At 62.9% G+C, this 55,851-nt stretch carries 58 protein-coding genes (1 of these 58 running past the window's edge); 32 read left to right on the top strand and 26 right to left on the bottom strand.

Going from position 1 to position 55,851, the window contains the following annotated elements; all coding sequences use genetic code 11:
- Positions 1 to 260 carry the beginning of an LLM class flavin-dependent oxidoreductase gene (locus TZ00_RS14260; protein WP_174436076.1) on the bottom strand. Its footprint begins 751 nt before the window's first position, so the window shows 260 of its 1,011 coding nt (coding positions 1-260); it begins with the start codon at positions 258 to 260; its stop codon lies beyond the left edge, outside the window.
- Positions 261 to 412: 152 nt separating this feature from the next.
- On the opposite strand from TZ00_RS14260, the gene TZ00_RS14265 reads away from it, so the two are divergent.
- Together TZ00_RS14265 and TZ00_RS14270 are read left to right on the top strand one after the other, a co-directional pair.
- Positions 413 to 1,102: an endonuclease/exonuclease/phosphatase family protein gene (locus TZ00_RS14265; RefSeq protein WP_044442637.1), complete on the top strand. Its 690-nt coding sequence runs from the start codon at positions 413 to 415 to the stop codon at positions 1,100 to 1,102.
- 17 nt (positions 1,103 to 1,119) lie between these two features.
- On the top strand, positions 1,120 to 1,971 hold the full coding sequence (locus TZ00_RS14270) for an SGNH/GDSL hydrolase family protein (RefSeq protein WP_052521602.1): 852 nt from the start codon (positions 1,120 to 1,122) through the stop codon (positions 1,969 to 1,971).
- A 97-nt stretch (positions 1,972 to 2,068) separates the two neighbouring features.
- Here the strand turns inward: TZ00_RS14270 and TZ00_RS14275 are convergent, their stop codons facing one another.
- On the bottom strand, positions 2,069 to 2,512 hold the full coding sequence (locus TZ00_RS14275; RefSeq protein WP_044442639.1) for an SseB family protein: 444 nt from the start codon (positions 2,510 to 2,512) through the stop codon (positions 2,069 to 2,071).
- 49 nt (positions 2,513 to 2,561) lie between these two features.
- A complete protein-coding gene (locus tag TZ00_RS14280) occupies positions 2,562 to 3,737 on the bottom strand; it encodes an SGNH/GDSL hydrolase family protein (protein ID WP_052521603.1) in 1,176 nt (391 codons plus the stop codon).
- A gap of 218 nt (positions 3,738 to 3,955) precedes the next feature.
- Here TZ00_RS14280 and TZ00_RS14285 point away from each other — a divergent pair, with 218 nt between their 5' ends.
- The 5 genes from TZ00_RS14285 (at position 3,956) to TZ00_RS19040 (ending at position 9,014) form a co-directional block, all read left to right on the top strand.
- Positions 3,956 to 4,708 (top strand): SipW-dependent-type signal peptide-containing protein, encoded by a 753-nt coding sequence (locus tag TZ00_RS14285; RefSeq protein WP_044442640.1) that lies wholly within the window; start codon positions 3,956 to 3,958, stop codon positions 4,706 to 4,708.
- Positions 4,709 to 4,751: 43 nt separating this feature from the next.
- Positions 4,752 to 5,372, top strand: a complete 621-nt coding sequence (locus TZ00_RS14290; protein ID WP_044442641.1) for a signal peptidase I — start codon at positions 4,752 to 4,754, stop codon at positions 5,370 to 5,372.
- Entirely contained in the window at positions 5,362 to 6,171 is an 810-nt protein-coding gene (locus TZ00_RS14295; protein ID WP_152631217.1) for a hypothetical protein, read from the top strand. Before TZ00_RS14290 ends, TZ00_RS14295 begins: the two co-directional genes overlap by 11 nt.
- Positions 6,168 to 7,994, top strand: coding sequence for a choice-of-anchor G family protein (locus TZ00_RS14300; protein WP_152631218.1), 1,827 nt, complete (start codon positions 6,168 to 6,170; stop codon positions 7,992 to 7,994). Before TZ00_RS14295 ends, TZ00_RS14300 begins: the two co-directional genes overlap by 4 nt.
- 126 nt (positions 7,995 to 8,120) lie before the next feature.
- Positions 8,121 to 9,014, top strand: a complete 894-nt coding sequence (locus tag TZ00_RS19040; protein ID WP_052521604.1) for a hypothetical protein — start codon at positions 8,121 to 8,123, stop codon at positions 9,012 to 9,014.
- Between the two features lie 112 nt (positions 9,015 to 9,126).
- On the opposite strand, the gene TZ00_RS14310 is transcribed toward TZ00_RS19040, so the two are convergent.
- Entirely contained in the window at positions 9,127 to 9,948 is an 822-nt protein-coding gene (locus tag TZ00_RS14310) for an endonuclease/exonuclease/phosphatase family protein (RefSeq protein ID WP_044442645.1), read from the bottom strand.
- Positions 9,949 to 10,082: 134 nt separating this feature from the next.
- Here TZ00_RS14310 and TZ00_RS14315 point away from each other — a divergent pair, with 134 nt between their 5' ends.
- The 3 genes from TZ00_RS14315 to TZ00_RS14325 all read left to right on the top strand — a co-directional run bounded on the left by TZ00_RS14315 (position 10,083) and on the right by TZ00_RS14325 (position 11,420).
- Positions 10,083 to 10,538: an SRPBCC family protein gene (locus TZ00_RS14315; protein WP_044442646.1), complete on the top strand. Its 456-nt coding sequence runs from the start codon at positions 10,083 to 10,085 to the stop codon at positions 10,536 to 10,538.
- A gap of 130 nt (positions 10,539 to 10,668) precedes the next feature.
- On the top strand, positions 10,669 to 11,130 hold the full coding sequence (locus tag TZ00_RS14320) for a hypothetical protein (RefSeq protein WP_152631219.1): 462 nt from the start codon (positions 10,669 to 10,671) through the stop codon (positions 11,128 to 11,130).
- 20 nt (positions 11,131 to 11,150) lie between these two features.
- Entirely contained in the window at positions 11,151 to 11,420 is a 270-nt protein-coding gene (locus tag TZ00_RS14325; protein WP_044442649.1) for a hypothetical protein, read from the top strand.
- Between the two features lie 60 nt (positions 11,421 to 11,480).
- Here TZ00_RS14325 and TZ00_RS14330 read toward each other — a convergent pair whose 3' ends face one another.
- Entirely contained in the window at positions 11,481 to 12,029 is a 549-nt protein-coding gene (locus tag TZ00_RS14330) for a hypothetical protein (protein WP_044442650.1), read from the bottom strand.
- Between the two features lie 127 nt (positions 12,030 to 12,156).
- On the bottom strand, positions 12,157 to 12,795 hold the full coding sequence (locus TZ00_RS14335) for a CPBP family intramembrane glutamic endopeptidase (RefSeq protein WP_044442651.1): 639 nt from the start codon (positions 12,793 to 12,795) through the stop codon (positions 12,157 to 12,159).
- A 174-nt stretch (positions 12,796 to 12,969) separates the two neighbouring features.
- Between TZ00_RS14335 and TZ00_RS14340 the strand changes: the two genes are divergently transcribed.
- From TZ00_RS14340 to TZ00_RS14370, 7 genes are all read left to right on the top strand, one after another.
- Positions 12,970 to 13,749: an SGNH/GDSL hydrolase family protein gene (locus TZ00_RS14340; protein ID WP_084606133.1), complete on the top strand. Its 780-nt coding sequence runs from the start codon at positions 12,970 to 12,972 to the stop codon at positions 13,747 to 13,749.
- Positions 13,750 to 13,802: 53 nt separating this feature from the next.
- A complete protein-coding gene (locus tag TZ00_RS14345; RefSeq protein WP_044442654.1) occupies positions 13,803 to 14,018 on the top strand; it encodes a hypothetical protein in 216 nt (71 codons plus the stop codon).
- Positions 14,019 to 14,046: 28 nt separating this feature from the next.
- Entirely contained in the window at positions 14,047 to 15,105 is a 1,059-nt protein-coding gene (locus TZ00_RS14350) for an acyltransferase family protein (RefSeq protein ID WP_044442656.1), read from the top strand.
- A gap of 162 nt (positions 15,106 to 15,267) precedes the next feature.
- Positions 15,268 to 15,570, top strand: coding sequence for a hypothetical protein (locus tag TZ00_RS14355; protein WP_152631220.1), 303 nt, complete (start codon positions 15,268 to 15,270; stop codon positions 15,568 to 15,570).
- A 141-nt stretch (positions 15,571 to 15,711) separates the two neighbouring features.
- Complete coding sequence (locus TZ00_RS14360) at positions 15,712 to 17,112, top strand: tyrosine-protein kinase domain-containing protein (RefSeq protein WP_044442659.1); 1,401 nt, start codon at positions 15,712 to 15,714, stop codon at positions 17,110 to 17,112.
- Between the two features lie 97 nt (positions 17,113 to 17,209).
- A complete protein-coding gene (locus TZ00_RS14365; RefSeq protein ID WP_238579703.1) occupies positions 17,210 to 17,872 on the top strand; it encodes an arsenate reductase/protein-tyrosine-phosphatase family protein in 663 nt (220 codons plus the stop codon).
- Positions 17,869 to 19,356 carry a sugar transferase gene (locus tag TZ00_RS14370; protein WP_044442661.1) on the top strand — a complete coding sequence of 496 codons (1,488 nt, stop codon included), beginning with the start codon at positions 17,869 to 17,871 and terminating at the stop codon, positions 19,354 to 19,356. Before TZ00_RS14365 ends, TZ00_RS14370 begins: the two co-directional genes overlap by 4 nt.
- A 74-nt stretch (positions 19,357 to 19,430) precedes the next feature.
- On the opposite strand, the gene TZ00_RS14375 is transcribed toward TZ00_RS14370, so the two are convergent.
- The 6 genes from TZ00_RS14375 to TZ00_RS14390 form a co-directional block, all read right to left on the bottom strand.
- Positions 19,431 to 20,303: an O-antigen ligase family protein gene (locus TZ00_RS14375; protein ID WP_152631221.1), complete on the bottom strand. Its 873-nt coding sequence runs from the start codon at positions 20,301 to 20,303 to the stop codon at positions 19,431 to 19,433.
- Between the two features lie 401 nt (positions 20,304 to 20,704).
- Complete coding sequence (locus TZ00_RS19425) at positions 20,705 to 21,829, bottom strand: glycosyltransferase (RefSeq protein ID WP_152631222.1); 1,125 nt, start codon at positions 21,827 to 21,829, stop codon at positions 20,705 to 20,707.
- Positions 21,822 to 22,799 (bottom strand): glycosyltransferase family 2 protein, encoded by a 978-nt coding sequence (locus TZ00_RS14380; protein ID WP_044442664.1) that lies wholly within the window; start codon positions 22,797 to 22,799, stop codon positions 21,822 to 21,824. The genes TZ00_RS19425 and TZ00_RS14380 overlap by 8 nt, the downstream gene beginning before the upstream one ends.
- Positions 22,796 to 23,548 carry a DapH/DapD/GlmU-related protein gene (locus tag TZ00_RS20545; protein ID WP_084606139.1) on the bottom strand — a complete coding sequence of 251 codons (753 nt, stop codon included), beginning with the start codon at positions 23,546 to 23,548 and terminating at the stop codon, positions 22,796 to 22,798. The genes TZ00_RS14380 and TZ00_RS20545 overlap by 4 nt, the downstream gene beginning before the upstream one ends.
- Entirely contained in the window at positions 23,482 to 24,315 is an 834-nt protein-coding gene (locus tag TZ00_RS19435) for a glycosyltransferase family 4 protein (protein ID WP_238579699.1), read from the bottom strand. The genes TZ00_RS20545 and TZ00_RS19435 overlap by 67 nt, the downstream gene beginning before the upstream one ends.
- Before the next feature lie 236 nt (positions 24,316 to 24,551).
- Positions 24,552 to 26,027: a glycosyltransferase gene (locus TZ00_RS14390; protein WP_338010794.1), complete on the bottom strand. Its 1,476-nt coding sequence runs from the start codon at positions 26,025 to 26,027 to the stop codon at positions 24,552 to 24,554.
- Between the two features lie 64 nt (positions 26,028 to 26,091).
- Here TZ00_RS14390 and TZ00_RS14395 point away from each other — a divergent pair, with 64 nt between their 5' ends.
- The 4 genes from TZ00_RS14395 to TZ00_RS14410 all read left to right on the top strand — a co-directional run bounded on the left by TZ00_RS14395 (position 26,092) and on the right by TZ00_RS14410 (position 30,912).
- Positions 26,092 to 27,009 (top strand): glycosyltransferase, encoded by a 918-nt coding sequence (locus TZ00_RS14395; RefSeq protein WP_044442666.1) that lies wholly within the window; start codon positions 26,092 to 26,094, stop codon positions 27,007 to 27,009.
- Complete coding sequence (locus tag TZ00_RS19995; RefSeq protein ID WP_084606145.1) at positions 27,006 to 28,247, top strand: oligosaccharide flippase family protein; 1,242 nt, start codon at positions 27,006 to 27,008, stop codon at positions 28,245 to 28,247. Before TZ00_RS14395 ends, TZ00_RS19995 begins: the two co-directional genes overlap by 4 nt.
- Positions 28,248 to 28,620: 373 nt before the next feature.
- Complete coding sequence (locus tag TZ00_RS14405) at positions 28,621 to 30,300, top strand: DUF4012 domain-containing protein (RefSeq protein WP_161793784.1); 1,680 nt, start codon at positions 28,621 to 28,623, stop codon at positions 30,298 to 30,300.
- A gap of 84 nt (positions 30,301 to 30,384) precedes the next feature.
- On the top strand, positions 30,385 to 30,912 hold the full coding sequence (locus TZ00_RS14410) for an LPXTG cell wall anchor domain-containing protein (RefSeq protein ID WP_152631223.1): 528 nt from the start codon (positions 30,385 to 30,387) through the stop codon (positions 30,910 to 30,912).
- A gap of 91 nt (positions 30,913 to 31,003) precedes the next feature.
- On the opposite strand, the gene TZ00_RS14415 is transcribed toward TZ00_RS14410, so the two are convergent.
- From TZ00_RS14415 to guaD, 6 genes are all read right to left on the bottom strand, one after another.
- Positions 31,004 to 31,189, bottom strand: a complete 186-nt coding sequence (locus tag TZ00_RS14415) for a hypothetical protein (protein ID WP_044442672.1) — start codon at positions 31,187 to 31,189, stop codon at positions 31,004 to 31,006.
- Between the two features lie 171 nt (positions 31,190 to 31,360).
- Positions 31,361 to 32,677, bottom strand: a complete 1,317-nt coding sequence (locus TZ00_RS14420) for a UDP-glucose dehydrogenase family protein (RefSeq protein WP_044442674.1) — start codon at positions 32,675 to 32,677, stop codon at positions 31,361 to 31,363.
- Positions 32,678 to 32,764: 87 nt separating this feature from the next.
- The gene (locus TZ00_RS14425; protein WP_044442675.1) at positions 32,765 to 33,064 is read right to left on the bottom strand and encodes a hypothetical protein; all 300 of its coding nucleotides are present in this window, start codon (positions 33,062 to 33,064) and stop codon (positions 32,765 to 32,767) included.
- 72 nt (positions 33,065 to 33,136) lie between these two features.
- A complete protein-coding gene (locus TZ00_RS14430; RefSeq protein WP_044442676.1) occupies positions 33,137 to 33,424 on the bottom strand; it encodes a hypothetical protein in 288 nt (95 codons plus the stop codon).
- Positions 33,425 to 33,609: 185 nt separating this feature from the next.
- Positions 33,610 to 34,311, bottom strand: a complete 702-nt coding sequence (locus tag TZ00_RS14435) for an antibiotic biosynthesis monooxygenase (RefSeq protein ID WP_052521608.1) — start codon at positions 34,309 to 34,311, stop codon at positions 33,610 to 33,612.
- Between the two features lie 2 nt (positions 34,312 to 34,313).
- Positions 34,314 to 35,711 carry a guanine deaminase gene (gene guaD, locus TZ00_RS14440; RefSeq protein ID WP_044442677.1) on the bottom strand — a complete coding sequence of 466 codons (1,398 nt, stop codon included), beginning with the start codon at positions 35,709 to 35,711 and terminating at the stop codon, positions 34,314 to 34,316.
- Positions 35,712 to 35,927: 216 nt separating this feature from the next.
- On the opposite strand from guaD, the gene TZ00_RS14445 reads away from it, so the two are divergent.
- Complete coding sequence (locus TZ00_RS14445; protein WP_044442678.1) at positions 35,928 to 37,316, top strand: sugar nucleotide-binding protein; 1,389 nt, start codon at positions 35,928 to 35,930, stop codon at positions 37,314 to 37,316.
- Positions 37,317 to 37,340: 24 nt separating this feature from the next.
- On the opposite strand, the gene TZ00_RS20000 is transcribed toward TZ00_RS14445, so the two are convergent.
- Positions 37,341 to 38,261, bottom strand: coding sequence for a hypothetical protein (locus TZ00_RS20000; protein ID WP_044442679.1), 921 nt, complete (start codon positions 38,259 to 38,261; stop codon positions 37,341 to 37,343).
- 177 nt (positions 38,262 to 38,438) lie between these two features.
- Between TZ00_RS20000 and TZ00_RS19050 the strand changes: the two genes are divergently transcribed.
- Together TZ00_RS19050 and TZ00_RS14460 are read left to right on the top strand one after the other, a co-directional pair.
- Positions 38,439 to 38,960, top strand: a complete 522-nt coding sequence (locus TZ00_RS19050; protein WP_052521609.1) for a VanZ family protein — start codon at positions 38,439 to 38,441, stop codon at positions 38,958 to 38,960.
- Positions 38,961 to 39,010: 50 nt separating this feature from the next.
- A complete protein-coding gene (locus TZ00_RS14460; RefSeq protein ID WP_044442680.1) occupies positions 39,011 to 40,126 on the top strand; it encodes a fatty acid desaturase family protein in 1,116 nt (371 codons plus the stop codon).
- 75 nt (positions 40,127 to 40,201) lie between these two features.
- Here the strand turns inward: TZ00_RS14460 and TZ00_RS14465 are convergent, their stop codons facing one another.
- Positions 40,202 to 41,113 (bottom strand): type IV toxin-antitoxin system AbiEi family antitoxin domain-containing protein, encoded by a 912-nt coding sequence (locus TZ00_RS14465; protein WP_052521610.1) that lies wholly within the window; start codon positions 41,111 to 41,113, stop codon positions 40,202 to 40,204.
- Positions 41,114 to 41,803: 690 nt separating this feature from the next.
- Between TZ00_RS14465 and TZ00_RS14470 the strand changes: the two genes are divergently transcribed.
- The 5 genes from TZ00_RS14470 to TZ00_RS14490 all read left to right on the top strand — a co-directional run bounded on the left by TZ00_RS14470 (position 41,804) and on the right by TZ00_RS14490 (position 48,572).
- Positions 41,804 to 42,787: a LacI family DNA-binding transcriptional regulator gene (locus TZ00_RS14470; RefSeq protein WP_044442804.1), complete on the top strand. Its 984-nt coding sequence runs from the start codon at positions 41,804 to 41,806 to the stop codon at positions 42,785 to 42,787.
- A gap of 303 nt (positions 42,788 to 43,090) precedes the next feature.
- The gene (gene chvE, locus TZ00_RS14475) at positions 43,091 to 44,224 is read left to right on the top strand and encodes a multiple monosaccharide ABC transporter substrate-binding protein (RefSeq protein ID WP_044442681.1); all 1,134 of its coding nucleotides are present in this window, start codon (positions 43,091 to 43,093) and stop codon (positions 44,222 to 44,224) included.
- A gap of 131 nt (positions 44,225 to 44,355) precedes the next feature.
- Positions 44,356 to 45,903, top strand: a complete 1,548-nt coding sequence (gene mmsA, locus TZ00_RS14480) for a multiple monosaccharide ABC transporter ATP-binding protein (RefSeq protein ID WP_044442682.1) — start codon at positions 44,356 to 44,358, stop codon at positions 45,901 to 45,903.
- A 33-nt stretch (positions 45,904 to 45,936) separates the two neighbouring features.
- On the top strand, positions 45,937 to 47,178 hold the full coding sequence (gene mmsB / locus TZ00_RS14485) for a multiple monosaccharide ABC transporter permease (protein WP_044442683.1): 1,242 nt from the start codon (positions 45,937 to 45,939) through the stop codon (positions 47,176 to 47,178).
- A gap of 50 nt (positions 47,179 to 47,228) precedes the next feature.
- The gene (locus TZ00_RS14490) at positions 47,229 to 48,572 is read left to right on the top strand and encodes a sugar ABC transporter ATP-binding protein (RefSeq protein WP_044442684.1); all 1,344 of its coding nucleotides are present in this window, start codon (positions 47,229 to 47,231) and stop codon (positions 48,570 to 48,572) included.
- A gap of 72 nt (positions 48,573 to 48,644) precedes the next feature.
- Here the strand turns inward: TZ00_RS14490 and TZ00_RS14495 are convergent, their stop codons facing one another.
- Positions 48,645 to 49,226 carry a histidine phosphatase family protein gene (locus tag TZ00_RS14495; RefSeq protein WP_044442685.1) on the bottom strand — a complete coding sequence of 194 codons (582 nt, stop codon included), beginning with the start codon at positions 49,224 to 49,226 and terminating at the stop codon, positions 48,645 to 48,647.
- Positions 49,227 to 49,423: 197 nt separating this feature from the next.
- On the opposite strand from TZ00_RS14495, the gene TZ00_RS14500 reads away from it, so the two are divergent.
- Positions 49,424 to 49,705: a hypothetical protein gene (locus tag TZ00_RS14500; RefSeq protein WP_044442687.1), complete on the top strand. Its 282-nt coding sequence runs from the start codon at positions 49,424 to 49,426 to the stop codon at positions 49,703 to 49,705.
- A 3-nt stretch (positions 49,706 to 49,708) separates the two neighbouring features.
- On the opposite strand, the gene TZ00_RS14505 is transcribed toward TZ00_RS14500, so the two are convergent.
- A complete protein-coding gene (locus tag TZ00_RS14505) occupies positions 49,709 to 50,224 on the bottom strand; it encodes a MarR family winged helix-turn-helix transcriptional regulator (protein WP_052521611.1) in 516 nt (171 codons plus the stop codon).
- 100 nt (positions 50,225 to 50,324) lie between these two features.
- Between TZ00_RS14505 and TZ00_RS14510 the strand changes: the two genes are divergently transcribed.
- Positions 50,325 to 50,675: a DoxX family protein gene (locus TZ00_RS14510; protein ID WP_044442689.1), complete on the top strand. Its 351-nt coding sequence runs from the start codon at positions 50,325 to 50,327 to the stop codon at positions 50,673 to 50,675.
- Between the two features lie 17 nt (positions 50,676 to 50,692).
- Here the strand turns inward: TZ00_RS14510 and TZ00_RS14515 are convergent, their stop codons facing one another.
- Positions 50,693 to 51,895, bottom strand: coding sequence for a pyridoxal phosphate-dependent aminotransferase (locus TZ00_RS14515; RefSeq protein WP_044442691.1), 1,203 nt, complete (start codon positions 51,893 to 51,895; stop codon positions 50,693 to 50,695).
- Between the two features lie 123 nt (positions 51,896 to 52,018).
- Between TZ00_RS14515 and TZ00_RS14520 the strand changes: the two genes are divergently transcribed.
- Positions 52,019 to 53,143, top strand: a complete 1,125-nt coding sequence (locus TZ00_RS14520) for a diacylglycerol/lipid kinase family protein (protein ID WP_078713224.1) — start codon at positions 52,019 to 52,021, stop codon at positions 53,141 to 53,143.
- A gap of 63 nt (positions 53,144 to 53,206) precedes the next feature.
- Here TZ00_RS14520 and TZ00_RS14525 read toward each other — a convergent pair whose 3' ends face one another.
- From TZ00_RS14525 to rfbB, 3 genes are read right to left on the bottom strand one after another with little or no spacing between them, the layout of a single operon-like run.
- The gene (locus TZ00_RS14525; protein WP_044442693.1) at positions 53,207 to 53,965 is read right to left on the bottom strand and encodes an HAD-IIB family hydrolase; all 759 of its coding nucleotides are present in this window, start codon (positions 53,963 to 53,965) and stop codon (positions 53,207 to 53,209) included.
- Positions 53,966 to 54,012: 47 nt separating this feature from the next.
- Positions 54,013 to 54,708: an HAD-IA family hydrolase gene (locus TZ00_RS14530; RefSeq protein ID WP_044442695.1), complete on the bottom strand. Its 696-nt coding sequence runs from the start codon at positions 54,706 to 54,708 to the stop codon at positions 54,013 to 54,015.
- Entirely contained in the window at positions 54,709 to 55,707 is a 999-nt protein-coding gene (gene rfbB, locus TZ00_RS14535; RefSeq protein ID WP_044442807.1) for a dTDP-glucose 4,6-dehydratase, read from the bottom strand.
- Positions 55,708 to 55,851 lie beyond the last annotated feature (144 nt).

Here is a 55,851-nt window from a genome sequence, read left to right on the forward strand (position 1 = left end):
GGGTTTTCGTAGCGCATGTCGATCACGCCGGTGCCGAGCTCGATCTTCGATGTGCGGGCAGCCATCGCTGAGAGCAGCGGAAACGGCGAGGCGAACTGGCGCGCGAAGTGGTGCACGCGCATGTAGGCGCCATCGACGCCGATCTCCTCTGCAGCGACGGCCAGCTCGATCATCTGCAGGTGCGCGTCGGCTGCCGTTCGGGTCAGCGACCCGGGTATGGGCTGCCAGTGGCCGAACGAGAGAAAACCAATTTTCTTCATGTGTATGTGAACGCATGAAAGCGTCAGATATTCCATTCGAACGCGCGGATTAAGTCGACGTAAACAATCAATGGCACAGCCGCAACCGATCCAAATCCCAGCCTGCGCCGAATAGTCTGATGGCTAGCAGAACTGCGAGAGGACTTTCCAGAATGCGCGTTTTGAGTTACAACCTGCGGAACAACAGTGCCAGTGGCGAACTCGCAGCCCTGGCCGACGACTTCGATGTCGACATCTTCTGTGTTCAAGAGGCCGACACGGCGTCGCTTCCGCCGACCATGGGGCACCTGACCATGTCGCACGCCACCACAGAGAACCGCCTTGGCCTCGCGCTCTACTACCGGGCCGAGCGCTTCTCTGTTGAAGACAGCACCACCTTCACGCTCAAGAAGTCCATGCACGACCGGGTTATGTCTCCCGGAACCCAGCGTCTGCTCGGCGCCCGACTCCTCGATCGGCAGACGGAGCGCTCATTCGTTGCCGCATCGTTCCATGCCGCGCCGCTCACGGCATCCAATTCTCTGCGTCGAACCCAGATCGCCGCGGCTCACGAAGAGCTGCAGCGCATCGGCGGTGACATTCCCATTCTGATGGTGGGCGATTTCAACTACCCGCTGTTCCAGAACAAGCTGCGCGCCGGAATCAAGGACACGGGCTATGAGCTCTCGCTGAGCGACAGCGTCACCTACCTGCGCTACAAGTGGGTGCGCGGTCACTTCGACTTCGCGACCTCGACCGGGTTCCGCATCGACGAGGTCAAGACGCTTCCGCAGGGCGACTCCGACCACCTGCCGATTCTGGTAAAGGCCGAATACGACATGGCCGAGGTCGTCGGCGACTAGTCGAAGATCGCTGTGCCGTGGCTGCCTCATCCGGCGAGCAAGGCGCGTTACGCAAGCAACCCGGTCGGGCGGGAACGCGAGCATCTGCCCGTCGGGCCTCTCGCCGCGCAGCGAGGGGGCCGTTCTGGCGCACCGTCGTCATCGCGGCCGTGATCGCCCTCTGGCCTTCCGTCGGCATGGCCCTTCAGGCCGGATTCGCCGGGCCGGGTGAGCGGCCCCTTGTTGTGGGTGCGGTGCCGAGCATTCCGACGCCATCTCCGACGGTGGCCGCGGCGGCCACTCCACAGCCCGTCATTCCGCTCTCGGTGCTCAGCGACTCGCACGCCTACTTCGCTGCATCCTGGTGGCGGCAGACCGTCGAGGCGAACGCCATCGAGGGCGTCTCGATGGGGGCGTTCGCGTCGCAACCCGGCGCGGTGGCCGACACCATCGCATCCGGTCTCGACGATGCGGCGGCTGGGGCGCAGGGCGGCTACGTGCTCGTGCAGGCCGGAACCAACGACCTGCTCGACGGCAGCTCGCCCGCCCGGGCCGCGTCAGACATCCAGGCTCTGTGGGCAGGTGTGCGCGAACGCGGATCGACCCCGATCGCCGTTCTCGTGCCGCCATCGAACCAGGTCGGTTCCAAGGTGATCGAGCTCAACCGGCTGCTGGCCGGCGCCGCCCGGCAGGCCGGCATCGCGATTCTGGATGTCTACACACCGGTCGCCGACGCCGGTGGCCGCTGGCAGCCGGGCACCTCAGACGACGGCAAGCACGCGAATCTCGAGGGCGCGACGCGGCAGGCGAACGAGGTGCTCGCTCAGCTGCCAGGCATCCTGGCCGGACGCCTGGGTCAGCTAGCAGAGATCGCGCCGCCCGCCCCCTGAGCGTGTTGAAGGGCTATCCGCTCCGGTTCGGCGCATCCGCTACTGGACGACCGGGCGCAGATAGACCGACCGGGCGCGGATGCGAGGCAGCGGCGGGTCAGCCCTGCTGCGACGCCGCGAAGTCGCGTCGGATAGCGGCCAGCGCGCCGGGCGACAACTCGAATCCGATCGGATGCCCCGGGTTCACCACGATGCCCACTTCGTCGGCGACGCTGGCCACGAAACGTCCTCCGGTGAGGGTGACCGTGTGCGGAGCGACCTCGAGGTAGTCGGCCGGAACGCGCGCCAGGTCGGTGAAGAGCGGCAGCATCGGAGCGCCGCCCACGGTGCTCAGCACGAGAGGGCTGAAACCATCGGCGGCATCGCCGGATGTCTCGGTGCGGCTGAGCGCGAACACCTGCGTCGTGAGGAACGCCGAGATGAAGACCGTCTGCCGCACCTCACCCCGAATGCCGTCGAGCAGCGACTGCTCGAGCTCGTTGTGCACGGGATCCGCGGCGAGTCGGGCATCGAAGTCGGCTGAGCCACTGGAGTCTGTCACCGGTCAAGCCTAACGAGAGGTCGCGTGTCTCCGATGGTGCAGTTGAGGGCTAGGCGGCCTTGCGTCGCGCCACAGCCATGAGCACGCCACCCGAGAGAAGCAGCACGGCGAGGGCGAGCCCTCCGGCGAGAAGCCCGCCATCCAGGCCCGTGTTCGCCAGCACTGGCTTCGGCGTCACGGCAGTGGGGCCGGATGCGACGGGCGGGGTCGGCAGCGTAGGCGCGACAACCGCAGGGAACGCGGCGTCGAGAGCAGCGCTCACGGAGTCGGTGAGGAACGTGGCGCCCAGGGTGTTCGGGTGCAGCGTTCCCGGGTCGAGGCTCTCGCCCGCCAGGCGAACGCCGTTCACGTAGGCGGACCCGTCGGTGACGCACGCGTTGTGGCCGAAGCTGGAGGCGAACGACGGAACGTAGGTGAAACCGGCAGTTGCCGCGGCGTTCTGGATGGCGGCATCCAGCTTGACCTCGACCGAGTGCAGGTACGGGGCGTCGATCGTCGTGAACGGGAAGGTGTTGGCCGCGCTGCCGATTGCGGTGAAGCATCCCTCGGCGGGGACTGTCGCAGGGAAGATGCTGGGGTATCCGACGACGAAGACCTTGGCGTTCGGTGCGGCTGCGGCGACAGCTGCGTAGGTCTCGGCCAGCGACGTCGAGACGGGGCCGGCGATCTTTGCGGCGAGGAGGTCGCCCTGGGCCGTGTAGGCAGTGGCGCAGTTGGGCAGCGTGTTCTCGAACAGCAGCGGACCGTCGGCGCTTGCGGCGAGGCACGACTGCACGATGTCGGTGAAGCCCAGATCGTTTCCGCCGATGGTCAGCGTCACGACGTCGGTGTCGGCGCTGAGCGCGGCGATCTGCGGAGCGATGTTGCCGTACTGGCTATTCACCGTGACATCACTGGTTTCGGCGCCGGAGCACGACACGTCGGTGAGGTTCAGGCCATAGGCCGCCGCGACTTGGTGGGGAAAGTTCACCGAACTCTGGCCGCACTCAGGGGTCGGCAGCCCGGTGAGCGGCGTGAGCCCCAGCCCGGCCGAATACGAGTCACCGAGTGCGACGTAGTCGAGGCCTGCAGTCACGGCGGGAACGCCCGGAGCTGGAGCCGCGGTGGCGGTCGACGATGCAAGCAGCGAGCCCGTGATGAGCGCGCCGGCGACAACGGCGGTGCCGATGAAACGTGCGGCGGTGTAGCGGGCGTGAGCGCGCGTGGAAGCAGTTCGTGACGTCATAGTTGAATCCCCCCTGCGGTCATACTACGGGTTGTCTTGGCAGCCCCTACGCAATAAATGTGCGGGCACTACCGGCCCCCACTACTGGCACTACTCGACTCTCTGCGCGCGACTACGTGAAGGGCCGTTCTGAGCCCCATCGTGAATTCCGCTCATGTCATCGTTCAACCCTCAGAGGCCACAACAGGGGCGGCTTCATCAAGTTGGGGAGTTCAGTAATGTCACAGACATCAGAGTTCGACGCACCGGAGACTCCAGTCGGACCGTCGCTCAAAAAGCGTTCCACGAAGCAGAAGGCCTTCGCGGTTCTCGCTGCAGGCCTCGTGCTCGGAGTCGGCGCCACGGTCACGCTGGCCGTGTGGAACGACTCCGAATGGGTCGTCGGTGGAACAGCCGGCGCCGGCGGAGACCCGGGCACCCCGGGCGTCGGAACCAGCACATTCGAGGTGCAGCAGAACACCTCGTCGCCGTTCGTAGCCGACGAGTGGACTGACGAAGAGACCAACCCCGGCGGATCGCTGGTCTTCACCGCGGGCGCGCTCACGCTCACCCCGGGCGACTCCATCTACGCGCCTGTGTCGCTCAGCACGACTGACGGATCGGTCGCCGCACCGAGTGTGCGTCTGAGCGGCGCCGTCGACGCGACGAACATTCCCACCGAAGACGCCGATGGCCTGCTCGCAGACGCCCTGCAGCTTCGCGTGGTCGTTGCTACCGGTGCACGCGACGCCGCTCCCGCCACCTGCAGCGACGCATCGTTCGGCCTCGGCGCGACGTTCGTGGTCGGCAGTGCGACCACCACGGCGGCACTCGACACGGCCGGCGCCACGGTCGACGCTCTGGCAGCAGACTCGGGCAACCAGCTCAACTACTGCTTCGAGATCTCGCTGCCCGGTGACGCTCCCGACACTCTGCAGGGTCGAACAGTCGCTCCCGCCTGGCAGTTCGTGTCGTCCTCCGAGCTGATCTAGCAACCGGCACGATCCTCGAGGCTGACGAGCGGAAGGCGAATCGATGAGCCGAGTCGCCGAGATCCGCGGGACCCACCGTGAACATCCCCATGCACACGGTGGGTCTCGTCACCCGAGACGGCTTGCGTCTGTCGCCACTCGAATCAGGGATGCGGCGCTCGCGCTCGCCGGTCTCGCCGGTCTTGCCGCCATCGCCTGGGGCATCGCAACAGTGTTCTTCGGATTCTCGCTCGTGACCTTCGCCACCGGATCCATGGCCCCGACGATTCCGACGGGCTCACTGGCTCTGGTGCGTGAGGTCCCGGCATCCGAGCTCGAGGTCGGGCAGGTCGTCACCCTTCAACGAGGAGGGGAACGCCTGCCGATCACCCACCGCATCATCGCAATCGAGCCCGACCCGAATGTACCGACCGGCCGCATCGTGTCGATGCAGGGCGATGCAAACACGATTCCCGACCTCTTTCCGTATCACGTGAAGACGGGAAAGGTCGTTCTCGGCTCCATCGCCGGGGGGCAGGCCATCAGCGACGCGATCGGAAGCCCGATCACCCTGGTCGCCGTGACTCTCGGAGCCGGCGCCCTCGTCTTATGGGCCTTCTGGCCCCGCATTCCGACATCCAGCACCACCGAACCACGAAGAGGTGAGAGACGCTATGCGCGTTGAACCCGCATCCGCGAGACGTCGAGCAGCAACAGCGCTCGCCATGGTCTTCGCCGTACTGCTTATGGTGGCGGGCATCGCGCTCGTCTCGGCCCGAGCATCCGCGGCCCTAGTGCTGCCGGGGGATCCCAACCCGCAGCCGGGTGCCCCCGGGTACCTGAGTCTCGAGACCTCGCCAGACCCGTTGCAGTTCATCGATATGAGCCCCGGTGACGTGGGTTACGGGCAGATCACGATGAGCCTCGACAACGCCGCGACGGCCCGCATCGCCCTCGAGATGTACGCCGGGGGAGAGCTGCTGGCTCACCCCAACGGCGTGGTCATCTCGATCGCGTCGTGCGACGTCGCATGGGCGGGAATTCCCGCAGAGCCGGTCACCTTCGACCCCCCAGATCCCGGATGCGGCGACAATCCGCAGCCGATCACCTCCGTCGGGCCGGGTGCGGAATCAGACGGAACGCCGCTGTTCGACCTCGGAACACTTGACGCGAACAGCCCGCGTTTCATCCTCGTCGAGGTGCGCATGCCCGACGTCTCGGCCAGTCGCGATGAGAGCCTCATGGGGCTCTCGGGAGACTTCGCCTTCCACGTTCTCGCCGAGGGCGACGACGCGGTTCCGACCACCCCGCCGACGACACCCGGCACGCAGACACCCGGCACGACCGGTGCCGGCGGCAAGGGCGGCCTCGCCAACACCGGACTCGATGTGCTCGCGGTTGTGCTCATCGGTTCTGGAGCCATCGCGCTCGGAATGATCGTGCGCTATCGCCGAACCCTCAGCCCCCGAAGGAGCGAGTCATGACCCCGCGCAGCACAACCCGCCGCCCCCTTTCTCGATCGGCGATGCGTCGACTGATCGGCGCGCTGGCGGGCGTGGTCGCGATCACCGTCACGGTGGGCACGTCGATTCAGGCCGCACCGACGGATGCCTCGTGGCTCGATGCCGAGTGGGATTCGGCCGCCGTGGGAACGCTTGACTGCGGCCCGGGCGGCTCGCCGTTCACCACGCGGGCGTCGGGCAAGCTGCTGGGCGGAAGCCTGGCTGGTATCAACCTCGACGACCTCGCCGAGCTCGACGGCATCAGTGGTGTCAACGACGAATCCGGTGTGGCGATCACGCCCCCGCCGCCGCAGTCGAACTCGCTGGGCGACAACGCCTACGCGAATCCGCTCACCGTCACGGCTCTGGACACTCTGCAGGTCAGCCTCGGCGATCTTCTTCTGCTTCCGCTGAACGCCGACCTCGGGGTCGACAACAGCTACGTGCGGGTCAACGCCGATGGAACCTCGACGGGTGCGACCGGCGCGGTGAGCAACAGCGGAGCCATCCAGACCACGGCGAGCCAGCCCGGCCCGAACCCGCCAACCTTCGCGACGCTGCAGTTGAAGAACATCGTGCAGTCGGCGCTCGGCCAGGATCTGAGTACGGCTATCGCGGGCCTTGCAGACGCTTCTCTCGAGGTGGGCGCCGTAGCGTCGAATGCGACGCTTGACGCCTGTGCTGCGACCTGGACGGGGTCGATTCTCTCGTCGCTGCAGCGCCAGTACGCAGTGGCCGGGGTCGACCTCGACCTGACGTCGCCCACGGTCGGGACTCTCGTCACGGGCACGACGGGAGTCATCAACGGTCTCGACGGGTCAGTCGAAGCGCTCGCGGGCAACGCCGGCGTGCTGTCGTCGTTGACGACGGGAATCTCCGGACTTGTGAACACGGTGCTGACCACGGCCGGCCTTGGTCTCGGGTCCGTCACCATCAACAATCTCGCCGTCAATATCGACCTGACCCAGGTCAATGGTCTCCTCGATGACACCATCTCCGACAACGCAGGAATCGTCAGCATCGATCTGCTGACGGGTCAGATCAGCATCGATCTCGACGGCTTGCTCGGCGCCGCCTATGGCACGTCGGGAATCAACGGGCTTCCTGCCAACACGCAACTGCTGATCAATGACGACATCATCAACGCGCTTACAGCGGCGACGACGGAGGCTCTCGTCAATTGGGTCGACGATCTCGAGAGCGAGATTCGGGATGCCCTCGAGTCGCTCACGCTTTCGGCCCAGGTGGTGGTGAACGTGCTCCAGGGCGCCGGCCCGCCTGCCGCTTCGGTGACGTTGTCTATCCCCGAAGTCTCGCTGCAGGGGCTCATCGACGGTGATCCTGTCGTGACAACGTCGGTGAGCCTGGCAGGCGGTGCCTCGTGCACCGTATTGACCCTCGTCCTCTGCACGGCCCTCAACACGGTTGGCACTCTGCTGGCTCCGACGATCTCCGCGTCGCTGGGTGCAGCACTCGATGCCGCTCTGTTCACCTCGGCGACCAACGTTCTCGCGACGACACGAGCCGCGCTCCTCGCGCTCACCGACCCGGTGATCACCTTGGTGGCCAACGCCACGCGGGGTCTCTTCGGAGAGGACTCCCTGCTGTCGCTGACCGCGAATGCCCAGAACAGCCCCGACCCGGCCAACGGCAACCCCGAGCCGGCCTGGTCGGTTCCGGGCCCGGATCCGGCGACGGGATCGACGGGTCAGTATGACGTGGCCGCATTGAGGCTCACCGCGGTGGGCACCACAGTGCAGCTCGATCTGGCCCGGTCGTCGGTGGGAACCAGCGCCCCGCGCTAGGCGCGATTCGGTGCCACCGTGCCCGAATACCTCTATTCCGTCGGGGCTACCCGCGCCGAATGGAGGTATTCGGGCACAAACACGAACCCATGCCCGCACACCGCCGCGATGAGCGAACATAGAAGCATGACCTCGAGCGAACTGCGGCGGGTGGCGAGAGCCCTCTACGAGCTGCCGCCCGCCGAGTTCACGGCGGCCCGCAATCAGGCCGCCCGAGAGGTGTCGCAGCGATCGGATGCCACGGCGATCAAACGCTTGGCCCGGGCGCAGGCTTCGGCCTGGGCGGTCACCGCCCTCGTGCGCGAAGACGTGGCGCTCTTCGGCGAGCTGCTCGAGCTCGGCGAGCGACTCCGCGACGCGCAGGAGAACCGCGATCCGGTCGCCCTGCGGTCGCTCGGGGCCGAGCGGCAGAAGCTGCTGTCTCGGGCATCCGCTCGTGCACGCGAACTCGCCGATGCCAAAGGCGTCACCGTCAGCGGTTCGGCCATGATCGAGGTCTCGCAGACCCTGCAGGCGGCAATGACAGACCCGGATGCCGCCGCGCTGGTGCGCGACGGGCTTCTGTTGCGCGGGCTGACGGTCACGGGGTGGGAGCCGGTGCGGCTCGACGGTGCTGCCGCGCTGCCGCCCGAGGGAGTCTCTGTGGGGCGGGCCGCTCGGGCTGCGCGACCACGGGCATCCACGGCCGACCCCGAGGTGAGCGAGCGGGAGCGCAAGTCGGCGGAGGCCGCGGCATGGAGCGCGCTCGACGACGTGACCACCGCGCATCACTCGGTGAGCGACCTCGCGAGTGCACTCGACGAGCTCGCGAGCCGGCGCGCCGACCTCGAGGCGGAACGCACCGAGATCGAAGAGCAGCTGCGCGGCGTGGAGTCGGATCTGGCGGGCATCTATCACGACATTCAGGTGGGGGAGCGCGACAAGAAGGCGGCCGAGCGCGCCGAGGTGCGGGCCAAGAAGCGGGCGAAGCAGGCCCAGGAGCGCCTAGACCGCCTCGGCTGGCCCCCGCGCCGAGGGTGAAAAGAGGGGTGAAAGATGCTCAGTGTTATGGCATCGAACTCCAATGCTCCATAGCTTTGTATCGAGAGAGCGCCGGTTCAACCCCCAATAGAGCCGGCGCTCCTCTTTTTGTTTAGCGCCGCAGCATCGCCTGCACGGGTTCATGATCGGATGCGGCTGCGCCGTCGAAACGCGAGGCATTGATGGCCGCCTCACGCACCTCGAGGTCCCGGCTCACGAGAATCCAGTCGATGCGCTTGGTGCCCGTCTTGGGTGCACGGTAGTTCGAGAACGTGCCCCACGGGGCGGTGAGCCGCATGCCGGCCGCGGTCCAGGCATCCACCAGGGGCCCGGCATCGCCGGCGATCGCCTCGAACGGAACCGTTCCGACATCGGTGTTCATGTCGCCCATCACGATGATCGGCTCGGCGCTCGATGTGGCCAGGGCCGCGAGTTGCTCTGCCGAGCGCAGCCGAGCCCGCCTGGAGATGTGGTCGAAGTGCGTGCTCACTACGCGAAGCGGTTCGTGGGTCTTCACGTCGACGAAGCGGGCGACGACGGCCACACGCGGAATCAGGTTTCCCCAGGAACGCGACCCCGCGACATCCGGTGTGTCTGACAGGGCGATCTGCTGCCAGCTTTCGAGATGTAGCCGACGCGAGTCGAAGAAGAGCGGGCATCCCTCGCCGGTTCCGTCGGCATTGCGGCCGTAGCCGATGCGGCGGTAGTGCGGGCCGAGAACGGCGGAGATGAAGAGCGCCTGATCGGGCAGGGCCTCTTGAGTCGCGAGCACGGTGGGGCGCTCGCGAGCGATGAGCCGGCGCAGCAGTGGCTGGCGTTTCGCCCAGAGGTCGGGGCTGCCCGGGGCGTTCTGCCGCATACGACGCCGGATGTTGTAGGTCATCACATGCAGATCGGGCGCGTGGGCCTCGCCGAAGATCGGGGCGTCAGTCATGGGGCCAGCGTAGGCCGCGTGACCCGTTTGGTGCGGGAGGCGCCGTGCGTCAAGGGGGGTCTCGTGTTGCGCGGGGCGACGTAACGTCGTGAGCGCACGGACAAGCTGATGCCGCAATACAAGGAGTTACTTTTATGCCCCAGATCATCGAGACCGTCGACGTTTCTGTTCCGGTGAATGTTGCCTACAACCAGTGGACGCAGTTCGAGGAGTTTCCCAAGTTTCTCGACGAGGTCGATTCCATTCAACAGGTGACCGACACTCTCACCGAGTGGAAGGTGAGCGTCGCAGGAGTCGAGCGCACCTTCGAGGCGAAAATCACCGAGCAGCACCCCGATGAGCGGGTCGCCTGGAACAGCACCGGCGGCGAGGTCGACCACGCGGGCGTCGTGACCTTTCACAAGCTCGCCGACACCGAGACGCGCGTGACCGTTCAGCTCGACTGGGAGCCCGAGGGCCTGCTCGAGAAGCTCGGATCTGCCCTGGGCGTGGGCAGTCACGCGGTGAAGAAAGACCTGAAGAACTTCAAGGAGTACATCGAGTCGGCCGAGCACCCCGACGGTGCCTGGCGCGGCGACGTTCAGGCGTAACGCAGCTTTCCTGACCGGATTCGACAAAGAGCTGAGAAATTCTTATCTTTGAATGAGTAGAGGGCGTTCGTTGACCGTTTAAGCTAAACGGGCGCCCTCTACTTTTCATTTCTCACACCATTCGGATTCCATGACTGCCCCTGTGCCCGCCCGCGACCACGCCAACATGACTGTTGCCGAGCGCGAGTTCACGTTCGACTCGCTGCTCGCGGAGTTCGGCGATCCCGATGCGTCGGCTCAGGTCGACGCTGGTTCGGCGCCGGCGACCCCGGCCGCTGCTGCCGCTGTGGCTGCCGCTGCCGCTGCTCCCTCGCCCGTTCCTGCCGCAGCTCCTGTCGCCCACACGGCGCCGCCGCAGAGGCGCCAGATTCCGGATGTTGCCGCCGCGAGCCCCGCGCCGATGAGGCGCTCGGACGCCAAGGCGGCAGCCCAGGCGCCCATCGCTCAGGTGCCCGCGCCCTTCGCCGCGCCGAGGCGCCGCGCTGCCCGGCTCTCGCTGCCCATGCCGCCGGCTGGCGTGCTCAAGCTCGGCGGCCTCGTTGCCGTCGCCGGCATCAGCCTCACCCTGGCGTACGTGGCCCTCTCGCGCTGAGAATTCCGTACGGTGGAGGCATGACATTCGCCTCTGTGAAGCGCATTCTGCTGGTCGCCGCGATCGTCGCTGTTGTTGTGGGGTCGGTAGCCGCGGTGGTTTCCGCTGCCCAGCCCATGTCGTTTGCCTGGATTGCGTACGCGCCGCTGTCGCGCGAGGTGTTCAACCCTAACTCCACCCACCTGATCGCAGCTCCGACGATATACGCGCTGACGGTCGTCGCGCTCGGTCTCATCGCAGCCGCATTCTGGGCCGGGCTCGTCGTGGGGGAGCGCCGATCGCGAGATTGATCGTGACCTACGGCGACCAGGGTGTGCAGTGGGCGCTGAGAGGGAGACCCAGCTCAGTGACTATTGCGGAGCAAGGTCACCACAGGCAGGGATCTCGACGACGTGCTGCTCGAACGCGCCTCGAATGCGGTTGGCGGCTTCGAAAGGCTTCTGGGCGTCGGGAAACATGATCGCGTTCATCGCATCAAGATCTGTCGCCTCCGACACCTTGCCCCAGCTCGCGCTGAGCTGCACTGATGTCTCGCCGAGAAGGTGGATGTCGTCGCTGATCTCCGTAGGCCATATGGTCGGGTCGGCCAGGAACTTGTCGGCAGCCAGATTGAACTCTCGTGAACCCCGGGCGGCGACAGGAGCGATCTGAAGCGCGTCGTTCGTTGCCAGCGCGTTGTAGAGCTCCTCGCGCACTGCGTTCGTCGGGCAGGTCGACTCCGCATAGACCTCGGCCGCGTGATTCCACAAAGGTGCCTGAGCGCTTGGCAGGGCAGTCGGATCTGGAGTGGCTGCTTTCACGTCCCCCACGATGTTGAACCGAACGCAGCCGCTGAGCCCCGCGACGAGGAGTGCTCCCAGCAGAGTGGCTGAGATGGCCGCCCGTGCGCCGGTTGGCATTCGGCCCCATGAATCTGATTTTCGAGACACAAGCCCCCCGGCCCTCGATCGCGATGAATTCGATACCTGAAGCCCCCGGCGACGAATACAACGACTCTGGCATAAAAAAGAGCGGTCTGCTCCGCAATCAGAGCAGCGAAGACAACACGAGTGATCCGTTGAACACCACATGAGCGATAACTGATCCGCCGATGCGACCGGTGAGGCCCGCGATCAGGGCGGTTCCGAGTCCGAGGACGAACGTCGAGAGTCCGAGCACAAGTGCGGCGGTGGGGTTCACGGCCTGGGTCAGGTGCAGGGCGGCGAAGAGTATGGCGCTTGCGAGAATCGACAGCACTGCTGCTGATCGTGAGCCCAGCTTTGGCGTGCTTGCGAGAAGCATCGCTCGCTGAAGCAATCCTCGAAAAAACAGTTCCTCTATAAGGGGAGCGATGAGAACAGGGGCGAGGATGGTGCCGAAGAGCCACCATCCGTCGTAGACCGTGTCGCCGAAGGTCACCCCCATACCCACCATGTGGCCCGTGACTGCGATCTCGATGATGCCTGCCGCTGCGCGGGCGAGGAGACCCGCGCCCACTCCGAGAAAGACGTCGAGAAGCGTGATCCGCAATCCGAGATCTCGAGGCAACGAGCGAGTCCCGCGAACGAAGCACGCGACAGTGACCGCGGCGAGAAACGGAACCCACACGACGGCGTAACTCAGCAGAAGCACAACGTGGCCGTCGTAGAACGTGGCCGAGCGCAGCCACGTGATCAGCGCAGTCATCAGAATCAGTGCAAAGGCGAGGCCAAATACCGACTCAACGATTCCCCACCGCCGCTGCGGCGCATTCCCCCGAGGCGCTGTCACTCTGCCAACGTAGCGGATGCGCGCCGCAATACTCAGGTCGCCCACAGCGCAGAGCAAAGTAGGCTGGAACTTCATCTCGTGGGGGACACTATGGCCGCAAAACCCAGCCGATCACGACCGGGCCGACGTCTATTCGGTCGCGGGGCCGACTATGTCGCGCTTGGATTGATCGCGGTTGCCGCTATCGCCCTCGCTGCTCTCGCACTTTCGGGGTTCTCGCTGAGACCAGGAATCAATCTGTCGCCAACGTCGCGCCCGGCATCCACCGTCTTTGATCTGCCCGCGGAAACCCCCACTCCGACGCCAACACCCGAGGCGCCGATCAGTGTTTCGCTTCTCACCGACCAGCCGAGTGCTGCGGCCGACTCGTGGTGGGCGTCGTCGGTGGCTGCATCACTGGTGCCGGGAGTCGTCGCGGGCGGAGATTTCGCGCCGACCGCAACGGTTGATTCTGCGCTCACGGTCTCTGAGCTCGAGGCTCGTGTCGCGGCGGTGCCGAGCCTGAGCGGTTTCGTCGTTGTGCACGCGGGAGCGGGCGATCTCGATGTAGGTACTGCGCCGGCCGCGGTGGCCACGGAGGTACAAGGCTTGTGGCAGGCAGTCGCTGCCAAGGGGGGTACTCCGATTGTGACTCTGGTCTCGCCGTCGAATGAGAACGGGGCCGAGACTGTCGAGCTCAACGGTCTGTTGCAGACCGACGCAGCGGCAGCAGGCTTCGGTGTTCTCGATCTCTATTCGCCGGTGGCAGCCTCCAACGGTTCGTGGTCACCCACGTTCTCCGCCGACGGAGTTTTGCCCAATGCTGCGGGGTCGCAGGCGCTGGCGCAGGCCGTGGTCAGTCAGCTTCCACAATTAGTCGTAACAAAATAATGCGCCCGTAACGCACGCCCACTACGGTGGACATCAACAACTGGGGGGTGAATATGGGTGAGGTGTACCTCGAATCCGAGGGCGAGAAGGTCGCTGTCATCGCACGCAAGGTCGGGGCAGGTCAGCCCGTTCGCGTGGCGACGGTGTACTTGATGACAGACGGGTGGCACGCTAAGAGTGCTGATCTGCACACGCGGCACGCCTGGTCCGGCCCATATGGGTCGCCAGCAGAAGCTCTGGCGAGTTTCGCCATGCCGATCAGCGCCTAGGCCACCACTGACTAATTGACGGGCGGGTATGAAGACGATAGACGACGTCTTCGACCCAGCCCGAAACAGTCTCAACGCGATTCGGCTGCTTCTCGCTGCGAGCGTCATCGTCAGCCATTCTTGGCTGGTCAACGGGCTGGGGCTTCCTCCCATGGTCGGCGGTACAGACCCGGGGCTCGTAGCAGTTGCCGGTTTCTTTGCAATCTCGGGCTATCTCGTCACGTCGAGCCGACTTCGCGCATCGACGCTGCGCTCGTATCTCTGGCGCAGGTTCTTGCGAATCTACCCGGCGTTCATCGTTGCGCTCGTGGTTGTCGCGTTCGTGCTTGCGCCCCTGTCGGCACTCATCGACCCATCGAGCAAGGTCGACTGGGGCAGCGCGGGGCTTTATGTACTCTCGAACGCCGGCTTGTACCTGCGGCAGGTCACCGTTGAGCACACGCTGATCAACAACGCCTTTCCGTTCGTCTGGAATGTGCCCTTGTGGACCCTGTTCTACGAAGCGATCTGCTACCTCATCGTGGGTGTGCTGGTGTCGCTCGTTCCGCGCCGGATGCTCGGTGTCGCCCTAGTCGCGCTGCTCGCCGTGTGCACGGCACTCTCGATGTCGTTCCATCTCTGGCCGGGCTTCATGATTTTGCCCATCTTAGAAAACTTGGCGAGCCTGGGCAGCTTCTTCTGCGCTGGGGCTCTGCTCTACATCTATCGAACTCGAGTGCCATCGTCTGGCCTTCTCGTCGCCGTCGCAATTGTGCTCGCGCTTCTGCTCGCCACACTCGGTCTCTTCAAACCGCTCGCCGCCGTGGCGATGGCATACGGGGTGCTCTACGCCGGTAGCCGCCTGCCACTGACCGGGGTCGGTCGCCGCAACGACATCTCATACGGCATGTATATCTACGGCTTTCCGACGCAGCAGCTGCTGATTCTGGTGCTCGGGGGAGCCATGCTTCCCGTCTGGCTCTTTGCGATCGCGTCGGTCGCTGCAACGATTCCCCTGGCCTGGCTCAGCTGGCTCGGGGTGGAGAAGCCTGCGCTCCGGCTGCGGCGTCGCGACCGAAGACCTGATTCGATACGAGTCGCCCCCTAATTGGGTGTATGAATCGTAAGGCGCGTTCGGCGGCGCGGCGATATCCTCATGAGCGGGGGCAGCGTTGTCGGCCGGTACCAGGCTTGACGTCATTGTCGCGCATGGTTCGGCGGATCGCATTGGCATGCTCCGATTCACTGAGTGATGCAATGGGGAAGCAGCATGATGGATGAGATTCCGGCTCGGGTCATTCGCCTGTTCGGCAACGACAAGGCGCGACCGAAGGTGATGCGGGTCTATAACGCGAACACGGGGTGGGCCGCCGCGGAGGGCACTCCCATCATCACGTGGCAGACGGTCGAAGACCTTCTTCGCCAGGGATCGACCTCCGCTGAGGTCAAGTGGCGCTTCCGTACGCGGCAGTTCTCCATTCTCGACATGAAGCGTCCGGCACTAGACGGCAGTGTCGAACAGACGCAGCCGGGTGCGGGTCAAGCGCGACGCGGTCGCGGCATCCAGAACTGAGCAATGCGCCGATAGCTTCAGCGGCTCCGCGTTACATCTCTGTAACGCGTTCGAAGCGAGGCTCCCATCGAACTATGGCACGATGACGGTGGGGCCTTTTTGGCCACCAGGCTTGACGACCTTGAGGGGAAGGCCGCTGAAGTGGAACTTCGCGATTACATCCGCATCCTGCGCAAGAGTTGGGTGCTCATCGCGGTGCTGCTTTTCGTCGGCATTGGCGCAGCTGCCGGCTATTCGATTCTCCAGACTCCGAAGTACAGTTCCTCGGCCAAGGTCTTCGTCTCGACATCGGGTGGCACGACAGCGTCGGACCTTCAGCAGGGAAACACTTTTACGCAGCAGAGGGTCAAGACATACGCTGATTTGGCGACGACGCCGATTGTGCTGCTGCCTGTAATCACTGAGCTGGGCCTCGATGTGAGCAGCAGTGATCTAGCTAAAATGATCACGGCGTCTGCTCCTCTTGATACCACGTTGATCGAGATTTCCGTCACCAATGTGGACCCGACTCTGTCTGCGCAGATTGCCACTTCGGTTTCTGAAAGCCTGACGCTCGCAGTGGAGAATATCGAGACGTCGACGAGTGACGCTGCAAATGTGTCGCCCGTCAAGCTCACCCTCGTGCAGCACGCCGAAGTGCCCCAGAAGCCCGTGAGCCCGAACATTCCGCTGAACATCGCACTGGGCGGGTTGGTTGGTCTCGCTTTGGGCATAGGCCTAGCTGTGCTTCGCGAGACGCTCGATAACCGAATTCGCAACGAGCGTGACGTCGAGCTCATCACCGACGTACCGATTCTCGGTGGAATTGTGTTCGACCCCAAAGCCTCCGAACGCCCGCTCATTGTGCACGACGACCCTCGGAGTCCTCGCGCCGAGTCGTTCCGCACGTTGCGTACTAATCTGCAATTTCTCGATGTCGGTCGCGAGAACCGCTCCTTTGTTATCACGTCATCCATCCAGAGCGAGGGCAAGAGCACGACCGCGGCGAACCTGGCAATTGCGCTCTCCGACGCAGGCGCTCGAGTGTTGCTCGTCGACGGCGATCTTCGTCGGCCGAAGGTTCATGAGTACCTGGGGCTTGAGGGTGCGGTCGGCCTGACCGACCTGCTGATCGGCCGGGCCGAGCCTGAAGACGTCATTCAACCCTGGGGCAAGGGCGATCTGTTCGTGTTGCCTGCCGGCAAGATTCCGCCGAACCCGAGCGAGCTCTTGGGCTCCGACGCGCTTGTGAATCTAATCGGAGAGTTCAACCGCGCCTTCGATGTGGTGCTCTTCGACGCCGCGCCTCTTTTGCCCGTCACAGACGCTGCGATCTTGGCGCGAACGGTCGGAGGAACAATCGTCGTGTGTGCCGCTGGCAGGACCCACAAGAACCAGCTCAAGGGCGCCTTCACTGCGCTGGGCAACGTAGATGCGCCGATCTCGGGGGTCGTGCTTACGATGCTCCCGACAAAGGGCCCGGATGCCTATGGCTACGGGCGCTATGGATACGGCTACGGATATGGCTATGGGGATACATCTGTTCCCGCTGCCACATCGTGATCGTGGTCCAGTATTAGGCCAACCGCGCACTGTCATCTTCGGGGGGAGATAGGTATTGGTTCAGTCAGAGTCCGGTGACGAATTCGTTGTTCTTTTCGTGTGCACGGGCAATATCTGTCGTTCGCCCTTGGCAGAGCAGCTCCTACGTTCCCGGACGGTGTCTCGCTCGGCCTTGATTTCGACCTCGAGTGCCGGCACTTATGCTTTGCCTGGTCAGGCCATGACCGAACAGGCAGCCGCGCTGTCACATCGGTACGGTGGCGACCCATCGCAACACCAGGCCTCTGAATTGACCCCGGCTCTCGTCAAGCGGGCAAATCTCGTTGTGGTGATGAGTAGGGTGCATCGCGCCGAAGTCGTGTCGATGATGCCGAGGGCGTCTCGCAAGACGTTCACGTTGCGCGAGCTGGATCGACTGATCGGCACGTATCGAGAGCTTGAACCCGAGGCATGGGCCTCACGCCGCGAAGCGAGTGTTCCCGCGCTCGATGCCTTTGTTCGTGACGTTGGCGCTGTGCGTGGATTCTCGACGGCGGCAGTCGTACCGACGGACGACGATATTGTCGACCCCTATCGTCGGGGGCAAGGCGTCTACGACGAGGTTGGCTCGCTCATCTCGCAATCAATTAGTCACGTGGCCGAGGCAATCATCAGTGTGACCTCTTCTGGGTCAAAAACAAGACGTGATGAACTGTCACAAAACGATAGGATCGTCCAGGATCAGAGTCGCTCCGCTCAGCAGCAACGGGGGGAACGATGATTGAGCACCAGGTCGAAGCCGGAACCAAGCAACCGACGCACAAGGTCGGGCGCGATTGGCGCCAGCGTTACGCGTACGGCCTCATGCTCACTGATCTGCTCGTACTCATCTGGGTGATCGTAGGGGTGCAGATCGCTTGGTTCGGGCTTACGACGTCGGAAGTGACGTTCAGTGGAAGTTTGAGCGACGTGGCTCTAAGCTACAGCTTTACTTCGCTGACCTTGATCGTCGCGTGGATGCTGATGCTCGGAATCTTCGGGACTCGCAGTTACAGAGTGCTCGGCACGGGTGCTCAGGAATATCGACTCATCGCAGATGCGAGTGTCCGCCTGTTCGGACTCGTGGCGATCGTGGCTTTCCTGTTCAAGATCGACTTTGCCCGCGGATACATTCTCCTGGCATTTCCGCTCGGGGTCATCATTTTGCTGATGTCGCGATGGATCTGGAGACAATGGCTCGGAGTGCAGCGCCAGAACGGTGAGTACTCTTCGCGTGTCCTTCTCGTGGGTTCCGAGGCATCGACGATGTATCTCGCGAGTGAATTGGCGCGCCTTCCGACGGCTGGTTATCACGTAGTAGGGGCATGTATCCCTAATGGCACAGTGGCTGGCTATCTCGGCGACACCGGGGTGCCCGTGTTTGTGAGTATTGACCGTCTGCAGGAGGCGATGGGCCAGAGCGGGGCAGATACCGTTGTGATCACCAGTAGCGAAGAACTTTCGGCCGAGAAGATCCGTGAGATCAGTTGGTCGCTCGAGCCCGGTCGTCAGCACTTAGTCGTCGCGCCAAGCCTCACTGACATTGGCGGCCCTCGAATTCATACTCGTCCCGTTGCAGGACTTCCTCTTATCCATGTGGAGACCCCGAGGTACTCGGGTGCAAAACAGTTCACGAAACGGGCTTTCGACCTTGTCGTGTCCTCACTACTGATCGCTTGTCTGTCGCCGCTTCTGGCCCTCGTGGCCATCGGTGTGCGGCTGACGTCGTCCGGCCCGGTTCTTTTTAGACAGGAGAGGATCGGCATCGATGGCAAGCATTTCGAAATGCTTAAGTTTCGCTCGATGGTCACGAACGCTGAAGAAATGCTGGAGCAGCTGAAGCTCCAGCATCGAGACAAGGGTAATTCTGTGTTGTTCAAGATGTCGAACGATCCGAGAATTACGCCTATCGGAAGGCTCCTGCGTCGGTTCAGCCTTGACGAACTTCCGCAACTTTTTAATGTGCTTGGCGGAAGCATGTCACTTGTCGGTCCGAGGCCACCCCTGGAGCGGGAGGTCGATCACTACGACGCCCACGTTCACCGTCGGTTCCTGGTAAAGCCTGGCATAACAGGGCTGTGGCAGGTGAGTGGACGATCGAATTTGTCGTGGGCAGATACGGTGCGCCTGGACCTCTACTACGTCGAGAATTGGTCCATTACTGGGGACCTGAACATTTTGTTGCGGACAGCCAGAGCCGTATTGGCCCGGGACGGAGCCTTCTAGGCATTCAGGGCAGATAGGTGCACGCAGCGACCGTCTCATCGGACGATGACAAACCGGAGACGGCCTGTGCGGGATCAAAGACGGATGCTTAGAGGCCGTTTCTTCTCGTATATCTGCCTCAACGAGTTCGACTTGGGATTCTCGCCAGAATCGAACAGCGCCATAAAAACCCATGGAAATGCAAACCAAATAGAACTGGTGAGAGCAGAGGTTGCACCAAGTCCCAAGAAAAACCCCAGACTTTCAATTGGCGTCGATGTCCGGCGCCAGAGAGCGAAAAGCCCGACAAGCAACAGTGTGAGCCCTATCAGCCCTGAGTCGTATAACTGAGCTATCCACGCATTTGATAAATAGTCAATCCGGGCTGTGCTGACGAGATCGCCGTGTCGCTGTGAGAAACTGTTTGATCCCAATCCGGTGAGAATCGAATCGTTGCTTTGGATATCCGAGAAGGCTAAGCGCCACGAGGTGATCCTGAACGCAGCTGTGCCCGAATCGAGAGTAAAGATTGACGATGCTCGATCGAGCAGCGGAAGCAACCATGTCGGCCCGCCACTGCCCATTGACAGAATTACGGTCAAGGAAATCAGAAAAACCCCGACGATATTTTGGGTGACTGGCTTCCTGCGACGCAGGAGGGTGAGAAGCAGGATGATCCCGAGCGAAAACCAAGTGGCACGTGTCATCGTGAGCACGCCGGCCATGGCGATAACAATAGAGATGACGAGAACCCTCCGAGTCAAGCGCTCGCGCCAGTAGAGCACCAGCGCAAACCAGAGACAACAGATGGCTCCCATGATATTTGGCTCGAAGGAAAGCCCCACGATGCGGACAAATGCATCACCTGTATCTGAGATGGTGAGAGGAAAATGAAGACCGAGAGTTTGATTTGCCGCCCAGGCAAGCAGAGAAAGGGCGCTCACAAGACCGATGGCGTAGGTTCCCACTGTGACTAGTTCTTCCCTCTTCTCCATGTACCTCAAGGTGACCATGAGAGCGAATATGCTCGCCGCCGTCCAAACGACTATATAGAGGCTTGAGACAGGCTGGGGGGAGCGAAATATACTCGCGATGCCGGCGAACAGCAGCCACGACGACAACGAAACCCAGATCCATGGTGAGATGCGGTGACGTCGAACCTCTGGGGTCTCTCGACGCTGTCCTACTACTGCGGCCAACAAGAACACAATGCCGAGATGTTCAGGACGAACAACAGCTCCAGCAACGTTGAATCCGATCCCATTCGAGATCATGCAGAGCACGTAAAGAAACCAACTTATTCTCCACCGACTTAGTAAGTATGGAAGCAAGACCACGACCGCCGTCGCTACCAATACGTACGCAACCATTAATTCGTTGGCCCCAGGTCTTGTGCTCGAGGCATAAGCCATCTATCCGCGAGGATGCGTCCATCCATATTTGGAAGAGTCGACTGAATATCTTCTGCAGATCGATCCGTCTTAGAAGCGGAAACGATACCTCGCGCGATGTCCTGGGCGCCGCAATCGGAGTCCAGGACGACATGTCCGTGATCCTCAAGCCACGTTGCCAGGCCTGTTTCGCGGGTGGTCACGATCTCACATCCCGCAGCTAGTGCCTCAACGATGGGTAGACCGACTTGCTCGCGCCATTTTGGCGTTCGTCGAGAAGGCAGGACGACAACGTGCGCCGATTCGAGCGCCGCTCTGATCTCGGGTCGGGTGGGGTTAACTCGCAGATCTACGAAATCAAGTTCCTGCGTCCGAGTGCGCACGGTTGCCTCTAGTTCACCGTGCCCAAGGACTGAGAGTCTTAGTTCGGGAGCTTTGTGTGAGACGAAAGACCAAGCCTCGAGAACGGAAAGAACGTCTTTTCGCTCATCAAATGCTCCCAAGAACATGACCTTGTTCTGCTTCTTTGGGGTCGTGGTTGGAAGAGCGGTTGGAAGCGCAAGGTATGTTGTGACTTTCAGCTGTCGGTATCTTTGTTCCCAGTCTGGACCGAGAACAGAAGCATAGTTCGCGCGCGCACCATCGGTCCCAAAGGCAATTTGGGAGGTCTGGCGAAGTATCGGGTGCACCATGAGGCGAAGAACAGTTCGCACGAATACCGAAGGTAGCCGAAACCTGGATTGCACTTTCTCGACCTGGTCCAGATTTTCAATTGCGTAAGACACGAGGGTGGAGGTTGGCCTTGCGGGTCTCAATAGGTGCTTGGCTCCGATGACCAATGAGATCATCAAGACCTTTGTTGTTGCTCCAATTGCTAGGGGTTCAGGAACTTCTAGGCGTCGATAGTCATTCGACCATATTCGCCTGAGGAATCCGAGCAGAGTAACTCGGTGCACTTGCGGCATAGAAAGCGCGAGCCGCTCGTCCCAGTCTTCCCGGGTTATCGAATAGTAGAAGTCTGCCGCGCTCATCTCGGATAGCCGCTCAAGATGCGCAACCCGGGCAACTGGGTAATAGCGTGCGCAGTTTGAATACTCAGCCACGTGTCTCCTCCCGCTTCTCTAACCGAATCGATTCTCTCCATAGTGCAGTTGCATACAGGCGGAATCGTAGAGAGTTGATGCGGCGTGACTGCATCTTTGTGCCGGGTAGCCGGGAGAGCGACGCGTAAACAGCCGAGCGGCCTGCGAAGCCTCCTACGACAATCAATTTCCATGTCCCCGAGTGCAGCAGGCCTCGAGAGATAGAGCTCTTATAGAGGTCGAACAAGTTGACGATCCAAACAGTCCCCACGCGGCCGTCCACGTTCGTGCTGCTACCACCTACCTGGTGAAGTGCGGTCAACGTCTTGTCGACTTTGATCAGGTTGCCTTCTGCCCGCAGCCGAAGACATAGATCGACGTCCTCCGCATACATGAACCAACGCTCGCTCAATCCCCCCACTCGCTTCCACGCGTCCATTTTGATCAGTAGACAGCCGCCCGAGGCCCAGTCGACAGACGTCCTGGATCCCACCAGGTCGTGGTTGAAGAAGTAGTGCCCGCGGAGGAGCGGAAACCGTCCACTCAGCCGGGATAGCCCTGATGCGTGCAGGAACATGCGCCAGATAGACGGCCTAAGCCCGGCGCCTATGGTAAAAAATTCGGATTCCGGGTCCCGTACAAGAGGAGCATACGCAACGGCTTCAGAGTCCTCCGAGAGGTGACGACTTAAGTCTCTAAGTGTCTCGCCATCAAGAAGAGCATCCGGGTTCAGAAGTAAAATCTGATCGCTATTTACGCTTGACGCGACAATATTCACGGCTTTAGCAAAGCCCAAGTTCTCGGAACTCTCTATGATCCGGACGCTAGGGAATGAGTCTTGAACTAAATCGATAGTGTTGTCGGTCGATGCGTTGTCCAGCACGACTATCTCCGTGTCGAGAGGATTTCCAAGACGCTCCAAGCAGTTGGCAATCACATGTTCGCTGTTGTATGTGACTACTGCGACTGCGATGGTCGATTTGGCCGTCATCCTCGTAGGCCGATCACCTTAGCGGGGGAACCGACCGCGACGGAGAATTCCGGCAAGGACCGAGTCACCACAGAACCAGCGCCGACCACCGAACCGGATCCGATAGTCACTCCGGGCATTACTTTCACGCCTGCCCCCAGCCAGCAGTCGTTGCCGACGACGACGGCTAGCCGTTTCCCGCCTTGTTGGGCGATAGGAACGTCGCGTCTTTCGTATATGTGATTTTCGCTCACAATGAATACGTCGGGGCCCAGTAAGCAATTGTCTCCAATTGAGACACCGCCCTGGCCCCAGATGGTCGCACGGACTCCGATTGAGGTCTGGTTGCCGATGGATATTCCCACGCCGGGTTCCCGCAGTACGACTGATGCCATCAAGATGGAGAATGCGCCGATTGTTACCCGATCTCCGATCCTGATCCCGTCACCTCCGTAGCATTGAAAGAACGAGTGTTCGCCAATTACAAGGTCGGGTCCCGCGCTTAGGCTCCGTCGGTTGTGGATAGTCACGTTTCGACCTAAGAACTTTCGGTGAGTAGCTCTGAGGGACTTTGCGTCAAACACGACTCCTCGCGCGACTGATGGTATTCGTGTGAGAACCATGTGTAAGGCGACGGACGTGGGGAGATCTCCCAAATCGTGTCCACGAACTCGCTGATAAATTTTGCCCACGAGGCGCCCAATCATGAAGTGTGGATTCCCTTCTGATTCCCGAGCACCTGTCGGACCTTCACCGCGACGTCCGCCCATGAGGTTTGAATAGCGGTTTGGTGGACGCGCATTTGCTTGAGCTTCTCGGGCACATCACGGATCACTTCTGCTAGAGCTTCCACATCAAGCGGATCTGTATAGATGGGGCCATCACCATTTACTTCCCGCAAAATGGGGATATCGCTCAATATTCGTACCGTGCCGAATGCACTAGCCTCGATTGGAGGTAAGCCGTAGCCCTCATCGAGCGAGAGATAAATCAGCGCTCGCGCATTTTCATACAGCCATCGGAGCTCTCCGTCAGAGACTCGGCCCAGGAAGCAAAGCGCTTTCTCGTTCACTAGCTGTCGAGCGATGGCGGGACCATCGTCGGGCAACCCATTGGGCTCCCCGACTACGACGAGAGGCGTGTCTTCAGTAACTGTTTCTGAGGCTGCGGATGCGCAAACTACCGTGGCCAGATTCTTACGTACATTTAGGCGTCCTACGGAGAGGAAGAAATCCCGCGATTTCGGCGCCCCCCGTGGTGGTGTCGAAACTGCCGTGCTCAGAGATGATGCGACGGCGAGCCCGACAGCACTGATCTCCTTGGCCCGGAGGAATCGCTTGATACGCCTAGCTTCTGTCTTTGAGGATGTAAGCACCGTCGAGTTCGTTAGTTGAAGTAGGAGGCCGATAAAGCTGAGATAGAGGCGCTCGCGCATGCTAAACCACTCAGGATGTTCCTTAAAAATCGCATCATGAATGAAAACTGCGCCATTTCGTGCCAGCGGAGCAAAGTTCTGCGTAAGGATCTGTGCTCCCATGCCTCGTGCCTTCCAAGGCACTTCGAAGGCAGCCGCAAGTGCATGAATCGGCAAATCCAAAGGCAAGAGGTTGAGATTCGGCAAAGCGGCTTGCAAAGGCTGTACGTCTGACCGTCGGCACGCGAGCCAAACCTCGTCGTCAGGAAAAGACTCGATCCAAGCGGCTACAAGTTCTCTTACGACCAGTCGGCCGCTAGGCGGTCCGCCAAACCACCAATAACCGTCGAAGATAACCTTCATTGCGGCTTCGCCAATAGAACTTTTAGTTCGTTCTCGTATGACGCGCATACCGCTTCCCACGCGTAGTGCTCGCGCGCTCGCGCCTGGATTTGGATCCTCATTTCAGATTGCTGCTGCTGGGACTGCATGACTTGACGGATTGCGTTTGCGATGTTCTTCGCGTCGGGATCCACAAAGACCCCATACTCTCCTAGCACCTCACGGTTGAAGACCGTGTCGCGTGCGACTGTCGGCGCGCCACAAGCCATCGCCTGCACGAGGGCGGGATTTGTGCCCCCCACGCTATGACCGTGAAAATAGACGCCAGCGTGCTGCCACAAGGAATGAAGTAACGAGTCGTCACTCACATGGCCCATCCAAGTGACATTAGGCGAGTCGCTCGCCAAGCGTCTTGCCGCATTGTCTAGCTCGCCGCCATATCCCGAAGAGCCCACTATTACTACCTTGTAGTCCTCAGAGATATGCTTTGCGGCTTGGAGAAACTCCCAAAAAGTGTTCTCTGGAACAAATCGCGCCACAAAGAGGACAAACTTCCCGTGCGCGAGTCCAGGGGGCACCGGCAAGTCGTCGGGGACGTCACCGCCATATGGGATAAATGCGCCATCTCGCTGAAAGTCCTTAGCCCACATATCGCCAATGTGTACCGAATCGTGAACTAGGCGAGTGGCATGGCGTGCTGTTGCTTTTGCTCCGCCAAGAAACATAGCTTTGGCTATTCGACCCCATTTTTCCCGTTTCCATTCGACACCGTCGACGTTCACGAGAGTTGGGATTGAACGCAGCCGAAGAAGCGGTAGAAAATAACCGTTGGCAACATTCATGACGAGAGCGACCTGTGGCCTGGTCGCCGCGGCGTGTGCTGTTGCTGAGAAACCGTATGTCAGCGTGCTAAGTGATTTGGATTCGAGTCCCCACGTCACTACTGACCTAATCCGGTTATCGTCAGGGTCACCGGACTTCGACGTTCCGCGGCGACCGTAGACCGTGACGTCCCATCCTCGAGCCGCCAGGTACGGCGCAAGTCTACGAACGGCCGTTTCGAAACCGCCGTAGTAGCTCGGATACCCACGCGTTCCAATAATGGCCACGGACTTGCGATCCGGACCGTGCTCAGATCGATAGGAATTCATCCGATCAGATTCGTTGATAGATCGAGCATTTATGTTTGACCCCCCAGTCCAACTGCGCACAAGGCGCGAGATGTTTAGATTATCGGGCTGCAGCCCATTTCGCGTAACGACGAAGATCAAGATCGCCTGACACCACGTCCAGGCGGGGCACGCGACGGACCCGCCGTAGCTTGTTCGTTGTATATGACGATCCATCGTGACATTAGCGGGGTACGCTTCGTTCAGACGTTCAGGTAGAGCTGTGGTGTTCCGGGGGCAAAGATACTCGATCGCTGGAAAGCGGTGAATTGAGTATGGAGCGTCAACTGTGGCGCCTCGGGGACGCTCTCCGAACTGATACATGCACTTCGAGGGCGGAGGTCTATATGGTCTTGTCTGTTTATGGGTCGGGGAATGGTGTGATGCTATGAGTGAGCGTCCGATCGGTGTCGTGGCCGTCGTCGCAACGTTCAATCCAGATGACGGGTTGCTTGACAATGTTCGTCAGATTATTAGTCAGGTCGACAGTGTTGTCATAGTCGATGACGCGAGCACCAACGGCGCGAAAGTCTTGAGCGAATGTGAGGAGCTGGGCGCTCAGATCATTCGATTTGCGGTGAACGGCGGTATTGCGAGATCCCTGAACGCCGGGATCAGAGCGGCGAGAGCCCAACGCGCGAAGTACGTGCTCACCTTGGACCAAGACACCGAGATTCCTGACCGGTATGTTGAAACGCTAGTGTCGGCCATTCTGAGTCTTCGTAGATCCGGCGTGAATGTCGGGTTAGTGACCGCGGGCAGGATGAATGGGTATGATCGTCGGCCCCGAAGGACCCATGACGGTGTGATTGTTGGGATAGACGTCATGCAGTCGGGGTGCCTGTACGAGATGGACACAGTCAATGAGGTCGGTGAGTTTCGCGAAGATTTTGTGATCGACTGCGTCGATACTGAGTATTGCCTGCGGCTCCGCCGTCACGGTGCGGCGGTCGTGTGGGTGCCGAATCTAGAGTTACGCCACACTGTTGGGGCTACGTCACCCGTCTATTTCTTCGGTCGGAGATTCGTCATCTTTGGAAAGTCACCTCAGTCCAGCAACCATGCGGACTTCCGTAGGTATTACATGATGAGAAACCGGCTGCTACTTTACGCAGAGTTTGGTCGGAGCGACTGGGAGTGGCTACGGCACTCGGTCCCCAACCACGTCAAAGACACCCTGCTTGCAATCGTGTTCGAGGCAGGCCGAGCCTCGCGTCTTCGAGCTATTGGTCAAGGTATCGCAGATGCGATTAGAAATCGGACTGGTCCGATGGCAAGCCGTTCTCTGCCTGAACGGCGGGTATGAACGTCCCATGGCGGAGACTTCTAGCGTTTTCGGCGCTTCCAATAGTCTCCGCGATCTCTCCCATCGTGGTATTGCCTGCCCTAACGCGGACTGTGGGGCCAACAGGATGGTCATCGATCGCTATTGGTCAGTCGATTGGGATGGCAGTTGCGCTGCTTGTGAATTACGGGTGGGGTGTGGCGGGGCCAAGCCTTGTAGCAAGGTCTGGGGAACGTGGACGAGGGGATATTTACCGCATTAGCTTGATCGTTCGAGGCATCGCGGCATGCGTTTTCGTCCCAATAGGTTTTGCGGTATCTGAGACCCTAGATCCAGCGACCGGTCCCCCTGGGGCCGGTCTGATGGCGATCGCCATGGCACTCGGTGGACTTGCGCCAACTTGGTACTACATAGGTATCGGACGTCCCTCACTCATAGCAGCGTTTGATACATTGCCCCGGCTCGCGGCTGCTGTGATCGCAATACCAGCGTTGCTACTCTTTCCATCGGTCATGACGTATCCGGTGTGTCTCATTCTTCTTTGCTGCGCATCGGTGCTTTGGTCAAGTATTTCGATCGTTTCGCGCGGACAGTCCTTGATGGATGATCTCCGAGCAAGCTTGAGATTTGTGCGAAGGCAGACCTTGCTAGTGCTTTCCGGATTGATCTCCAGTGGCTACACGAGTGTTTCTGTATCGCTGGTCGCAGGTGTTAACTATCCGGCCGTCGCCTCGTTCGCGGCCGCCGACCGGATTCGGGCCATGGCCAAACAGGGAACGATGTCTGTGGGCAATGCTCTCCAGGGGTGGGTATCCGAAGAACGGGACTGGTTGCGCGCACGAAGGCGAATGATGTTGAGCATTTCGATCCTCGGTGCCGTTGGCGTCGCTGCCGGCGCCGTGGTCTTTTTGGGGCTTCCCGTCGTCGATAACCTGCTTTTCGGGCCGGACATTCATGTCAGCCAGATGACTGCGTTGTTCTGCGGTGCGTCGCTCGTTTTTACTGCGCTCTCCATCTCCTTCAGCTATCACGTATTGGCCCCGCTAGGAAAGACGAATCTCATTGCCGTCGCAACGACTCTCGGCGCGGCGGTAGGCGTCCCCCTGATCCTGATTTTGGCTCATTCATCAGGGGCGGCCGGCGCTGCGCTTGCAGGTGCTTCAGCGGAGGCCGTTGTTTGCGTCGTCGAAGCAGTCGCGGTCGTGCGAATTCTGAGAAGCACCCTCCCGCTCGGACCGTGGCGGATTACGCATGCGTAACCTGATGTCGACGGGTGGCTTCGGTGAACGACCTTTCATGGTTAGAAGACGCGTCGAGACTGTGTCTCTCACTGGCCGTTGGCGAGACAGCGCTCTCGCCTTCGTATGTCCACCTCAGGTGTGTCAAGTAGTGTCCTCACGGACGATGCGTACCCGCCCATTACTTGCGAGGATCTCCTGAGTTGAAAGTGAATCATGTTCATTCGAGATGTCCATACGTATGAATAATCGAGTGATAGAACGGGCTTCTCGAAGAGGCGAGTCTCGCAATAGCGATCGGCGATCGACCCTGCGTCGGACCCTCCTCGCTGGCATCTGTTTGATTCTCTTGCTGACCGTCGGGGCGCTTCTGTGGGTTGGTGTGAGGGCGTACATGGCAAAGAGTGAGTTGGAGGCGGCTCTGCCCTTGGCGTCGCAACTCAAATCTCAGGTGTCTAGTGGCGATGCCGTCGGTGCGGTGGAGTCGGCGACTGGCCTCTCGTCTCATGCGAAAGAGGCTGCGGCGCTGACCGATGATCCAATCTGGCGGACTGCCGAAGTCATTCCCTGGGTAGGTCCGAACCTGACCGTTATGCGAGAACTCTCGGCGACCGTCAATGACGTGTCACGTTTCGGCATTGGGCCGTTGACCTCTCTGGCCGGATCGATTGGACTTTCCGACTTCAAACCCGTCGATGGGCGCGTTGATCTACAGCCTCTGCGGGACGCCCAGCCGGCGCTGGCTGATGCCTCGATCTCGGTGAATGATGCTATTGCGCGTGTGCGAGGCATCGAAGCCGAGGGCACGTTGCTGCCTCTCGTCGATGCCAGGCAGAAATTGCTCGACAGCCTCCTCGAGGCGTCGTCGAGTCTGACCATTCTGAACAAATCGTCGCAGCTCATGCCGGCCATGCTCGGAGCCGATGGGCCGCGCAACTATCTGGTGCTGTTCCAGAACAACGCGGAACTACGGTCGACCGGCGGAATACCCGGCGCGATGGCTATGGTGCAGACGAACGATGGCTCGATGTCGCTGACCCAGCAGGCGTCGGCCAGTAGCTTTCCGAAGTTCCCGGCTCCCGTGATTGAGCTGCCTCAAGAGACTCGCGCCTTGTATGGCGACAATACGGCGCAGTACATGCAAGATGTCAACTTCACGCCTAATTTTGCTCTGTCGGGGCAGATTGCCCGCGAGATGTGGAACCAGAAACATGGGGTTCAGGTCGATGGGGTGATCTCGCTCGACCCTGTCGCCCTGTCGTACCTGCTCACGGCCACCGGCCCGGTCACCCTGCCGACGGGCGATGAACTCACCAGCGACAACGCCGTGAAGCTGCTGCTCGAAGACGTCTATGCCCGCTATGCCAACCCAGCCGAGCAGGACGCTTTCTTCGCCTCCGCGGCGGCCGCGGTGTTCCAGAAGATCGCCGCGGGTGACCTCGAGCCGCAGGAGCTGATCTCGGCGCTCGCGAAGTCTGGGGAAGAGAACCGTATTCTGCTCTGGAGCGCGCACGACGAAGATCAGGCGATCCTCGCGGATACGACGCTGGCCGGGGGCCTGCCCGTGAGCGACGACTCCAAGCAGAACTTCGGCGTCTATCTGAACGACAGCACCACCGCAAAGATGGATCCGTACCTTGAGGTTTCGATCTCGGCCGGGCAGAAGGTCTGCCGCAATGACGGCTTGCCGACCAACTCAGTTCAGGTGACGCTCACCAATAATGCACCGGTAGATGCGGCAACCTCGTTGCCCTCGTATGTCACCGGCGGTGGGCTATTTGGAATTCCGCCAGGGAACATTCGCACCAACGTGGCAGCATATGGTGCGCCTGGTCTCTACAATCTCGGCGTAGCGCGTGACGGCGCCCGCATCGAGAATCAAGGCGGCAGTGACGACGGCTATGGCGTGAGCAAGGTCGAGGTCGAGCTCGCGCCAGGTGAGTCGACTGTTCTCGATTTTCAGTTTCTGGGTGACCTACCATCCACACGGCCGGTTACGGTACAACACACGCCACTTGTTTACGCAATCGAAACATTGCCCCTCGTTGTAGAGTGCGGGGCTGTTCTAAAGTAGAGCCATCCCCTACTCTGGGGTAGTGCCCATCTGGGCCTTGCCGATGGCGGCACAAATCAAATCAAACTATTGGGGGTAGTTTTCGTGTTCAAAAAAATCTTCGCAGCTGGCTTGCTCGCTGCACTCGCACTTTTCGCGGTTCCGACGGCGGCTCAGGCGGCCGACTACGGGACCGGAGGTGACAACAACGGCTCGACCGTGATCGTGGCAGGCCAGCCCGTGGCTCTCTCGTTCGGCGGATTTCAGCCTGGCGAAGCAACCATAGCCTCCGCACCCGACGCGGTCACCCTCGCCACCTTGAAGGTCGTTTCTTCGGCAAGCAAGCCCGCCGGTCCGGCGGGAACCGTCAGCTACACGGCGAATTCAACCCAGGTGGGCAGCTACACGATCACCGTGTCGAGCGCCACAAATATCGCCACCTATACCCTCGTCGTTGTCCCCGCTGATTCCGGCTCGGGAAGCGGGTCGGGTTCCAACGCCAACGGCAACCTGCCGAACACCGGTCTCGAGACTCCGATGCTCATCGTCTGGGGCGCCAGCGGCGCTCTCATCCTCGGCCTTGCACTGGTCTTCGTTCTCAATGTGGTTCGCCGCAACAAGAAGGCCGTCTAACACAGCAGTTCTTTTCAGCGAGGAACCTTCCTCCAAAAGGAACTTCGATATCAAGGCCCCGGGCTCTGCTCGGGGCCTTGAGCCTTTTAAATCAGACGTCGGCGGGTTGGCGCGAGTCTATGTGGCTCGGCGTCTGAGGGTTTGGTTCTTGCCGCAGCTCCGGCTGGGCGTCGCGGCGTCGCATCATGGCGCCGAGAAAGAGGGCCACGATCAGGGCCAGGGCGAGCCATGCCACTAGAACGAGGGCGATGGTGGCTGCCGCGGCTGAAGGTTCCATGAAGGGGAGCCTAGGGGGTGGTGCTGGGGTTATCGAGCAATTCTCGGTTAACTACGGAACGTCGTGTATTGGGGTGATCTCGATACGGGTCGGCCGCGGGCGGCTTTTGGTTACTCGACCGGCGTGCCCTTCGACAAGCTCAGGGAACGGCAGGCTCAGGGAACGGGAGCGCTACGGGCGGCCCAGGCCTATGTAGGTCCAGCCGGCGGCGCGCCAGGCGGCCGCGTCTAGGGTGTTGCGGCCGTCGATGATCGTCGGGGTCTTCACCAGCGGCAGCGCCCAGGCCGGGTCCATGTGACGGAACTCATCCCACTCCGTCACCAGCACGACCAGGTCGGCATCCTGAAGCGCCGCGGCCGGGTCGGCCTCGTACGTAAGCTGCGGATGCACTCGGCTGGCCGTGTGGATCGCCTCGGGATCGGTGGCCACCACGTTGGCGCCGCGGCCCTTCAGCTGCACGGCCACATCGAGCGCCGGGCTGTCGCGAATGTCGTCGGAGTGCGGCTTGAATGCCAGGCCCAGAACGGCGATCTTCTTGCCGTTGACCGTGCCGCCGAGCGCCTCGACCGCGAGGTCGACCACGCGCTGACGTCGACGCAGGTTGATGGCGTCGACCTCTTTGAGAAACGCCACGCTCTCGCCTCGGCCCAGCTCCTCTGCGCGGGCCGTGAATGCGCGGATGTCTTTTGGCAGACATCCACCGCCGAAGCCCACGCCGGCCTTCAAGAATTTCCAGCCGATGCGGTCGTCGAGGCCGATCGCCGTCGACAACTGTGTGACGTCGGCGCCGGTGACCTCCGCGATCTCGGCCATCGCGTTGATGAACGAGATCTTCGTTGCGAGAAAAGCGTTGGCCGAGACCTTCACGAGTTCGGCGGTGGCGTAGTCGGTGACCACCAGCGGGGTGTCCTTGCCGAGCGCCGACTCGTAGACGCCGTCGAGCAAGGCCTTGGATGCCTCGGCCTGGGCCGGCTCGGGCGGCAGCCCGTAGACGAGACGGTCGGGAGAGATGGTGTCTTGCACCGCGAAGCCCTCGCGCAAAAACTCGGGGTTCCAGGCCAGCATAGCGCCGGTGCCGGATGCCGCCACCTTGGCCGCGAGATCGGCCGCGGTGCCGACGGGCACCGTCGACTTGCCGACCACCAGGTCGCCATCCGAAAGATAGGGCAGCAGCCCCTCGAGAGCGGCGTTCACGTAGGTGAGGTCAGCGGCGTAGCTGCCCTTCTTCTGCGGCGTTCCCACGGCGATGAAGTGCACCTGCGAGCCGGCGGCATCAGCCAGGTCGGTCGAGAAGCGCAGTCGCCCTGTGGCGGTGGCCGAGGTGAGAATCTCGGGCAGCCCGGGCTCGAAGAACGGGGCCTTGCCCGCGGCCAGCGCGTCGATCTTGGCCTGGTCGATGTCGATGCCGATCACGTCATGACCGAGCTCGGCCATCGACGCGGCGTGGACCGCGCCCAGATAGCCGCAGCCGATTACAGAGAGCTTCATTTGCTGCCTTCCCCCGATGTGGCAAATTGAGGCACCCCGTTGTGCTTATGCATTCCTCATTACTACCAGAGTTCGGTGTCGGGCGAGTTATGCGGTCTCGCCCCCGTGCATTGTGTGGGGGCGCCATGCCAGCTTGCGCGCAGACAGCGAGCGGATGAGGGGAGCGGTGTCGAGTTCGACATGCTCGTCGGGGGAGTCGAAGACGTCGAGTTGCTCGCCCGGAAAGAGCACCAGCTCGACGACGTGCTCACCCGTATCGGCTATCGCGGGCACGTCGATCTTCACGACCCGGCCTCGCCTTTGCGCGGCCTGAAAGAAGTTCATGATCGCGTGCGCAACGTCGTCGGTTGTAGTGAAGGTCTTGCCTTGGCAGTGAACGCGTTTCACGCTTCCTCCTTGCATGGTGCTAACTGAGCTTGGCCCAGGAATCTGCTCTCAGAAGGGACTTGACTTTGCGGGTTACGCGCTGGTGTTGGCTCGCGGAAGCCAGGCGGACTGCCGGCTGGTGAGCGACTCGATAAGCGGTGCTGCGTCGAGCTCGACCGGCGGCATCGAGCAGTCGAGAACGGTGAGCGTCTCTCCGGGAGACAGAATGAGCGGCACGTGCTGCGGGCCGTCATTGACGGCGGGCACGTCGACTCGCACGGTGCGGCCTCGACGGTGGGCAGCGGCATGGAAGGCGGCGACGGCCTCTGCGACGGCGGTTGTCGTAATGATGGTCTTGCCCTGGCATTCGATGCGTTTCATGAGAAGGCCCCCTGGTTTCTCTTGCCGTGACCTTTTGTTTTAGATCGCAACACGTCGTCAAGTATGTGCCTCATTCGGGTGACAAAACGACAAGTGGGGCATATTCGGAGAATCGCTTCACCACGGTTGCGCTCGATCGAGCGTCAGGCCGCTGGCGTCAGGCCGCTGGCGTCAGGCCGTCGGGATCAGGCGGCGACGAGCGAGAGCAGCCAGGCGTACAGCGCCATCGATGCGGCGTAGACCACGGCGAGAATCGTGAAGCCAAGAAGCTGCGTGCGCGCGCCCTGTCGGGGCTTCAGCCACCAGTCGAAGCGTTTGAAGACCCACGGCATGACCCACCAGCCGAGCAGCTGAGTGCTCACGAGATTGCCCACGAAGAGCGACAGCCAGAACGGAATCTCGCGCGGCCCGTCGAGCAGGGGAGTACTGACGAAGTACCCCCAGAGAAAAACAATCGGGTAGAGCGCCATCAAGACCAGCAGATTCTGCTTGCCGACAGACGGCCTCGCGGCCGTACCCGCCGCATCCGGTCGCTGTGACCAGAAATCGAAACCGAAACTCGTCTTCGTGACCTCGAGCTGCCTGTTGAACCTTTCGCCCTCGGCGAGCAGGGCGGCGCGCTCGCTCGAATCGAGCCACGCCGACAGGTGGGCCTCGGTGTCGAAGCTCACAACGACCACCCACTCGTGTCGCGCTCCCGCCACAGGACGTTGAACACGATGGCCGAGAAAGCCGGCGAACCCGGCTTCGGTGTCAGAGATCTTCTTCTGCCACGCGACGTACTCGTCATCGAGACCCTGCGGCACGGCGGCGGTGACGATGGCCGAGAAACCGTTGTTGCCAGAGGCCGCCTCGTCTCGGTAGACCGCGACCGAGTCGTGGGCCACGGTCAGGCCTTCTTATAGAGGCGCACGCCCGAGACCCACGTCTCGTCGACATTGCGGTCGTCGCCGACCATCATGATGCTGAACAGCGCGTGGGCGGCCTCCTCCATGGTGGTGGGGCCTGCGTCGCCGAAGAAGAGTTCCTGGTGCCACGCCATCGCGGGCGGACCGGCGGTGTAGTCGAGGGCAACGAAGTCGGCCTCCTTGCCCACCTCGAAGTTGCCGACCCGGTCGTCGATGTAGAGCCCCTCTGCGCCGCCCAGGGTCACAGACCAGAACGCGCGATAGGGCGAGAGCTTGCTGCGCTCCGATTGGGCCAGATCTTGAGTGACGCGGTTGGTGCTTCCGTCGAGCAGTGTGTTGCCGAGCATGCCCACCTTGTAGGCCTCGTCGAGAACGCTGACCATGCTGAAACGGTTGCCTCCGCCCATGTCTGTACCGAACGACATCCGAACCCGCTTGTCGGGGTCTGTCGCCTTGCCGAGGCGAAACACGCCGCTGCCAAGAAACAGGTTGGAGCAGGGGCAGAACACCACTGCGGCCCCGCTGTCGCTCATGCGCGCGAACTCGTTGTCTGAGAGCCAGATGCCGTGGCCTCCCGAGAACTTCGGCCCGACCAGGTCGTACTTCTCGTAGACGCCCAGATAGTCGGTGCAGTCGGGGTGGGCCTGCAGCACGCCCGCGATCTCGGCAGGGTTCTCAGAGATGTGGGTGTTGACCCACAGATCCGGATGCTCCTGCTTCAGTTTCTGACACGCCTCGAGCAGCTGCTCGGTCGCCCCCAGGGCGAAGCGCGGTGTGATGGCGTAGAGGTTGCGGCCGGTGCCGTGGTACTTCTCGATCATTGCCGTGCTGTCGGCGTAGAACTGCTCGGGTGTGCTGGTCGTGCCCTCGGGGGCGAACTGGTCGATGCCCGTCACTCCGCCGATCACGAGCATGTTGCGACGCGACGCCGCCTCGAAGAACTCCTCTGTTGCAACCGGCGACGTGGTCGTGAATGCCTGCACGGTGGTCGTTCCGCCCGCGAGCACGTTCTCGAAGAAGCGCTCCGAGCCCTCGCGGGCGTACCCCCGGTCGGAGTACTTCGCCTCTTCAGGAAAGACGGTGTCGTTGAGCCACGGCAGCAGCTGCTGGCCGAATGCGCCCAGCACGCGCGTCTGCGGCACGTGGATGTGGCCGTCGATGAACCCGGGCATGATGATGCGGTCTGCGATCACCGTCGGGTCGAGACCCGGGTATGAGGGTGCCACCTCGTCGAAATCGCCGAACGCCACGATGATGCCGTCGTCGATCACGAGCAGGCCGTCGAGCGTGAAGCGCGCCGCGTCGTGCTCGCTGCCCACGTGCTTCCACGGGTCATCGGTGAAGTCGAAGAAGGTGCCGCGGATTGCTGTGATTGCCATGAGATCGTGCCTCTCTGGGTTCGTAAAGGCACGAGTCATGCGGTCCCCCGGCCACCAAGTTGTTCAGCCACATCGTGTCACAACCGCAGCTTTGAGGCTACGTTCTGTCGTGTTCGGGTGGGTGTTCCTGCGCCGGGGTGACCCGAGCTCTCGTTGCCGATAGGCTCGCTGCGCGCGACCGAACGCGTGCGGCGAGAGAAAGCACAGGTATTACCGATGGCCGAAGCGACAGAACTGCGTCTGACAGAGACCGCGATTCCCGGGCTCGTCATTCTCGATCTGCCGGTGCATGGCGACAATCGCGGCTGGTTCAAAGAGAACTGGCAGCGCGAGAAGATGCTGGCCCTGGGCCTGCCCGACTTCGGACCGGTGCAGAACAACATCTCGTTCAACGGCAAGACCGGAACGACCCGCGGAATCCACGCCGAGCCCTGGGACAAGTACGTCTCCGTCGCCACCGGCCGCATCTTCGGCGCCTGGGTCGACCTGCGCGAGGGCGACACCTTCGGCGCTGTCGTCACCGTCGAGCTCGACGCGGGCCGCGCCGTCTACGTGCCGCGCGGAGTGGGCAACTCCTACCAGACCCTCGAAGAAGATACGGCCTACACCTACCTGGTCAACGACCACTGGAGCCCGGCCGCCTCGTACACGTTCCTCAACCTCGCCGACGAGACCGCGAACATCCAGTGGCCCATCGCGCTCGACGACGTCGAGATCAGCGCGAAAGACCAGGCCCACCCTCGCCTGGCCGATGTGGTGCCGATGAAGGGTGCGCGCACCCTGGTTCTGGGTGCCGGCGGACAGCTCGGCCTCGCTCTGCGCGCCGAGTTCCCCGACGCGGAGTACGTCTCGCGCGCCGACTTCGACGTGGCCGACCCCGCCAGCTACACCTCGCGGCACTGGGGCGACTACGACACCATCATCAACGCTGCCGCCTATACCAAGGTCGACGAGGCAGAGACGGCCACAGGCCGAGCGGATGCGTGGGCCGCGAACGTCTCGGCCGTCGCGTTGCTCGCATCGGTCGCCACCGCAAACCGTCTCACCCTCGTGCACGTGTCGAGCGACTACGTCTTCGATGGCACCGCGGCCGAGCACCCCGAAGACGAGGCGTTCTCGCCGCTGGGTGTCTACGGGCAGACCAAGGCGGCTGCCGACGCTCTGGTCTCCACTGTTCCGCGGAACTACATCGTGCGCACCAGCTGGGTCATCGGCGAAGGAAACAACTTCGTGCGCACCATGGCGTCACTCGCTTCGCGCGGGGTAGCGCCGAGCGTCGTGAACGACCAGATCGGGCGCCTGACGTTCACGACCGACCTGGCCGCAGGCATCCGGCACCTGCTGTCGACGGGCGCTGAATATGGCACGTACAACCTCACGAACGAGGGCGAGCCCTTGTCGTGGGCGGCCATTGCGGCACGCGTCTACGAGCTCACGGGTCACTCCGCCTCGGATGTGACCGGGGTCTCGACCGAGGAGTACTTCGCGGGCAAGTCCGTTGCGCCGCGGCCGCTCGGCAGCGTTCTGCCGCTGGGCAAGCTTGCGGCCACCGGGTTCGTTCCCCGCGACGGCGACGAGGCGTTGAAGCAGTACCTCGGCGTGTAGCGCCGGACGGCGCCCGCCTTCCGATCACTGCGGCCCGCGGCGACGGATGACTGCCACGCTCACCGCCATGATTCCTGCGGTGAGCAGCACTAGAGCGGTTACCCCGACGAGGCGTGCGTCGACTCCGGTGCTTGCGAGCTGCTTGCGTGCCGGTGAGGCCGATGCGATTCCGGTGTGGGCCGTTGTCGATGTCGATGCCGGTGTCGTTGCCGTTGTCGTCGCAGGGGCGACGGGTGTCGTCGGGGGATCCGGTGTGATCGGCGGGACAGGCGGGTCGACCGGCGGAAGCGGCGGGACAGGCGGGTCGACCGGCGGAAGCGGGCACTCGACCGCGGTGGCGGCACGAGACGATGTCGATGTGGTCGTCGTGGGGATGGCGACCGGGCGCGACGTGTTTGACGGCATCCACGAATAGGTGGTTGTCGTCGTCGTGGTCGTGACGAATCCGGTAGAGCACGACGTGTCGTCGACCGAACTCGTTGTGGTCTCGGGCAGAACATCCGTCGGTGGGGGAGGCGGCGCGGTGCAGTCGCCTGTGAGAGTGAGCACGCCTTCGGGGTCGTGGCTATAGCTGTGCCAGTCGATCTGGAAGGTGACGTGTGCAGTGGTGGTCGAGCCGGCGACTCCGGTCTGCACCCACGTGAACGACGCGTTCGGCGGCAGTGCCGGCAGTCCGTGGTTGGCGCTGTGCTGAGCCCATTCGTACAGCCAGGCGTTCTCGGGCGTGATCACCTTGACCTCGGCCTCGTCGCCGTCGGGGATGCCTGACGTATGCACGGTCCAGGTGATCGAGTAGGTGCCGTCCGCAGTGCACGCCGCGTCGCCGGTGACGACCGCCGAGGGCTCGGATGACGCGAGAGTCGATGCCGAGGCTGAGGAGGGTGCGTTGGCGACACCGATCATTGCGACGACGGGGAGAGTTCCGGCAAGCGCGACAACCCTCATTAGCTGATAAATTCTCATGTTTACATCCAAAAGGAGCTATGGTGAATAATTCTCATTAGTGGGACGCTACGCCTCATAACTGAATCGGGCTAGAGAAAAAGGAGTAATTCTCATTTATTTACTGAAGCCACCCGTGATGGAAATGGCGTCGAAACACCGCTTCGGTACCCTCGGGGAATGACCGGCGCCCGCACTCGACGATGGGCGTGGCGAGCCCTGGGCGTCATTGCGGTCACGGTTGTGACGATCACGTTCTGGCCGACGCCCGTCGACAAGCCGTTCCACAGTGCGCTCGGCCGTCTGCTCGCTGTGCTGCATCGCAACGGCATGCCCTCGTGGATCACCTACTCGGTGGTTGAATTCTCGGCGAACGTTGTGATGTTTCTGCCGCTTGGCGTGCTGATCGCTCTGCTGGCGTGGCCGTCGCTGTGGTGGGTGTCCGGCGTGCTCGGACTCGTCGCCTCGCTCACGATCGAGCTCACCCAGGCGCTGCTGCTCTCGCAGAGGTTCGCGTCACCTGGCGATGTGGCGGCGAATACGGCGGGGGCGCTGCTCGGTGGGGCGTTCATATGCGCTTTGCGTTATGGACAGTTCCGGGGGCAGCGGCATATATCAATCCCCGGGCCTGGCAATCGCCTGCCGGTAGTCCGAGCATCTGAGGCCCGATCCGTCGAACGGGTGCGTGGCCCCCTAGAGTAAGAACAAGTCACCCCTAGTACCTGGTTGTCTTGCTGCCCTGCGAGGGCCCGATGGCCGAGAGGGGCCTTGTGACCGACATAGTCAAACCGCGCATCACCTTTACGAAGACGAAGCCCGGCGGAGCACGGACTAGTCCGACCAGCGAGTACTCGTCGCTTCTGAACACCGTTCGCGATGCCGGCCTCCTGCGCCGCCGCAAGGGGTTCTACTACGCCATGTTCGGTGTGCTGGTCGCAGCCCTCGGTGGCGTCGGCGTCGGGATTGTTCTTCTCGGCGACTCCTGGTTCCAGCTGCTCATGGCTGCCGCTCTCGGCATCATCTTCACCCAGTTCGCCTTTCTCGCCCACGAGGCCTCGCACCGTCAGGTGTTCACCTCGGGCAAGGCCAACGACATCGCGGGCCGCACCCTCGCCAACCTCTTCGTTGGCATCAGCTACTCATGGTGGATGACGAAGCACTCGCGTCACCACGCCAACCCCAATGTGCTCGGCAAAGACCCCGACATCGAGCGCGACTTCGTGTCGTTCACGCCCGAAGACGCGGCCAAGTCGCGCGGCCTCTACGCCTGGGCGACCAAGCGCCAGGGCTACTTCTTCTTTCCGATCCTGATGCTCGAGGGTCTCAACCTGCACATCCACGGCTTCCGCACCGTCTTCGGCAAGGGCAAGGTCGACAAGCGCTGGCTCGAGATCGTTATGCTCACCACGCGCATTGCGGCCTACGTGCTCGTCATCTTCCTGCTGCTCGAGCCCGGAATGGCCTTCGCCTTCATTGGTGTTCAGCTCGCCGTCTTCGGCGTCTACATGGGTGCATCCTTCGCTCCGAACCACAAGGGAATGCCGACGCTGCCGCACGACAGCAAGGTCGACTTCCTGCGTCGCCAGGTGCTCACCTCGCGCAACATCCGCGGTGGCTTCGTGATGGATACGTTCATGGGCGGGCTCAACTACCAGGTCGAGCACCACCTCTTTCCGAACATGGCGCGGCCCAACCTCAAGAAGGCCCAGGCCATCGCCAAGGAATACTGCGAGAAGCACAACATCCTCTACACCGAAACCGGTCTGCGGCAGTCGTACGGCATCGTGATTCGCTACCTCAACAAGGTGGGGCTCTCGGCCGGTGGCGACCCCTTCGACTGCCCCGCAGCGCAGGCCTTCGGCCGCTAGGGCATCTGAGCGGCAGCCTGCTGCTGTACTTGTACCTGTTGCTGCTGCTGCTGTGCATGCCGCTGCCGCTGTAATTCAGGATGAACCGTCCTCATCGTGTGTTTTCGCACGGCGGGTGGCGGTTTTTCCTGATTTGGAGCGCCGAGGCCACAGGTGCTCCCGGCTCCGAACGCGGGTGAGGATCACTCGGAGGGTTTCGGCCCAGTCGAACATCACCATCTCGTAGGTGATGCGCATGGGCAGGTAGCCGAGCCCGATGAGTGTTCGGTCACGGAGTCGATCGCCGTGATACCGCTCCTCTCCGGCGTGGAATTTCCTGCTGTCGCACTCGAGAACGAAGCGGTCGCCGACGACCAAGTCGACGCGTCCAACGCCGGCGATGCGCACCTGCACGGAGACGTGAATGCCCAGAGCGCGGAGCCGCAGCCGAACGAGGGTCTCGGTGCCAGACTGGCTTCGACCGTCTGCTCGGCGAAGTGCGCGAGCGTAGCGCCGGGGGAGTCGCTCGAATGCGGCCTCGAGCTGGCGCAGGGTGACGAGGCCCTTGTTCAACGCCGAATCGATGACGACCACTGCGTATTCCTCGGGCTGGCACTGCACGGCATCGCTCAGTGCGTCGATCACCGAGGCCACGCCGTCTCGAGGCGAGTCTCTGTGCTTGCGCCAGTGCAGGCAGACTGGATTCGCGGCGTGGGAGCGCGGAGGCGTCGTGCCGCGCAGCCTGCTGGCGTTGCTTGGAACAGCGACATGGAGAGCTGGATCGGGCGGTGTCCACAGATCCATCAATTGAGCCGCCGAGAGTGACGTGGCCACGCCTCCCACGATCACGGCACGCACAGCATCGGGCGGGGCCGAGGGAGTGGCGTACCACCCGCGTCGCAGATGCAGTAGCTCGCCTCGGGCGACAGCACGTGCGATCGAGTGATGCGTCATGCCGAACGCGAGAAGTGCCTTTCGAGAGAAGATGCGGTCTCGAGTGGTGTTCATGAGCATGATCGTTGCCGTCGGGAGAATGCTCGGGGCTGAACTCGGCACTTCTGTGGATGAAACGGCGCTCCTGACGAAAGTGGCGGAGTAGGCGCGGCGCTCGTACGCAGGAAAACCGGGTGCATCGCGCGCGAAAACCTCGTTTTTGGCGCATTTCTCCTGAATGAGAGCGACACCGGGCTGACGGTGCGGCGCCGGGCTGACTACTGGAGTCGCGGACGCACCTAACGAAGCCTCGTTGAGAGAGCGGTCGTTCTCAGGGCGAACCGCCCAGCCGCGCGCGAGAACCCCATTTTCGGAGCATCTTTCCTGAATTGGAGCGGGGGCAGCGCGCGGGGGCGGCGCGCGGCGGCGTCGCGCGGGGGCGTCGGTGTCGGAGTGCTGACGGTACTCACCTGTGCGTGTGAAGCACGTGTTCGGCCGAGGTGGCGGAGTAGGCGCGGCGCTCGTGTGCAGGAAAACCGGGTGCATCGCGCGCGAAAACCCCGTTTTTGGCGCGTTTCTCATGAATTGGAGCGGCACCGCGCCGAATGGAGCGCAGCACCCCCTGTTCTGGTACGCGCACGAAGGGGGCGGCCAGGTGTGCATAATAAGTAGGCGCTCACCCTTTGTGAACGTGAACAACGATGAGGTTTGAGACGCGTGGCACAGGAACCCGAGCCGGTGGCGAAGAAGTCACGGGCGCCGAGCATGCACGATGTGGCGCGCCTCGCTGGAGTCTCCCATCAGACCGTCTCGCGTGTCATCAACGATCTGCCGAATATTCGTGAAGAGACGAAGCAGCGGGTGCTCGACTCGATGGAGCAGCTGCAGTACCGGCCCAACCGGGCAGCACGCGCTCTGGTCACGTCTCGTTCCCGCACCGTCGGCATCCTCTCTGCCTCGCGCACCAACTATGGGCCCGCAGCCAGTATTCAGGCCATCGAAGACGCCGCCAGCGCGGCCGGCTACTCGGTCACGACGGCCAGTATCAGCGGCTACGAGTCCACCTCGATCGTGCGCGCCATCGACCGCCTGCTCGACCAGGCCATCGAGGGCCTTGTTGTGATCGCGCCGCAGCGGCGTGTGTTCGACACCCTCGCGGGCATGTCGCTGCGTCTGCCGATCGTCACCCTGCAGTCCACGGCGGCAAACAACGACATGTCGTTGTCGGTCGACCAGATCTTGGGCGCGCGGTTGGCGACCCGGCACCTCATCGAGTTGGGGCACCGATCCATCTACCACCTCGCCGGTCCGCAGGACTGGATCGAGGCGGAGGCGCGGATGACCGGCTTTCTCGATGAGATGAATGCCCAAGACATGCCGACGACGGCGCCGATTCTGGGCGATTGGACCGCCGAGTTCGGCTACTTCGCTGGGCGCGAGCTGCTGCGGATGCGTGACTTCACTGCGATCTTCGCTGCCAATGACCAGATGGCGTTGGGCCTCATGCACGCGATCCGCGACGCCGGCCTCGAGGTGCCGCGCGACATCAGCATCGTCGGCTTCGACGACATTCCCGACTCGGCGCACTTCTGGCCTCCCCTCACCACCGTGCGGCAAGACTTCGCGGAACTCGGTCGACGCTGCATGGCGTTGTTGCTGGGCGGCCTCGAGTCGGGCGAGGAGTATTCGGGAAGCATTCTTCCCACGCTCGTCGTGCGCGGTTCGACGGCCGCACCCTCGTCTCGATAACAATCGAGACACGCCGACAAATGGAGGTTGACAGGGTGATCCCGAGCAGGGCTAGTATGAACACGCGTTGTGAACGTTCACAAGGATTGTGATCCAAACCTCGCACCAAAGCAGACAAGGGAGTCGTCGACATGGCCAGCAGCATTCGCAGCGCAGCTCATCCGCCTTCTCTCTAGTTCTCACCCCTACGCCGCACTGGGCTCCCTGCTCTGCGCGGCGAACGATTCGGTCTTCGGGACGAGGCCGGTTCGTGCACCACTGCAGACAACGACGTCCACTGCACATTCGAAAGGAATTCACACAGTGAAAATCAAAACCCTCCTCGCCGGCGTCGCCGCCGGCGCGATGATCATCGGCCTCTCGGCCTGCTCCTCCGGAGCCGGGGGCGGCGACAGCACCTCCGCAGCCAAGGGCGACGGCGGCCTCGTCGGCGTCGCGATGCCGACCAAGTCGAGCGAGCGTTGGATCCAGGACGGCGACGCCGTCAAGAAGCAGCTGGAAGACGCCGGCTACAAGGTCGACCTCCAGTACGCAGAAGACGACATCCCTACCCAGGTCTCCCAGATCGAGAACATGATCACCAAGGGTGCAGAGGCCCTGATCGTCGCCTCGATCGACGGCACCACGCTCACCAGCGTGCTGCAGGACGCCAAGGACGCGAAGATCCCGGTCATCGCCTACGACCGCCTGATCCGCGACACCGAGAACGTCGACTACTACGCCTCGTTCGATAACTTCAAGGTTGGCCAGCAGCAGGCCTGGTCGCTTCTGAACGGTCTCGGTCTCACCGAGCTCGACGGAACCGCCAAGTCGGGTGCCCCCGCCGGCCCGTTCAACATCGAGCTGTTCGCCGGTTCGCCCGACGACAACAACGCCACGTTCTTCTTCAACGGCGCCATGGATGTTCTGCAGCCCTACATCGACAAGAAGATCCTCGTCGTCGGCAGTGGCCAGACCGACTTCCAGCAGGTCGCCACTCTCCGTTGGGACGGCGAAGTCGCCCAGAGCCGCATGGAGGACATCCTGACCTCCACGTACTCCGACGGAACGAAGAAGGTCAACGGCGTTCTCTCGCCCTACGACGGTCTCTCGCGAGGCATCATCTCGGCTCTGACCGACGCCGGCTACACGGTGGGTGCCTCATGGCCCATCATCTCCGGCCAGGACTCGGAGCTCGACAGTGTCAAGGCGATCAACGCCGGTGAGCAGTACGCCACCATCTTCAAGGACACCCGCCAGCTCGCCAAGGTTGCGGTCGACATGGCCACCGCCCTGCTGCAGGGCAACACGCCTGAGACGAACAACACGAAGGACTACGACAACGGCAAGAAGGTTGTTCCTTCCTTCCTGCTCGACTCGCAGATCGTTGTGAAAGACAACATCAAGGAGGTCCTGGTCGACTCCGGCTACTGGACCGAAGCTGAGATCACGGGCTAACACCCAAAAGATCCCGGATGTTCCGGGCGCGTGACCTTGACGGGTCGCGCGCCCGGCGCATCCAGTCTCTCGTCGCCGCCTAGGGCGACGTAAATTCCCCCACGAACAACCAGCAAGGAAGCAGATTCGCGATGACGGACAAGGTCGACGCTCCGCTCAACATCCTCGAGATGAGGGGAATCACCAAGACGTTCCCCGGCGTCAAGGCGCTGCAAGATGTGACCATCGAGGTCGGCCGTGGCCAGGTTCACGCCATCTGCGGCGAGAACGGCGCCGGCAAGTCGACGCTGATGAAGGTGCTCTCGGGTGTCTACCCGTTCGGCACCTACGAGGGCGACATCGTCTTCGAGAACAAGGTCGTCGAGTTCAAAGACATCCGCGATTCCGAGGCCGAGGGCATCGTGATCATTCACCAGGAGCTGGCGCTCAGCCCGTTCCTGTCGATCGCGGAGAACATCTTTCTCAACAACGAACAGCGCGGCGGCCTCGGGCTGATCGACTGGAACAAGACCAACGCCGAGGCGGCAAAGCTGCTGGCCCGCGTGGGTCTGCGCGAGAACCCGACGACCAAGATCATGGACATCGGTGTCGGAAAGCAGCAGCTCGTCGAGATCGCCAAGGCGCTCTCCAAGCGAGTCAAGCTGCTCATCCTCGACGAGCCCACTGCGGCCCTCAACGACGAAGACAGCGACCACCTGCTGAACCTGATCCTGCATCTCAAAGAGCAGGGCATCACGGCCATCATCATCAGCCACAAGCTCAACGAGATCAAGAAGGTCGCTGACTCTGTCACGGTCATCCGCGACGGCAAGACCATCGAGACGATCAGCAAGAACGACGTCACCGAAGAGCGCATCATCAAAGACATGGTGGGGCGCGACCTCGAGAACCGCTACCCCGATCACACGCCGCACATCGGCGATGAGATCTTGCGCGTAGAAGACTGGACAGCCCACCACCCCCAAGACGTGAGCCGTGTCGTGGTCGATAACGTCAACATCAACGTGCGCCGTGGCGAGATCGTCGGCATCGCCGGACTCATGGGCGCTGGGCGCACCGAGTTCGCCATGAGTCTCTTCGGGCGCAGCTACGGCTCGAAGATCTCGGGCCGCGTGTTCAAGAACGGCGTCGAGATCAAGACCCGCACGGTGTCTGAGGCCATCGCGAACGGACTGGCCTACGCCACCGAAGACCGCAAGACCTACGGCCTCAACCTCATCGACGACATCAAGCGCAACATCTCGATGGCGGCGCTGAAGAAGCTCGAGAAGCTCGGCCTCGTCAACGACGGCCAGGAGTGGACCGTCGCCAACGAGTACCGCAAGAGCATGAACATCAAGTCTCCGACCGTGCTGGCGAAGACCGGCAAGCTGTCGGGCGGAAACCAGCAGAAGGTCGTTCTGTCGAAGTGGATCTACTCCGATCCCGACGTGCTCATTCTCGACGAGCCCACGCGTGGAATCGACGTGGGCGCCAAGTACGAGATCTACAGCATCATCAACAAGCTGGCGGCAGAGGGCAAGGGTGTCATCGTGATCTCGAGCGAGCTGCCCGAGCTGCTCGGCATCTGCGACCGCATCTACGCCCTCTCCGAGGGCCGCATCACCGGCGAACTGCCGATCGAAGAAGCGAGCCCTGAGGCTCTGCTCAAACTCATGACCATGGAAAAGGCCCGCTAGCGCTCGCGCTGGTGGATATAGGAGCACAAAGACATGTCTAACCTCGAGACCAAGCCCGCCGACGGCGTCGCGGCCGGCAGCCAGGTGAATCCCGTGGAGAACAGCTTCACCAACAGGTTCAGCCACATCCTCTCCGACCTGGGCAAGAACGGCATCTTCCTCGCCCTGATCCTGGTGGTGGTGCTGTTCAGCATCCTTACCAACGGCATCCTTCTGCGGCCCCAGAACATCTCGAACCTGATCGTTCAGAACGGCTACATCCTCGTTCTCGCGATCGGCATGGTGATGGTCATCATCGCCGGCCACATCGACCTCTCCGTGGGATCGGTCGCGGCCTTCGTGGGAGCCGTCTCCGGCGTCTTCGCGGTGCAATGGGGGCTTCCCTGGTGGCTGTCGATCCTCCTGTCGCTGCTGGTCGGTGCCCTCGTGGGTGTCTGGCAGGGCTTCTGGATCGCCTTTGTAGGTATACCCGCGTTCATCGTGACGCTAGCGGGCATGCTCATCTTCCGTGGACTCGCACTGGTCGTTCTCGGAAACGCCAACATCGGATCGTTCCCCGACGAGTACCGCGCACTCGGAAACGGCTTCCTCAGCAACGTCTTCGGCGAACTCGAGCTCGATCCTCTGACTCTCGGTGTCGCCGCGATCGCCATCATCGCGCTGTTCGTGCAGCAGTTCCGCACCCGCAAGGGCCGCGCGAGCTACGGCCAGGCCGTCGAGCCGATCGTCTGGTTCATCGCCAAGCTCGTGCTCATCACGGTGGCCATCGGCTTCTTCGCCTACGCGCTGGCAAGCTACAAGGGCATCCCGATCACCCTGATCGTTCTCGCCGTGCTGGTTCTCGTCTACGGCATCGTGATGAACCGCTCGGTCTTCGGACGCCACATCTATGCCATCGGTGGAAACCTGCACGCGGCGGAGCTCTCGGGCATCAAGACCCGCAACGTCACGTTCTGGCTGTTCGTCAACATGGGCTTCCTCGCCGCGCTCGCCGGCCTCATCTTCACCGCGCGACTCAACCTCGCCGGTCCGAAGGCCGGTGACGGCTTCGAGCTCGAGGCCATCTCCGCAGCCTTCATCGGTGGAGCCGCGGTTCAGGGTGGTGTCGGAACGATCGGTGGCGCCATCATCGGTGGTCTGATCATCGGTGTGCTCAACAACGGTATGTCGATCATGGGCATCGGCATCGAGTGGCAGCAGGCCGTCAAGGGCCTCGTGCTGCTGTTCGCCGTCGCCTTCGACGTCTACAACAAGCGTCGCTCCGGAGGTCGCTGATCTCCGAAGAGCTCAGCCCGAGCCCGGGCGAGATCCACGTCGTTCTCGGCGTGGACTCGCCCGGGCTCGACGCCGTTCTTGCGCAGGCCGTAGGCGCGGTTCCATTCGCGCACGTGCGCAGGATGCCGTCGCTCACCGCCACCCTCGACCTGGCCGATAATGTGTTTCTCGGCATCGAGCCGCGACGCCGCTTCTTCGGTCTGCCCGGCATCGTCGACCGCGCCGCGATGCGCACGCAGGCCACTGCGCTGCTGCGCCGAGTCGACGTCTACACGCCGCTTCCCACACTCGCCTCCCGACTCGACGACGCCTCCCGCGTTCTCGTCGAGGCGGCCAGGGCGCTCGCCCACGGAGCGACCGTTCTCGCCTTCACGGAGCCCACGGCCGGGCTGACCGCAGCCGGCGCTGAGCGGGTGGCCCAGGTGCTGCGTCGTCTCGCGAACGAGGGACTCGCCGTGGTGGTCGCATCCCAGCGCCCGAGCCTCGCTATCGAACTCGGTGACGCGGTCTCGGTGCTGTCGTCAGGGTCGATCGTGCCCGTGCTGCGGCCCGGCGACAGCGGGGTGGATGCCCGTGGCCGGCTGCTCGAGGCGATGGCCGGGGGAGCGCCGGGCCCGGCAGCGACGGGCCCCACGCCACGCGACCGGGCGGCGGAGTCGCCATCCGGAGCCGTCGTCGAGATCGTCGACTGGAGCACCAATGACGAGTTCGACCGCGAGACGCCGGTGGTCATTGACGCCTCTCTGAGCGCCGCCGCCGGAGAGATCGTCGGGGTGGCCGGGCTCGGGGGCTCCGGACGCAACGAGCTGCTGCTGAGCGTCTTCGGGCGAACCGCAGGAACTGTGCCCTCGGGGGCTGTGCTGATCGATGGTCTACCCGTCGACACGAGCACCACGATGGCCGCGATAGAGCACGGCATCTTCGCGATCGTGACCGTGCAGCCCAAGTATCGGGTGCGCATCGTCGGGGGCATCTCGGCTCCTGCGACGCCGTCGATGCTGCCCGCGCTGGTGAAGGCGGGGGTGGTGACGCGCGAAGACGAGACGAGGTCGACGCCCGGAGCTCGTGCTCTCGATGCCGTGCGCATGCGCGGACGTGACGACGAGTGGGTGCGCATCCGCAGTCTGCTCGAACTGTTTCCGGAGTCGCAGCACCGCGTGCTGCTGCTCGTCGAACCCACGCGCGATCTCGATCACGAGAGGCGCGCCGAGGTATGGCGACTGCTGAGGGTGATCGCCGACGCCGGCAAAGCCGTGATCGTGACATCGGCCGATCCCGACGAGCTGCTCGCGATCAGCGACCGCGTTGTGGCGATGGCCGGAGGGCGCGTTGTCGGCGAAGTAGGGCGCGGAGAGTCGTTTCTTGAGCTGCTCACGCTGGTGGCGCCGCTCTAATTCAGGAAGAACCGGCCGAAAACGAGCTTTTCGTACGCCGCTGGGCGGTTCTGCCTGAGTTGTAGCGCGCCCCTAGGCGCGAACGTCGACGGCGGGGCTGCCGTTGACGCTCAGCACGCGCCACGCGCCGTCTGTCCACTCGATTTCGTTGATCGCCGCGTTGTGAATGTGCGGAATCTCCTCGCCGAGGATCTCGGAGAGCACGAAGCGGATGATCGTGCCGTGGCAGACCGCGGCGACCGTCGCATGCGGCCCGTCGAGAGGCAGTCGCGTGTCGCGGATCTCGGCGATTGCACGCATGCCGCGGGCGGTGACCGACTCGCGAGGCTCGATGTCGGGGAACTCGGCGTTGGGCTCGTCGGGAATGTGCTCGGTCGGGACCGCTCCTTCGCGGCTGGCGTAGTCTCGCTCGATGAGGTCGTCGTAGGTGGCGCCCAGGTCGATGTCGAGGATCTCGGCGATGATGCGCGCGGTATCTCTGGCGCGCATCAGGGGAGACGAGACGATCGCCGAGAGGCCCTGGTCGGCGAGCACGGCGGCAGCCTCGACGGCCTGGGCGCGCCCGGTGTCGTTCAACGGAATATCGGTGGAGCCCTGCAGGCGGCCGTCGCGATTCCAGTCGGTCTGGCCGTGGCGGATGAGTTCGATGCGCATGGAGAAAGGGCTTTCGTCGAGAGTGTGGGAGGGGATTTTCGAAGACAGGTCGAGACCCCGGAGTCAATCGTAGAACGTGGCCAGAGGCTGCGCCCGGGAGGGCGATATTCTGCACATCTGTTCGGGCCGTTGAGCCGCGGTTTGACGGGGGCGAAACGTCGGCTTGCGCGTTAACTTTGACCTGAGAGAATGCACCCATGACGAAGAAGATCACCACGGCGCTGGCCGAACTCATCAAGGCGTTGGGCAAGCACGCGGAGATCGCTGCGACCCCCGATGCCTCGGTCTCGAAGACCGAGCGGGCGACCGTTCGTGTTCAGAAGGCGGCCACCGCTTACCTGTCTGCATTGCCGGCTAAGAAGCGCATGGCGAACCCTTTTCTCGGGGTTGTGGATGACCGGATCGACGACAACCTGCGGGCGACTCTCGAGGCCGAGCGGGCCGCGATGTCGAGCAAAGAGAAGACGTCGTCCAAGTAGCTTTTATGTCGAGGGTGCGCTCGCGATAGCCCACAGCGCTGAGCGCAGGGCGCGCTGCTCTGCCTCGGGCACGTCGCTGAGGCGGGCGGCGATGGCCGCATCGCGGTCGAGGGTGACTCGCACAAAGATCGCGCGGCCCGCCTCGGTCGCCACCGGAATGCGCACCCGTCTGTCGGTCGACGACGAACTCCGCACGATGAACCCGTGTTTGTCGAGCCTGTCGAGCACCGAGACGAGGGTGGTTTTGTCGATCCTGAGCTGACGGGCGATCTCGAGCTGCGTGCGCGGGATGCCGTCGGTCACCACCGAGAGCACGAGCCAGTCGCGCAGGTCGGCCAAACCGGCGGCCTTGGCGACACTGTCGAAATCAGCGCGCAGAACATCGGCTGCTCGATGCATAAGCCACGTGAGGTCTGCCGTCTCGAGGGTGCTGGTCGACGAGAACGCGCTCGAGGTCAGTGCTGAGGCATCGAGAGAATCGCACGCATCAGTCGTGATCTGGGGCGACTCGGAAGACATGCCCCCAGAGTACGGGCTGCGGAAGAGTTCGTCCAGAATGAGATCGTCTTGCCTCGGATGATCTGGTGTCGTACAGTTGGCACGACCCTAGGAGAAAATCATGTTCGTCGCATCCATCATCGTGTCTGCCCTGCTCGCTATCGCGGTGGGCGGCTCGGGCTATAACAAGCTCATCAAGAACGAGACCATCTTGAAGGGCATGGACGTGGTGCGGGTTCCCCGCGACAGGGTCTGGATGCTCGGGGTGCTTGAGGTCGCCGCAGCGCTTGGCCTCGTGGTTGGCATCTTCTGGTGGCCGATCGGCGTCGCCGCGGCCATCGGAGTGATCGTCTACTTCGTGGGCGCGGTCATTGCGCACCTGCGCGTGTCCGACACCAAGGGCGTTGGCGCTCCGGCGGTTCTGCTGCTCGTGGGCGTTGCCGCGCTCGTGCTGCGCCTGCTGAGCGTCTAGGCCGAGACCCCGCCGGGCTAGACCGCGAAGAGCTTCTGCAGCCGCGCGACTCCCTCTGCGAGAGCCTCGTCGCCCAAGGCGTACGACAGGCGCAGGAACCCGCTGGGGCCGAACGCCTCGCCCGGAACCGCGGCCACCTCGGCCTGGTCGAGAATCAGGTCGGCGAGCTCGAGCGAGGTCGTCGGCGTGACGCCTCCCCACGATCGGCCGAGCAGCCCGGTGACGTCGGGGTACACGTAGAAGGCGCCCTCGGGCGTGGGGCACACGATGCCGTCGATGGCATTCAGCCCGGCGACGATGGCCTTGCGACGGCGGTCGAACGCCAGCCGCATCTCTTCGACCGCGTCCTGCGGGCCGGTGAGCGCCTCGATCGCCGCCCTCTGCGACACGTTGGACACGTTGCTCGACAGGTGTGACTGCAGGTTTGCGGCGCCCTTGATGGCGTCGGCGGGGCCGACCATCCAGCCGAGCCGCCATCCGGTCATGGCATACGTCTTGGCGACGCCGTTGACCAGGATCGTGCGGTCGGCCAGAGCCGGCACAGCCTCGACGATCGACACGGCGCGAACGCCGTCGTAGGTGAGGTTCTGGTAGATCTCGTCGCTGATGACCCACAGTCCGTGCTCGTCGGCCCACTCGCCGATCGCCTTCGTCTGCTCGGGCGAGTACACGGCGCCGGTGGGGTTCGACGGCGACACGAACAGCAGCACCTTGGTGCGCTCGGTGCGCGCGGCCTCGAGCTGCTCGACGGTCACGAGGTAGTTCTGGTCGCTGCCCGCGAAGACGTCGACGGGAACACCGCCCGCGAGTCGGATGGCCTCGGGATAGGTCGTCCAATACGGGGTGGGCACGAGCACCTCGTCGCCCGGATCGAGCAGCGTGGCGAAGCTCTGGTAGACGGCCTGCTTGCCGCCGTTGGTGACGATGACCTGGGCAGGCGAGACCGTGAGGCCCGAGTCGCGCAGCGTCTTGGCCGCGATGGCCTCGCGCAGCTCGGGCAGGCCGGCCGCGGGGGTGTACCTGTAGTTCTTGGGATCGAGCACCGCGCGCGACGCCGCCTCGACGATGTGGGCAGGTGTGGCGAAGTCGGGCTCGCCCGCCGCATAGCTGATGACAGGGCGGCCCTGGGCCTGAAGCGCCTTGGCCTTGCTGTCGACCTTGAGAGTCGCCGATTCGGCGATGGATGCGATGCGGTGCGAGATACGGGTGGGTTCGGTCACGAGAGTCAAGCCTAGCGGGAGGGCGTGTGAATCGACCGGAGAGTTTAGGGCCTCGGCATGGCTTTGTGCATCGGGTCGGCCACGGATGCCCTGGATCTACCAGCCGCCCATACCCTTGACTGTATGAGCGAAAACCAGCCCACCGCATCCGACAATCAGAAGCCTGTCGCCGCCGTCGTCTACAACCCAGTCAAGGTCGATGTCGACGCCCTTCGCGCCTCTGTCGAGCGGCACGAGAGCCCGAACGGCTGGGGTGAGACGCTCTGGTTCGAGACGAGCGTTGAAGATCCCGGCCAGGGCGTCACGAAAAAAGCTCTGGATGCCGGCGCCTCGATGGTTCTCGCGGCCGGCGGTGACGGAACGGTGCGGTCGGTCGCGGAGGCCGTGCACGGCAGCGACGCATCGCTCGCGTTGCTTCCGAGCGGAACGGGCAATCTTCTTGCCCGCAACCTGGACCTGACGCTCAACGACCTCGACCACGCCGTGCAGACGGCGTTCTCGGGCGACGACCGGGCCATCGACGTGGGGCTCATCCAGGTGCGCCGCGAGGACTCCTCGGTCGAGAAATTCGCGTTCGTCGTGATGGCGGGCCTCGGCATCGACGCGACGATGATCGCCAACACCGACGACGAGCTCAAGAAGCGGGTGGGCTGGCTCGCCTACGTGAGCGCCATCGCCAAGGCGCTGCGCGACAAGAACGAACTGCGTATGCGCTACAACCTCGACAGGCAGGGCAACCATTCGGTTCGCGCGCACACGATCATCATCGGCAACTGCGGATCGCTGCCGGCCAACATCCTGCTTCTTCCCGAGGCCGCGGTCGACGACGGACTCTTCGACATCGTGATGCTGCGCCCGAAGGGTGTCGTGGGCTGGGTGCAGATCATCGTGAAGATCGTCTGGGAGAACGGGGTGCTGCGCCGAACCGCCGTGGGTCGCCGCCTGGCGGGGCTGTCAAAAGAGGTGCGCGCGCTCAACTACGTGAAGGGCAAGGAGCTCGTCGTGAAGCTCGATCGCGCCCACGACATCGAGCTCGACGGCGACGGCTTCGGCACTGCGATCGCGTTCCGCACCTGGGTCGACGCCGGAGCGCTGCGCGTGCGCATCCCGGCCGAGGTCACCCTCGAGGAGCAGCAGCCCGAAGACGAGCCTGAAGAGACCAAGCTGCCCGGCGAGCGCATCGACGAGGGTGCCGATGCCGAGTCGGATCTCTTTGCGGAGTCGGGCGAAGAGCCCCCGTCGAGCTGAGCCGCCCGTTCGTCGAGCCTGTCGAGACGCATCCCTTCGACAGGCTCAGGGAGCGAGGTCGCTCTATAGGGTCGGAATGAGCTCGTCGAGGAACTCGGCCGTGTCGTGCCAGCCCTCGACCGCGTGGCACTCGACGCCGAGCGCCTTCACCGGGTAGTCGTTGCCGTCGGGGTCGAGGCGGTCGCCCACGAAGAGCATGTCGTCGAGCGGAATGCCCGTGAGCTCGGCCAGACGGGTCATGCCATAGGCCTTGTCGATGCCCTGCCGCGTGATGTCGACGGAGGTCGAGCCCCCGCTGCGCACCTCGAGGTCGGGCAGTAGCGCCTGGGCCGCCTCGCGAAGTGTGTTCTTCTTCACACCGTCGGCATCCCAAGCGGCCTTCGCGGCGACCGGCGCACCCTGGCCGAGTGCCGAGAAGGTGATCTGCGATCCGCGGTCTTCGAGAATCGGGCCCCAGGTCTCCGACTCCCAGTAGCCGAGCCGACGTGCCTCGCCCTCGACGGCGGCGAGCGCGCGCTGCTTCTCATCGTCGGTGAGGTTCTGTGCGTACACCTGGTTCCAGGTGCCGCCCTCGAAGCGGTAGTACTGAGTGCCGCACGTCGGCATGAGGTGCAGCTTCTCGAGCGCCTCAGGGCTCGCGCTGGTGAGCCTATCGATCACCTGAGCGGTGAACTGCCCGTACTGTCCGCCCGAGATGATGCACACCTCGACCCGGTCGAGCAGCGTCACCAGAAGATCGGCCATGCGCGGGTCGATGGCCGTCTTCGACGGGGCGAGCGTGTCGTCGAGGTCGAAGGCGACGAGGCGGGGAGTCGAGGTCATGGCTGTCCGTTCTGCACAGATCGCGAAAGTCGCGGGGCGCGTCGATTCTAGAGGGGCAGGGCGATGGTGAAACTCAGCCGCCGGTCGTCGGCGTGATCGGTGGGCTCGTGCAGGGTGACCGACACGTCGCGATAGTCCCGGATGCGCGGCAGGCCGCGCGTGATCTCGCTCTCGTGCGAGCCGACCACGACGGTGCGCATGCCCGCAGCGAGACCCGCCGCGATGCCGGCCTCGGCATCCTCGAACACGATCGCGTCTGCCGGGTCGACGCCGAGCTGCGACGCGGCCATGAGGTAGCCGTCGGGCGCGGGCTTGCCGTGCCCGACGTCGGCCGCTGTCACAACGACGCCGGGCGTCGGTACGTCGGCGATCTCGAGTCGGCGCAGCGCAAGCGCGCGCCTGGCCGAGGTAACAAGAGCAATGGATGCCGCGGGCAGGCTCTCGACGAACGCGCGGGCCCCCGGAACGGGCACGATGCCGTCGACCGCCGCGAGCTCGAGGTCGAAGAGCCGGTCGGCGCCACGGGCCACGTCGAAGCCGGCGGGCCCGTGGCGGAGCATGGTGTCTTCGGCCCGCACGCCGTGGCCTGTGGCGATGATCGCCTGCGCATCCATGCCGTTCTCGGCGGCGAATGCGCTCCAGACCTGCTCGACCACCGCGGTCGAGTCGACGAGAGTGCCATCCATGTCGAACAGCACCGCGCGAGCGGTGAGGCTCGTTGTGCCAGCGTCGACCGTGGTCACCTACTGGCCCTGGAGCTGGTACTTCGCCTCGGTCTCGGCCTTCTGCGGCTTCCACCAGTTCTCGTTGTCGCGGTACCAGGCCACGGTCGATGCCAGGCCCGACTCGAAGTCGGAGTACTGCGGAACCCAGCCGAGCTGCGTGCGCAGCTTGGTGGAGTCGATCGCGTAGCGCAGGTCGTGCCCGGGGCGGTCGATCACGTGGTCGTAGGCGTCTGACGGCTGACCGAGGGTCTCGAGGATGAGTTCGACGACCTGCTTGTTGTTCTTCTCGCCGTCGGCGCCGACGAGGTAGGTCTCGCCGATCTCGCCCTTGTCGATGATGGTGAGCACGGCCGACGAGTGGTCGTTGGCGTGGATCCAGTCGCGCACGTTCTCGCCGGCTCCATAGAGCTTGGGGCGCTCGCCCGTGAGCACGTTCGTGATCTGGCGGGGAATGAACTTCTCGACATGCTGGTAGGGGCCGTAGTTGTTCGAGCAGTTCGAGATCGTGGCGCGAAGGCCGAAGGAGCGAACCCAGGCGCGCACAAGCAGGTCGCTGCCGGCCTTGGTCGAGGAATACGGGCTCGACGGGTTGTATGGAGTCTGCTCGGTGAAGCGCTCCGGGTCGTCGAGCTCGAGGTCGCCGTAGACCTCGTCGGTCGAGATGTGGTGGAAGCGCACGTCGTGCTTGCGGGCCGCCTCGATCAGCGTGAAGGTGCCGATGATGTTCGTGTCGAGGAACGGACGCGGGTCGTGCAGTGAGTTGTCGTTGTGACTCTCGGCCGCGTAGTGCACGACGACGTCGGCGTCTTCGACGAGGCCGTCGACCAGGGCTGCGTCGGCGATGTCGCCCTTGACGAAGGTGAAGCGTTCTGGGTCGAGCCCGTCGAGCGAGGCGAGGTTGCCGGCGTAGGTGAGTTTGTCGAGCACCGTGACGTGGTCATCGGTGTTCTCGAGCACGTAGTGCACGAAGTTCGAACCGATGAAACCGGCCCCACCGGTAACGAGAAGCTTGCGCACGTAGATCTCCTGAAAGTCGAGGAAAAGAATCACCCCATAGTAACCGGGGCCCGATGCCGGTATCAGGGAGGGCTGTGGGCGCTGGCTTTACTCTCGTTCTGCTCTCGCCTACACTTGGTCGAGGTAGTTGAAGTCTGCCAAGCT

The sequence above is a fragment of the Agreia bicolorata genome (assembly GCF_000938265.1).
In the GTDB taxonomy this organism is placed as follows: Bacteria; Actinomycetota; Actinomycetes; order Actinomycetales; family Microbacteriaceae; genus Agreia; species Agreia bicolorata.

Coding starts and splice junctions, on each gene's coding strand:
- TZ00_RS14380 (WP_044442664.1), bottom strand. CDS start 22,799: ATGACGGCCAAATCGACCATCGCAGTCGCAGTAGTCACATACAACAGC.
- TZ00_RS14500 (WP_044442687.1), top strand. CDS start 49,424: ATGACGAAGAAGATCACCACGGCGCTGGCCGAACTCATCAAGGCGTTG.
- TZ00_RS14340 (WP_084606133.1), top strand. CDS start 12,970: ATGGCCGCAAAACCCAGCCGATCACGACCGGGCCGACGTCTATTCGGT.
- TZ00_RS14300 (WP_152631218.1), top strand. CDS start 6,168: ATGACCCCGCGCAGCACAACCCGCCGCCCCCTTTCTCGATCGGCGATG.
- TZ00_RS14330 (WP_044442650.1), bottom strand. CDS start 12,029: ATGCCAACCGGCGCACGGGCGGCCATCTCAGCCACTCTGCTGGGAGCA.
- TZ00_RS20545 (WP_084606139.1), bottom strand. CDS start 23,548: ATGGGCGGACGTCGCGGTGAAGGTCCGACAGGTGCTCGGGAATCAGAA.
- TZ00_RS14430 (WP_044442676.1), bottom strand. CDS start 33,424: ATGAAACGCATCGAATGCCAGGGCAAGACCATCATTACGACAACCGCC.
- TZ00_RS14355 (WP_152631220.1), top strand. CDS start 15,268: ATGATGGATGAGATTCCGGCTCGGGTCATTCGCCTGTTCGGCAACGAC.
- TZ00_RS14505 (WP_052521611.1), bottom strand. CDS start 50,224: ATGTCTTCCGAGTCGCCCCAGATCACGACTGATGCGTGCGATTCTCTC.
- TZ00_RS14445 (WP_044442678.1), top strand. CDS start 35,928: ATGGCCGAAGCGACAGAACTGCGTCTGACAGAGACCGCGATTCCCGGG.
- TZ00_RS14465 (WP_052521610.1), bottom strand. CDS start 41,113: ATGAACACCACTCGAGACCGCATCTTCTCTCGAAAGGCACTTCTCGCG.
- TZ00_RS14310 (WP_044442645.1), bottom strand. CDS start 9,948: ATGACTGACGCCCCGATCTTCGGCGAGGCCCACGCGCCCGATCTGCAT.
- TZ00_RS14370 (WP_044442661.1), top strand. CDS start 17,869: ATGATTGAGCACCAGGTCGAAGCCGGAACCAAGCAACCGACGCACAAG.
- TZ00_RS19040 (WP_052521604.1), top strand. CDS start 8,121: ATGACCTCGAGCGAACTGCGGCGGGTGGCGAGAGCCCTCTACGAGCTG.
- TZ00_RS19435 (WP_238579699.1), bottom strand. CDS start 24,315: ATGGGAGCACAGATCCTTACGCAGAACTTTGCTCCGCTGGCACGAAAT.
- TZ00_RS14460 (WP_044442680.1), top strand. CDS start 39,011: ATGGCCGAGAGGGGCCTTGTGACCGACATAGTCAAACCGCGCATCACC.
- TZ00_RS14525 (WP_044442693.1), bottom strand. CDS start 53,965: ATGACCTCGACTCCCCGCCTCGTCGCCTTCGACCTCGACGACACGCTC.
- TZ00_RS14510 (WP_044442689.1), top strand. CDS start 50,325: ATGTTCGTCGCATCCATCATCGTGTCTGCCCTGCTCGCTATCGCGGTG.
- TZ00_RS14315 (WP_044442646.1), top strand. CDS start 10,083: ATGCCCCAGATCATCGAGACCGTCGACGTTTCTGTTCCGGTGAATGTT.
- TZ00_RS14295 (WP_152631217.1), top strand. CDS start 5,362: ATGCGCGTTGAACCCGCATCCGCGAGACGTCGAGCAGCAACAGCGCTC.
- TZ00_RS14335 (WP_044442651.1), bottom strand. CDS start 12,795: ATGACTGCGCTGATCACGTGGCTGCGCTCGGCCACGTTCTACGACGGC.
- TZ00_RS20000 (WP_044442679.1), bottom strand. CDS start 38,261: ATGAGGGTTGTCGCGCTTGCCGGAACTCTCCCCGTCGTCGCAATGATC.
- TZ00_RS14405 (WP_161793784.1), top strand. CDS start 28,621: ATGGCAAAGAGTGAGTTGGAGGCGGCTCTGCCCTTGGCGTCGCAACTC.
- TZ00_RS14395 (WP_044442666.1), top strand. CDS start 26,092: ATGAGTGAGCGTCCGATCGGTGTCGTGGCCGTCGTCGCAACGTTCAAT.
- guaD (WP_044442677.1), bottom strand. CDS start 35,711: ATGGCAATCACAGCAATCCGCGGCACCTTCTTCGACTTCACCGATGAC.
- TZ00_RS19995 (WP_084606145.1), top strand. CDS start 27,006: ATGAACGTCCCATGGCGGAGACTTCTAGCGTTTTCGGCGCTTCCAATA.
- TZ00_RS14520 (WP_078713224.1), top strand. CDS start 52,019: ATGAGCGAAAACCAGCCCACCGCATCCGACAATCAGAAGCCTGTCGCC.
- TZ00_RS14325 (WP_044442649.1), top strand. CDS start 11,151: ATGACATTCGCCTCTGTGAAGCGCATTCTGCTGGTCGCCGCGATCGTC.
- TZ00_RS14415 (WP_044442672.1), bottom strand. CDS start 31,189: ATGGAACCTTCAGCCGCGGCAGCCACCATCGCCCTCGTTCTAGTGGCA.
- TZ00_RS14495 (WP_044442685.1), bottom strand. CDS start 49,226: ATGCGCATCGAACTCATCCGCCACGGCCAGACCGACTGGAATCGCGAC.
- TZ00_RS14290 (WP_044442641.1), top strand. CDS start 4,752: ATGAGCCGAGTCGCCGAGATCCGCGGGACCCACCGTGAACATCCCCAT.
- TZ00_RS14285 (WP_044442640.1), top strand. CDS start 3,956: ATGTCACAGACATCAGAGTTCGACGCACCGGAGACTCCAGTCGGACCG.
- TZ00_RS14390 (WP_338010794.1), bottom strand. CDS start 26,027: ATGTATCAGTTCGGAGAGCGTCCCCGAGGCGCCACAGTTGACGCTCCA.
- mmsB (WP_044442683.1), top strand. CDS start 45,937: ATGTCTAACCTCGAGACCAAGCCCGCCGACGGCGTCGCGGCCGGCAGC.
- TZ00_RS14350 (WP_044442656.1), top strand. CDS start 14,047: ATGAAGACGATAGACGACGTCTTCGACCCAGCCCGAAACAGTCTCAAC.
- TZ00_RS14470 (WP_044442804.1), top strand. CDS start 41,804: ATGCACGATGTGGCGCGCCTCGCTGGAGTCTCCCATCAGACCGTCTCG.
- TZ00_RS14265 (WP_044442637.1), top strand. CDS start 413: ATGCGCGTTTTGAGTTACAACCTGCGGAACAACAGTGCCAGTGGCGAA.
- mmsA (WP_044442682.1), top strand. CDS start 44,356: ATGACGGACAAGGTCGACGCTCCGCTCAACATCCTCGAGATGAGGGGA.
- TZ00_RS14420 (WP_044442674.1), bottom strand. CDS start 32,677: ATGAAGCTCTCTGTAATCGGCTGCGGCTATCTGGGCGCGGTCCACGCC.
- TZ00_RS14320 (WP_152631219.1), top strand. CDS start 10,669: ATGACTGCCCCTGTGCCCGCCCGCGACCACGCCAACATGACTGTTGCC.
- TZ00_RS19050 (WP_052521609.1), top strand. CDS start 38,439: ATGACCGGCGCCCGCACTCGACGATGGGCGTGGCGAGCCCTGGGCGTC.
- TZ00_RS14345 (WP_044442654.1), top strand. CDS start 13,803: ATGGGTGAGGTGTACCTCGAATCCGAGGGCGAGAAGGTCGCTGTCATC.
- TZ00_RS14280 (WP_052521603.1), bottom strand. CDS start 3,737: ATGACGTCACGAACTGCTTCCACGCGCGCTCACGCCCGCTACACCGCC.